The 55,155-nt window shown below is 63.8% G+C and carries 56 protein-coding genes, 3 tRNA genes and 1 pseudogene (1 of these 60 running past the window's edge); 25 read left to right on the plus strand and 35 right to left on the minus strand.

Annotated elements, in window-relative coordinates:
* Positions 1–258: 258 nt before the first annotated feature.
* Positions 259–510 carry a DUF3194 domain-containing protein gene (locus AC1XDK_RS21600; RefSeq protein WP_483352044.1) on the minus strand — a complete coding sequence of 84 codons (252 nt, stop codon included), beginning with the start codon at positions 508–510 and terminating at the stop codon, positions 259–261.
* Positions 511–513: 3 nt separating this feature from the next.
* Entirely contained in the window at positions 514–909 is a 396-nt protein-coding gene (locus AC1XDK_RS21605) for a prefoldin subunit beta (RefSeq protein ID WP_483352045.1), read from the minus strand.
* Positions 910–1,024: 115 nt separating this feature from the next.
* Here AC1XDK_RS21605 and AC1XDK_RS21610 point away from each other — a divergent pair, with 115 nt between their 5' ends.
* Complete coding sequence (locus AC1XDK_RS21610; protein ID WP_483352046.1) at positions 1,025–2,011, plus strand: NAD-dependent epimerase/dehydratase family protein; 987 nt, start codon at positions 1,025–1,027, stop codon at positions 2,009–2,011.
* A 17-nt stretch (positions 2,012–2,028) separates the two neighbouring features.
* On the opposite strand, the gene AC1XDK_RS21615 is transcribed toward AC1XDK_RS21610, so the two are convergent.
* The 5 genes from AC1XDK_RS21615 to AC1XDK_RS21635 form a co-directional block, all read right to left on the minus strand.
* On the minus strand, positions 2,029–2,313 hold the full coding sequence (locus AC1XDK_RS21615; RefSeq protein ID WP_483352047.1) for a hypothetical protein: 285 nt from the start codon (positions 2,311–2,313) through the stop codon (positions 2,029–2,031).
* A 140-nt stretch (positions 2,314–2,453) separates the two neighbouring features.
* Complete coding sequence (locus AC1XDK_RS21620) at positions 2,454–2,720, minus strand: KEOPS complex subunit Pcc1 (protein ID WP_483352048.1); 267 nt, start codon at positions 2,718–2,720, stop codon at positions 2,454–2,456.
* Positions 2,721–2,725: 5 nt separating this feature from the next.
* Positions 2,726–2,860, minus strand: a complete 135-nt coding sequence (locus tag AC1XDK_RS21625; protein ID WP_121817820.1) for a DNA-directed RNA polymerase subunit P — start codon at positions 2,858–2,860, stop codon at positions 2,726–2,728.
* Positions 2,857–3,135, minus strand: a complete 279-nt coding sequence (locus AC1XDK_RS21630) for a 50S ribosomal protein L37ae (RefSeq protein WP_483352049.1) — start codon at positions 3,133–3,135, stop codon at positions 2,857–2,859. Before AC1XDK_RS21630 ends, AC1XDK_RS21625 begins: the two co-directional genes overlap by 4 nt.
* Before the next feature lie 42 nt (positions 3,136–3,177).
* Complete coding sequence (locus tag AC1XDK_RS21635) at positions 3,178–3,333, minus strand: DUF8015 family protein (RefSeq protein WP_231184900.1); 156 nt, start codon at positions 3,331–3,333, stop codon at positions 3,178–3,180.
* 194 nt (positions 3,334–3,527) lie between these two features.
* Here AC1XDK_RS21635 and AC1XDK_RS21640 point away from each other — a divergent pair, with 194 nt between their 5' ends.
* Together AC1XDK_RS21640 and AC1XDK_RS21645 are read left to right on the plus strand one after the other, a co-directional pair.
* Positions 3,528–5,072 (plus strand): LVIVD repeat-containing protein, encoded by a 1,545-nt coding sequence (locus tag AC1XDK_RS21640; protein WP_483352050.1) that lies wholly within the window; start codon positions 3,528–3,530, stop codon positions 5,070–5,072.
* A gap of 82 nt (positions 5,073–5,154) precedes the next feature.
* Positions 5,155–5,541 carry a NifU family protein gene (locus AC1XDK_RS21645; RefSeq protein WP_483352051.1) on the plus strand — a complete coding sequence of 129 codons (387 nt, stop codon included), beginning with the start codon at positions 5,155–5,157 and terminating at the stop codon, positions 5,539–5,541.
* A gap of 293 nt (positions 5,542–5,834) precedes the next feature.
* On the opposite strand, the gene AC1XDK_RS21650 is transcribed toward AC1XDK_RS21645, so the two are convergent.
* A complete protein-coding gene (locus tag AC1XDK_RS21650) occupies positions 5,835–7,262 on the minus strand; it encodes a ribonuclease FAU-1 family protein (protein ID WP_483352167.1) in 1,428 nt (475 codons plus the stop codon).
* 112 nt (positions 7,263–7,374) lie between these two features.
* Entirely contained in the window at positions 7,375–7,548 is a 174-nt protein-coding gene (locus AC1XDK_RS21655) for a hypothetical protein (protein ID WP_483352053.1), read from the minus strand.
* A 161-nt stretch (positions 7,549–7,709) separates the two neighbouring features.
* On the opposite strand from AC1XDK_RS21655, the gene AC1XDK_RS21660 reads away from it, so the two are divergent.
* Positions 7,710–8,936, plus strand: a complete 1,227-nt coding sequence (locus tag AC1XDK_RS21660) for a PrsW family intramembrane metalloprotease (RefSeq protein ID WP_483352054.1) — start codon at positions 7,710–7,712, stop codon at positions 8,934–8,936.
* Here the strand turns inward: AC1XDK_RS21660 and AC1XDK_RS21665 are convergent.
* Positions 8,933–9,523: a riboflavin synthase gene (locus tag AC1XDK_RS21665; protein ID WP_483352055.1), complete on the minus strand. Its 591-nt coding sequence runs from the start codon at positions 9,521–9,523 to the stop codon at positions 8,933–8,935. The two genes, AC1XDK_RS21660 and AC1XDK_RS21665, sit on opposite strands and share 4 nt — an antisense overlap.
* A 90-nt stretch (positions 9,524–9,613) precedes the next feature.
* On the opposite strand from AC1XDK_RS21665, the gene AC1XDK_RS21670 reads away from it, so the two are divergent.
* The gene (locus AC1XDK_RS21670) at positions 9,614–9,856 is read left to right on the plus strand and encodes a DUF7533 family protein (protein WP_483352056.1); all 243 of its coding nucleotides are present in this window, start codon (positions 9,614–9,616) and stop codon (positions 9,854–9,856) included.
* A gap of 125 nt (positions 9,857–9,981) precedes the next feature.
* Here the strand turns inward: AC1XDK_RS21670 and AC1XDK_RS21675 are convergent, their stop codons facing one another.
* The 5 genes from AC1XDK_RS21675 to cca all read right to left on the minus strand — a co-directional run bounded on the left by AC1XDK_RS21675 (position 9,982) and on the right by cca (position 15,668).
* Complete coding sequence (locus AC1XDK_RS21675; protein ID WP_483352057.1) at positions 9,982–10,155, minus strand: glycine zipper domain-containing protein; 174 nt, start codon at positions 10,153–10,155, stop codon at positions 9,982–9,984.
* A 178-nt stretch (positions 10,156–10,333) separates the two neighbouring features.
* Positions 10,334–11,842 carry a carboxypeptidase M32 gene (locus tag AC1XDK_RS21680; protein ID WP_483352058.1) on the minus strand — a complete coding sequence of 503 codons (1,509 nt, stop codon included), beginning with the start codon at positions 11,840–11,842 and terminating at the stop codon, positions 10,334–10,336.
* A gap of 88 nt (positions 11,843–11,930) precedes the next feature.
* Positions 11,931–13,757 (minus strand): UvrD-helicase domain-containing protein, encoded by a 1,827-nt coding sequence (locus tag AC1XDK_RS21685; RefSeq protein ID WP_483352168.1) that lies wholly within the window; start codon positions 13,755–13,757, stop codon positions 11,931–11,933.
* A 261-nt stretch (positions 13,758–14,018) separates the two neighbouring features.
* Positions 14,019–14,198: an HVO_0416 family zinc finger protein gene (locus AC1XDK_RS21690; RefSeq protein WP_483352059.1), complete on the minus strand. Its 180-nt coding sequence runs from the start codon at positions 14,196–14,198 to the stop codon at positions 14,019–14,021.
* A gap of 120 nt (positions 14,199–14,318) precedes the next feature.
* A complete protein-coding gene (cca, locus tag AC1XDK_RS21695; protein WP_483352060.1) occupies positions 14,319–15,668 on the minus strand; it encodes a CCA tRNA nucleotidyltransferase in 1,350 nt (449 codons plus the stop codon).
* Between the two features lie 103 nt (positions 15,669–15,771).
* On the opposite strand from cca, the gene AC1XDK_RS21700 reads away from it, so the two are divergent.
* Positions 15,772–15,844: transfer RNA gene (locus AC1XDK_RS21700), tRNA-Asn, on the plus strand.
* Positions 15,845–15,958: 114 nt separating this feature from the next.
* Positions 15,959–16,065, plus strand: a tRNA-Ile gene (locus tag AC1XDK_RS21705).
* A gap of 397 nt (positions 16,066–16,462) precedes the next feature.
* Here AC1XDK_RS21705 and AC1XDK_RS21710 read toward each other — a convergent pair.
* Positions 16,463–17,242 (minus strand): SDR family NAD(P)-dependent oxidoreductase, encoded by a 780-nt coding sequence (locus AC1XDK_RS21710; RefSeq protein ID WP_483352061.1) that lies wholly within the window; start codon positions 17,240–17,242, stop codon positions 16,463–16,465.
* Positions 17,243–17,436: 194 nt separating this feature from the next.
* Here AC1XDK_RS21710 and AC1XDK_RS21715 point away from each other — a divergent pair.
* Positions 17,437–18,158: pseudogene (locus AC1XDK_RS21715) on the plus strand (HAD family hydrolase).
* Between the two features lie 15 nt (positions 18,159–18,173).
* On the opposite strand, the gene AC1XDK_RS21720 reads toward AC1XDK_RS21715, so the two are convergent.
* The gene (locus AC1XDK_RS21720) at positions 18,174–19,391 is read right to left on the minus strand and encodes an acyl-CoA dehydrogenase family protein (protein WP_483352062.1); all 1,218 of its coding nucleotides are present in this window, start codon (positions 19,389–19,391) and stop codon (positions 18,174–18,176) included.
* Between the two features lie 170 nt (positions 19,392–19,561).
* On the opposite strand from AC1XDK_RS21720, the gene AC1XDK_RS21725 reads away from it, so the two are divergent.
* From AC1XDK_RS21725 to AC1XDK_RS21735, 3 genes are all read left to right on the plus strand, one after another.
* Positions 19,562–20,647: a phosphotransferase family protein gene (locus AC1XDK_RS21725; protein ID WP_483352063.1), complete on the plus strand. Its 1,086-nt coding sequence runs from the start codon at positions 19,562–19,564 to the stop codon at positions 20,645–20,647.
* 149 nt (positions 20,648–20,796) lie between these two features.
* Entirely contained in the window at positions 20,797–22,803 is a 2,007-nt protein-coding gene (locus tag AC1XDK_RS21730; RefSeq protein ID WP_483352064.1) for a 3-hydroxyacyl-CoA dehydrogenase/enoyl-CoA hydratase family protein, read from the plus strand.
* Between the two features lies 1 nt (position 22,804).
* Positions 22,805–23,242, plus strand: coding sequence for a MaoC/PaaZ C-terminal domain-containing protein (locus AC1XDK_RS21735; protein WP_483352065.1), 438 nt, complete (start codon positions 22,805–22,807; stop codon positions 23,240–23,242).
* 12 nt (positions 23,243–23,254) lie between these two features.
* Here AC1XDK_RS21735 and AC1XDK_RS21740 read toward each other — a convergent pair whose 3' ends face one another.
* The 3 genes from AC1XDK_RS21740 to AC1XDK_RS21750 form a co-directional block, all read right to left on the minus strand.
* On the minus strand, positions 23,255–23,782 hold the full coding sequence (locus tag AC1XDK_RS21740) for an Lrp/AsnC family transcriptional regulator (RefSeq protein ID WP_483352066.1): 528 nt from the start codon (positions 23,780–23,782) through the stop codon (positions 23,255–23,257).
* Positions 23,783–23,879: 97 nt separating this feature from the next.
* Positions 23,880–24,089 (minus strand): hypothetical protein, encoded by a 210-nt coding sequence (locus tag AC1XDK_RS21745; protein WP_483352067.1) that lies wholly within the window; start codon positions 24,087–24,089, stop codon positions 23,880–23,882.
* Positions 24,090–24,145: 56 nt separating this feature from the next.
* Positions 24,146–25,291, minus strand: a complete 1,146-nt coding sequence (locus tag AC1XDK_RS21750) for an acyl-CoA dehydrogenase family protein (protein WP_483352068.1) — start codon at positions 25,289–25,291, stop codon at positions 24,146–24,148.
* A 123-nt stretch (positions 25,292–25,414) separates the two neighbouring features.
* Between AC1XDK_RS21750 and AC1XDK_RS21755 the strand changes: the two genes are divergently transcribed.
* Together AC1XDK_RS21755 and AC1XDK_RS21760 are read left to right on the plus strand one after the other, a co-directional pair.
* Entirely contained in the window at positions 25,415–26,476 is a 1,062-nt protein-coding gene (locus AC1XDK_RS21755; protein WP_483352069.1) for a zinc-dependent alcohol dehydrogenase family protein, read from the plus strand.
* An 89-nt stretch (positions 26,477–26,565) separates the two neighbouring features.
* Positions 26,566–28,884 carry a xanthine dehydrogenase family protein molybdopterin-binding subunit gene (locus tag AC1XDK_RS21760; RefSeq protein ID WP_483352070.1) on the plus strand — a complete coding sequence of 773 codons (2,319 nt, stop codon included), beginning with the start codon at positions 26,566–26,568 and terminating at the stop codon, positions 28,882–28,884.
* Between the two features lie 367 nt (positions 28,885–29,251).
* On the opposite strand, the gene AC1XDK_RS21765 is transcribed toward AC1XDK_RS21760, so the two are convergent.
* Both AC1XDK_RS21765 and AC1XDK_RS21770 read right to left on the minus strand, forming a co-directional pair.
* Entirely contained in the window at positions 29,252–29,932 is a 681-nt protein-coding gene (locus AC1XDK_RS21765; RefSeq protein WP_483352071.1) for a nucleotidyltransferase family protein, read from the minus strand.
* The gene (locus AC1XDK_RS21770) at positions 29,929–31,134 is read right to left on the minus strand and encodes a molybdopterin molybdotransferase MoeA (protein ID WP_483352072.1); all 1,206 of its coding nucleotides are present in this window, start codon (positions 31,132–31,134) and stop codon (positions 29,929–29,931) included. Before AC1XDK_RS21770 ends, AC1XDK_RS21765 begins: the two co-directional genes overlap by 4 nt.
* Before the next feature lie 178 nt (positions 31,135–31,312).
* On the opposite strand from AC1XDK_RS21770, the gene AC1XDK_RS21775 reads away from it, so the two are divergent.
* From AC1XDK_RS21775 to AC1XDK_RS21805, 7 genes are read left to right on the plus strand one after another with little or no spacing between them, the layout of a single operon-like run.
* Positions 31,313–31,912, plus strand: a complete 600-nt coding sequence (locus tag AC1XDK_RS21775) for an SRPBCC family protein (RefSeq protein WP_483352073.1) — start codon at positions 31,313–31,315, stop codon at positions 31,910–31,912.
* On the plus strand, positions 31,909–32,403 hold the full coding sequence (locus AC1XDK_RS21780) for a (2Fe-2S)-binding protein (protein ID WP_231184923.1): 495 nt from the start codon (positions 31,909–31,911) through the stop codon (positions 32,401–32,403). Before AC1XDK_RS21775 ends, AC1XDK_RS21780 begins: the two co-directional genes overlap by 4 nt.
* Before the next feature lie 3 nt (positions 32,404–32,406).
* Positions 32,407–34,788 (plus strand): xanthine dehydrogenase family protein molybdopterin-binding subunit, encoded by a 2,382-nt coding sequence (locus AC1XDK_RS21785; protein ID WP_483352074.1) that lies wholly within the window; start codon positions 32,407–32,409, stop codon positions 34,786–34,788.
* Positions 34,788–35,684 (plus strand): FAD binding domain-containing protein, encoded by an 897-nt coding sequence (locus AC1XDK_RS21790; protein ID WP_483352075.1) that lies wholly within the window; start codon positions 34,788–34,790, stop codon positions 35,682–35,684. Before AC1XDK_RS21785 ends, AC1XDK_RS21790 begins: the two co-directional genes overlap by 1 nt.
* A gap of 20 nt (positions 35,685–35,704) precedes the next feature.
* Positions 35,705–36,676, plus strand: coding sequence for an AAA family ATPase (locus AC1XDK_RS21795; RefSeq protein ID WP_483352076.1), 972 nt, complete (start codon positions 35,705–35,707; stop codon positions 36,674–36,676).
* Entirely contained in the window at positions 36,673–37,965 is a 1,293-nt protein-coding gene (locus AC1XDK_RS21800; RefSeq protein WP_483352077.1) for a VWA domain-containing protein, read from the plus strand. Before AC1XDK_RS21795 ends, AC1XDK_RS21800 begins: the two co-directional genes overlap by 4 nt.
* Before the next feature lie 6 nt (positions 37,966–37,971).
* Positions 37,972–39,081 (plus strand): XdhC family protein, encoded by a 1,110-nt coding sequence (locus AC1XDK_RS21805; RefSeq protein WP_483352078.1) that lies wholly within the window; start codon positions 37,972–37,974, stop codon positions 39,079–39,081.
* Between the two features lie 80 nt (positions 39,082–39,161).
* Here the strand turns inward: AC1XDK_RS21805 and AC1XDK_RS21810 are convergent, their stop codons facing one another.
* Together AC1XDK_RS21810 and AC1XDK_RS21815 are read right to left on the minus strand one after the other, a co-directional pair.
* Positions 39,162–39,629 (minus strand): FlaD/FlaE family flagellar protein, encoded by a 468-nt coding sequence (locus AC1XDK_RS21810; RefSeq protein ID WP_483352079.1) that lies wholly within the window; start codon positions 39,627–39,629, stop codon positions 39,162–39,164.
* 89 nt (positions 39,630–39,718) lie between these two features.
* On the minus strand, positions 39,719–40,084 hold the full coding sequence (locus AC1XDK_RS21815; protein WP_483352080.1) for a hypothetical protein: 366 nt from the start codon (positions 40,082–40,084) through the stop codon (positions 39,719–39,721).
* A gap of 135 nt (positions 40,085–40,219) precedes the next feature.
* Here AC1XDK_RS21815 and AC1XDK_RS21820 point away from each other — a divergent pair, with 135 nt between their 5' ends.
* Positions 40,220–41,014 (plus strand): response regulator, encoded by a 795-nt coding sequence (locus AC1XDK_RS21820; RefSeq protein WP_483352081.1) that lies wholly within the window; start codon positions 40,220–40,222, stop codon positions 41,012–41,014.
* Here the strand turns inward: AC1XDK_RS21820 and AC1XDK_RS21825 are convergent.
* The 7 genes from AC1XDK_RS21825 to AC1XDK_RS21855 form a co-directional block, all read right to left on the minus strand.
* Positions 41,006–42,469, minus strand: a complete 1,464-nt coding sequence (locus AC1XDK_RS21825) for an oligosaccharide flippase family protein (RefSeq protein WP_483352082.1) — start codon at positions 42,467–42,469, stop codon at positions 41,006–41,008. The genes AC1XDK_RS21820 and AC1XDK_RS21825 overlap by 9 nt on opposite strands.
* A complete protein-coding gene (locus AC1XDK_RS21830; RefSeq protein WP_483352084.1) occupies positions 42,466–43,788 on the minus strand; it encodes a sulfatase-like hydrolase/transferase in 1,323 nt (440 codons plus the stop codon). Before AC1XDK_RS21830 ends, AC1XDK_RS21825 begins: the two co-directional genes overlap by 4 nt.
* On the minus strand, positions 43,785–44,726 hold the full coding sequence (locus tag AC1XDK_RS21835) for a sulfatase-like hydrolase/transferase (RefSeq protein ID WP_483352085.1): 942 nt from the start codon (positions 44,724–44,726) through the stop codon (positions 43,785–43,787). The genes AC1XDK_RS21830 and AC1XDK_RS21835 overlap by 4 nt, the downstream gene beginning before the upstream one ends.
* Positions 44,723–45,394 carry a glycosyltransferase family 2 protein gene (locus tag AC1XDK_RS21840; RefSeq protein ID WP_483352086.1) on the minus strand — a complete coding sequence of 224 codons (672 nt, stop codon included), beginning with the start codon at positions 45,392–45,394 and terminating at the stop codon, positions 44,723–44,725. The genes AC1XDK_RS21835 and AC1XDK_RS21840 overlap by 4 nt, the downstream gene beginning before the upstream one ends.
* Entirely contained in the window at positions 45,366–46,541 is a 1,176-nt protein-coding gene (locus AC1XDK_RS21845) for a glycosyltransferase (protein WP_483352087.1), read from the minus strand. The genes AC1XDK_RS21840 and AC1XDK_RS21845 overlap by 29 nt, the downstream gene beginning before the upstream one ends.
* A 149-nt stretch (positions 46,542–46,690) precedes the next feature.
* A complete protein-coding gene (locus AC1XDK_RS21850; RefSeq protein WP_483352088.1) occupies positions 46,691–47,716 on the minus strand; it encodes a histone deacetylase family protein in 1,026 nt (341 codons plus the stop codon).
* The gene (locus AC1XDK_RS21855; RefSeq protein ID WP_231184937.1) at positions 47,713–48,144 is read right to left on the minus strand and encodes a histone family protein; all 432 of its coding nucleotides are present in this window, start codon (positions 48,142–48,144) and stop codon (positions 47,713–47,715) included. Before AC1XDK_RS21855 ends, AC1XDK_RS21850 begins: the two co-directional genes overlap by 4 nt.
* Before the next feature lie 116 nt (positions 48,145–48,260).
* Between AC1XDK_RS21855 and AC1XDK_RS21860 the strand changes: the two genes are divergently transcribed.
* Positions 48,261–48,467, plus strand: a complete 207-nt coding sequence (locus AC1XDK_RS21860) for a hypothetical protein (RefSeq protein ID WP_483352089.1) — start codon at positions 48,261–48,263, stop codon at positions 48,465–48,467.
* A gap of 41 nt (positions 48,468–48,508) precedes the next feature.
* On the opposite strand, the gene AC1XDK_RS21865 is transcribed toward AC1XDK_RS21860, so the two are convergent.
* Both AC1XDK_RS21865 and AC1XDK_RS21870 read right to left on the minus strand, forming a co-directional pair.
* The gene (locus tag AC1XDK_RS21865; RefSeq protein ID WP_483352091.1) at positions 48,509–49,960 is read right to left on the minus strand and encodes a single-stranded DNA binding protein; all 1,452 of its coding nucleotides are present in this window, start codon (positions 49,958–49,960) and stop codon (positions 48,509–48,511) included.
* 162 nt (positions 49,961–50,122) lie between these two features.
* Entirely contained in the window at positions 50,123–50,719 is a 597-nt protein-coding gene (locus AC1XDK_RS21870) for a hypothetical protein (protein WP_483352092.1), read from the minus strand.
* A gap of 164 nt (positions 50,720–50,883) precedes the next feature.
* Here AC1XDK_RS21870 and AC1XDK_RS21875 point away from each other — a divergent pair.
* Positions 50,884–50,956, plus strand: a tRNA-Arg gene (locus tag AC1XDK_RS21875).
* A gap of 302 nt (positions 50,957–51,258) precedes the next feature.
* Here AC1XDK_RS21875 and AC1XDK_RS21880 read toward each other — a convergent pair.
* Positions 51,259–52,005, minus strand: coding sequence for a class I SAM-dependent methyltransferase (locus AC1XDK_RS21880; protein ID WP_483352093.1), 747 nt, complete (start codon positions 52,003–52,005; stop codon positions 51,259–51,261).
* A gap of 345 nt (positions 52,006–52,350) precedes the next feature.
* Here AC1XDK_RS21880 and AC1XDK_RS21885 point away from each other — a divergent pair, with 345 nt between their 5' ends.
* Together AC1XDK_RS21885 and AC1XDK_RS21890 are read left to right on the plus strand one after the other, a co-directional pair.
* Positions 52,351–52,968 (plus strand): DUF309 domain-containing protein, encoded by a 618-nt coding sequence (locus AC1XDK_RS21885; RefSeq protein ID WP_483352094.1) that lies wholly within the window; start codon positions 52,351–52,353, stop codon positions 52,966–52,968.
* An 84-nt stretch (positions 52,969–53,052) separates the two neighbouring features.
* Complete coding sequence (locus AC1XDK_RS21890; protein WP_483352095.1) at positions 53,053–53,493, plus strand: metal-dependent transcriptional regulator; 441 nt, start codon at positions 53,053–53,055, stop codon at positions 53,491–53,493.
* A gap of 15 nt (positions 53,494–53,508) precedes the next feature.
* Here AC1XDK_RS21890 and AC1XDK_RS21895 read toward each other — a convergent pair whose 3' ends face one another.
* Positions 53,509–55,155, minus strand: the 3' portion of a protein-coding gene (locus AC1XDK_RS21895; protein WP_483352096.1) for an acyl-CoA dehydrogenase family protein. The gene runs 60 nt beyond the window's last position; the window shows 1,647 of its 1,707 coding nt (coding positions 61–1,707); its start codon lies beyond the right edge, outside the window; it ends in the stop codon at positions 53,509–53,511.

A 55,155-nucleotide genomic window follows, 5' to 3' on the forward strand; every position in this document is an offset into this window, starting at 1 on the left:
GAGGGAGAGCGTTCACCGTTCGATTGCCGCCGGTTCGCCCGAGGGAAATGTCATCGGTCGTCGGTCGTTCCGACGACCGGAGGTGGGCGGTTCAGCTCGGAGAACCCTGTCTCACGGCGCGAGGAAAACGCACCGAGTCCGCCGTTTTCGGCGGCCGTTCTCCGAGCGGGCCTGTGACTGGCGACTCGTCACAGTATTCCAAAGCCAATTATTTGTTATAAGAATTCGGCTTGAATATGCCAGTCAGGAGAATGAACGTTACGCCGATCCTTCAGCTTCGGCGAACAGCTCATCGACCGCCGCGCGGGCGGCCAGTGCGGCGTCGTTCGCCACCTTTTCCTCGTCCCGACTCGCGTTCGGCGCGTTGAGGTACACGTCCACTTCGAGAACGCCTTCCTCGAACGTAACCGTCACGTCCACGTCTTTGACGTTCGACTGTTTGATCCGGTCGAGTATCAGGCCCTCGGCCGCTTCCGAGGCCGTCTGAACGACCGTCTCGTCGCTGACCATCGCTTACGCGCCGCCAGCGCCGCCGGGGCCGGTCGGACCGGACGGGCCACCCGCGCCGCCGCCGAGCATCTCTTGGAGTTCGCTCTGCAGTTTCTCGAACTGGTCACGAACACGCTCTTCCTGTTTGTTGAGCGTCTCGACTCGGATTTCGAGGCTGTCGACCTTGTCTTCGAGGTCCGACTGAGCCGTCTCGTAGTCGGTCTTGACGAACAGTTCGCCGACTTCGTGGAACATGGTCGCGTCCTCGTCGATGTCGTCGAGTTCGTCAAGCGCGTTCTCCGACTCGGAGAGCTGCGTCTCGGCCTGATTCTTCTGCACGGCGACCTGCTGTGCCGTATCCTGAAGGTCCTGCAGTTGCTCGAGCTTCTCCTGTGCTTCCGGTGGAAGATTACCCTGCATACTCGTCCCTTGTCGCCCGGACTGAAAAAGCCCCGCTTTTACGTTCGTGAGGGGACCGTTTACCGTCGGTAATTTCGGCAAAATCCCTTTCCGCGGGTCCGTCGAACCATCGAGTATGAACGTCTTCGTCGCTGGCGCGACCGGTGTGCTCGGACGTGAACTCGTCGCGGAACTCGCGACACGGAACCACCACGTCGTCGGCCTCTCCCGAGGCGCACGGGGGGACGAACTCGTCGCCGACTGCGGCGGCGAACCCCGACGCGGGGATATCCTCGACGAGGAATCGCTGGTGGACGCCGCCGAGGGATGTTCGGTCCTTATCCACGCCGCAACCGCGATTCCGACGAGTCGAAAACCGACCGAGGACGAGTGGGTCAAAAACGACCGGGTGCGCACCGAGGGAGCCAGAAATCTGGTGGCCGCCGCGGAGGAAGTCGACGCCGACAGACTTCTCCTCCAGAGCATCGTCTGGGTCGCGCGCCAACCGAACGGACGGGCGTTCGACGAGGAGTCGCCGCCCAATCCCGACCGCACGACGCGCTCCGCGCTGGATGCCGAGCGAATCGTCAGACAGGGCGGCGAGGAGGGAGAGTTCGACGTCGGCGTCCTCCGATGCGGTTTCTTCTACTCGCCGGAGTCGGCACACACCCGACAGATGGGTAGCGGCCTGTTAGACGGAAGGTTCCCGATATTGGGCGGCGGTACTCTCGGAAAACGGGACGCGACGCTTTCGATACTCCACGTCGAGGACGCGGCGCGGGCGTTCGCCACGGCGGCCGACTCCGACGCGACCGGATGCTGGCACGTCACCGACGACGAACCGGTTTCGCTGGCGACGATGCTGACTGCGTTCGCGGACCGTATCGATGCACCGGAACCGCGGCGGATACCCGGATGGCTCGCCCGCCCGTTAGTCGGCAAACACTCGGTGCGCCTGCTGACGAAGTCGATGCCGACGACGAACGAGCGGTTTCGAGAGACGTTCGACTGGGAACCGACGTATCCGACCTATCGGGAGGGGTTGGACGAGGTGGTCGAAACGTGGCGAAGCGACGGACTGCTCGTCGCGGGGGGAGACGGCCACGAATGGCGTGAAACGTGAGTCAGGGCTGGCACGTCTCACTCGCTCTCGAAGAGAATCACGTCCTCGTCGTCCTCGCCGTCCAAACAGAGCGGCACCAGCGGTCCCCAGAGGTAGCGATGCTGGCCGTCGCAAGCCGGACAGTCGTACGTCGCAATTCCTTCGCCGTCCGTAACGCTCGAATCCCAGTCGTCGGGGTCGGTGTGTTCCGTGGCGATGGGCGTCATCGTCTCGGGACATCGAATCTCGATGCGGTGGTCGCGGTCGAAGTCGGGGTCGCCTTCGTCACCCTTTTTTCGTCCGAACGGGTTGAGTCGGAACACGTCTATCGCCACCCGAGGAGGTCGTTGCGTTCCGGCGTACGGGATTTACTGGGGTCCAATCTCTCCTGCGGCACGATAGCAACGTAACGAAGCCCACGAACACAAAGGCGTCGATGCGATTCGGAACGTTTCTGAAAAATCTAGAATGACAGTTCCGCTACCGAATCCCCGGTCTGGGCCACCGTTTCGGCGACACCCACCAACGTCTGCCACGTGTTCAACGCCGCACGGAGGGCGACGAGGTCTTCGGCCTCGACACGAACGGAAACGGTCCGTCCATCCCGCTCGACGGTGGTCCGCGAGCGGTCGTCGTCGATTTTGCCGATTTCTTGCTCGACGCTCCGAAAGATCAGGAGCGCACGCTCCTCGGAATCGTACTCGAAATCGAGAAGCGCGTCGTGAGACACGGGCGCTACCGGACGTCGACTTCCTTGACGTCGCGGCTACGCTCTTTCAGCAGGACGCGGTGTCCACAGTACGGGCAGCGAACGCCGCCGTACTCGTCCAGTTCGACATCCCGCTTGCAGCGCGAACACTTGTAACTCATTCTTCGTCAGCCAGTGCGGCGCGGATGGAACGCTTGACGGTCCGTCCGGCAGGCGTCTGCGGGCGGTAGGTACCGCCGGCGAACGTGTAGCCACACCGACTGCACTCCCAGATACCCGTCCCCTGTCGGTCGACGGTGTCGTTACCGCAGTCCGGGCAGGTGTGGTTTTCGTTCATATCCGCTTCGATTTCGGAGATGCGCTTGCGCGCGACGCGACCGTATCGCGCCCCGAACCGACCGGCGCTTCCGGTTCGTGATCGAGATTTTTCGGCCATAGTACCGAGAGATAACCCGAGAAGACTGATAAAGCCTTTGAGTTAGACCGGTGGTCGAGCCAAGGCGTACCCGACGACCAGTATCGCCCCGAGCAGACCGAGTATCGTCATCGGAAACGACGTGAACTGCCCGGCCACGAATCCACCACCCGATAGCGTCGGAATCGCCGCGAGGACCGCGTCGTAGCGTGAGGCCATGTAATTACATATAATTACGCAGGCCCAAAAACGCTGGGGCTGCTGAAACGAGTGTCAATACTGGGCGTCGGAAACGGTCGTGAACGGGAGACACAAAAGCTTCGGCCTCGTCCCGGAACACCCGTGTTCTCCGCCGTTTCGCGCGCCGTTCCGTCACCCGCGCTTTTATTCCGTTTCCGACCGATTATCCCGACATGCATCGGCGAGAGTTTCTGCGCACTGCCGCCGTAGGGGGCGGAGCCGCGTCCCTGCTGGCGTCGGGGGGTGTCGCCCAGTCCGAAGCCGACCCGTACCGGCCGCTCGGACACGTCGCCATCGAGGACGCGAAGGAAGCCGTCGTCGGGGACGACGGAAACACCGTCTTCGTCGCCACGACGGACGGGTTCGCCACGGTTGACATCCGAAATCCGAAACGACCGACGGTGTTGGCGGAGCGCCACGACCTCCTCGCCAACCACGACGGCGGCCCGCTGACCCAGATTTGGGACGCCAAGGTCGACGGGGATAAACTTCTCGTCGCCGGACCGGCGAATCCCGTCGCCGACAACGAGGTTCACGGATTTCTGCTGTACGACGTGAGCGACCCGGCGAACCCCGAACGGGTGGCGTTCCACGAGACGTCGTTTCCGATTCACAACGCCGACCTGCAGGACGGCGTAGCCTACCTTACAGGGAACAACGGGGATGGGAACCCGCTCGTGCTGGTGGACGTGTCGAACGACCGGCCGAGAGAAGTCGGCAGGTGGTCGATGCTGGACTACGACTCGAAGTGGTCGGAAGTCGATTCGTGGGTGCGCACGCTCCACGACGTGTGGGTCAACGACGGGAGGGCGTACCTCGCCCAGTGGGACGCGGGAACGTGGATCGTGGACGTGTCGAACCCGAGAGAACCCACGTACGTTTCGCACTTCGGCGGTCGGTCACGGAAGAAACTCGCCGCGATTCCCTCCTCGCAGGAGCAAAACGAAGTCATCGGCCTCCCGGGGAACGACCACTTCGTCATGACGAACGAGGACGCCACCCTCCTCGCCTGTGACAAGGAGGCGTGGGACACCGACGGCCCCGACAAAACGGGTCCCGGCGGCATCGACCTCTGGAACGTCTCGGACGTGAAACGGCCTCGAAAACTCACGACCATTCGGCCGCCGAAGACGGCCGACCCGAGTTACGACCTCGGCGCATCCCCCTCGGCGTCGCTCCTCTCGTCCCTGTCGTCCGTCGCCGCCGATTTGTCGCCGGTCGGCGTCTCCTCGGCTCACGAGTGTCACGAGTGCGGGCAAGGGAGTTCGTCCGGCCAGTGGACCACGTCGCACAACTTCGATTTCGTCGGTGACCGGCTCTACACGTCGTGGTACAACGGCGGCGTGAAGCTGTTCGACGTGAGCGACCCGGCCGAGCCGAAGGAACTCGCGTGGTGGCGGAAACCGAACGAGGCCGCGTTCTGGACCGCCCAGCGCGTCTCCGACGAGGTGTTCATCGGCGGGAGCATGGGCCACCACGGCGACGGCCGCGGCGGTCTCTACACCTTCCCGAACCGCGCGGGCACGCAGCGAAACCCGCCGTCACTCACGGGCGAGGGGACCACGAACCCGAAAACGATAGCGTCGGGTGACGAAACGACCACGGAGTCGAACGACGGCGTGGCCGCAACGACGGGACAGCCCGGTTTCGAGATGGGAATCGCCGGACTGTCCATACTCGGCTTCGGCGTCTGGAACCGCCTACGGAATCGAAACTAGGGCGATTTTTCGGGACTGATTTCGGCAGAAACCACGGCCGAGAACCCCAAGCTTACCATACTTCGAGTTCCTAGGGGAAAGCATGAGCGAGAACAGCGCGACGGAAACCACGGCGTCCGAAGACGGCCTGAAATCGCGGGTCGAGCGGTGGCTCACCGCCCAGATGCCCATCATCCAGATGCACGGCGGAACGAGCGCGGTTCGGAAGGCCGACCCCGAATCTGGCGAAGTGGTCATCGAACTCGGCGGTGCTTGCGGCGGATGTTCCATCACCCCCATCACCTCCCAGAACATCGAAGTCGAACTCCTCAAGAAGTTCGACGAGGTGGACGACGTGTCGGTCCGCATCGCCGACGACGGCACCAGTCAGTGGAAGACGGACCAAGCCGAGAGCGTCATGGGCATCGACCGCTCCGAGGGCGGCCGCGGTGGAAAGCTGAACACGCCGGGCGAGAACGAGCACTTCTAGCGCACCTTTTTATTGCGAGGGCCGCGGAGCGACCCTCGATAAAAATCTGCACCAAAAGCCGACTTCACCCCCTCAGTCATAACGACGGACTCGCGCCGCGAGTCCGTCGTATTCTTCCGGGCCTTGCTTCACTTCGTTCAGCAAGACTTCGAGGGATTCGTCGGCCCGGAAAATCTCCGATTTTCCGGTGTCTCACAATCGCGGCGCGATTGTGATGGCTCGAAAGACGGTCGGTCTTTCGGTGAGTCGCTAGCGACTAGCGGCTGTGTCACTGGCCGTTTCCGGCGGTTGCGCTATTTCGAGAGCACCTTCTCGACGCTCGCCGCGACGCTTCGGGCTTTTTCGGCCAATTCCTCCGAGATGTGGCCCGCTTCGACGGCAGCGTCGAGTTCGTCGTCGTCCACCCGCTCGACGGTTCCGTCCGGTCGCTTCACGACGTCGACGTGGAGGTCCACGTAGCGCAGGGAGCGGGGGAACAGTTCCACCGGCGTACAGACGTTGACGTAGGTCCCCTTCGACTCGCCGTCCTCGCTCCGGTAGGCCGTCGGATACCACCACCTCCCTTCCCTGAACTTCGTGATTGCCACGTCGCCCCGCTCCCGGTCGGTCCCGATAGCGTCGTACGTTCCGGCGCTTCCCATCTCGCGTCGAACCGTGTACTTTCCGGCTTCGGGGTCCGCCTCCGCGACGGTTCCCTTGCCGAGCGAGAGACACCGACCGTCGGGTTTGCCGTGGTCGATGAACACCTCGTCGTCCGCGTCGGGGCCGAACTGCCGGAGGGTCGCACCGGTCGGCATCCCGTCGAATCCCTCCTCGATGACGGCGTAGAGGTCCTCGGCGAAATCGACCGCCGTGCTCGCCGACGAGTCGGCGGCCTTGATTCGGTGGTGGCCGGGAAGCGTCGTCGTGACATCACGGCGGGCCTCGTCCAACGCGAACCGGGATTCGCGGCCGAACCACAACCACGCCGTCGCCTCGGGTTCGGCGAGGGTTTGCGTGACATCAGCGGTCGGTTCGTCGGCTAACGCGTCGTCGATGGTTTCGGCTCGTTCGACGGCCTCGGAGAGGGCGGCGTTCATCTCGTCCAGCGTGGCGTCGCTGGCCGCGTACTCCCAGCGGACGCCCCACTCGTCGGGAACGTCCGTCGGAAGCATCTCGGTCGTGCGTGCGAGTTCGCGCCTGCTGGCGTCGTCCGGCGCGCTGGCGACGACTTCGTTCACGCCCTTCGAGAGGCTGGCGACGCCGCCGAACACCTGCACGTCGGTCCCGAGCAGGGTCCGGTCGCGCGACCACGGCGGTTCGGGGTCGTGGACCTGCACGCGAACGTGGTCGCCGTCGTCGATTCGACGGTCGAGGGAACGGAACGGCAGGAAGCCCTCGCCGCGTTCGTCGCCGAGGTCCACGACGGCACCGCTCCCGAGCGTGTCGCTGACGACGCCGTCGAAGAGCGCTCCTCGGGGTGCCGGGTCGTCCCAGTGGAAGGTGTCGATGGCGGTGTCCGCCAACTCGTCCACGAGGCGGGCGACGGGTTCGGGGTCCCCGGAGACACCCACCCCCTGCCTGTCGTCGGTCGTTTCGACCGTGGCGTCGTATTCGCCGGTTTCGAACGACTCGTCGAACCGCCGTCTGATGGGTGGCGAGGCCTGCACCACGTCGAACTCCTCGCCGAGGAGGCGCGTGAGCGCGGTGGTGTAGATGCCTCTGATGCGGATTCGACTCATGACGAGGAGCAAGGTGGGCAAAGTTCGGTCGTCGTGTCGAGCGAGAAGGCTTGCATACCTGCCGGTTGGCAGGGAGGGGTTTTCAGGATGACGAGGTTCGGTCGCGAAGAGATCAGTCGTCCGCGGGAACGGTTCCGGTCCAGTTCGCGTCGGTGACGCTCGAATTGGCGTCGGCCACGGACGGCGTTTCCACGTCGTCCGACGGTTCGTCCGATTCGGCTCGTTCGTCGGCCGCCGACTCCTCGTTATTTCGTCGTGTTGTTTTTTCCGGCGGTGCCGAGTACATCATTCCTCGACTGTGGCTCACGGGTGTCATAGTGTAGCGTGATGGGCGATTCTTCTTGTTAAGAGTGCCCCTACAGGAATAATACGTCATATAACCACGTATTAGGAATCATAGGTATCCGATGCCGAACGATTTACTCCATGGCTATGAGAACTCGAAACATGGACGAGAAACAGGACCCGGTCGCTCGCGGGTTAGGCGACTCGGTCGACCTCTACGGAATCTCCACGTGGGAAGAGCGGACGCGTCTCGATTGGTTTGCGACGAAACTGTACGGTGCGATAGTCGTCTCGGCCCGCACCTTGATCATTCTCCTCGCCGCGGCGATTCTACTGCTCCAGTTCGTCTTCGGCGGATTGGCGGTGTTGAGCGACCCGTGGGTCGGCGCGTTCGTCCTCCTCTCGGTCGTTCCCGCGTTCGCGTTCGCGGCCTACATTTGGTACGCCGACGTCACCATGTCGGAACCGCTGCCGCTTCTCGTCGGGACGTTCCTCCTCGGCGTCCTGTTCGCCATGTTCGCCGCCGTGTTCAACTCCGCTCTGCAACCGGTGTTTACCGGCGTGCCGCTCTTCGGGGCGATGCTCTACTTCTACCTCATCGTCGGTCCCGTCGAGGAGACGGTGAAATGGTTGGCCGTGCGGTTGTTCGCCTATCGGAGCGACAAATTCGACGCGGTCATCGACGGGGCCGTCTACGGCGCGATGGCCGGGTTGGGTTTCGCGACCATCGAGAACGCCATCTACATCAGCCAAGGTGTTCTGTCGTCCACGGGCGCCGACCCGATTTTGAACGCCGGACAGACCGCCGTGTTCCGACTGTTCGCCGGCCCGGGTCACGTCATCTACTCCGCGTTCGCGGGCTACTACCTCGGCTTGGCGAAGTTCAACCGCGAGAACGCGGGCCCCATCGCGGTCAAGGGCCTCCTCATCGCGGCGTTCATCCACGCGACGTACAACACGCTCGTCGGGTTCGTTCCCAACGTGATATCGGCCTTTTACCCCAGCATCTCGACCGAAATCGCCTACATCACCTTCGTGTTCATCTACGACGGCTTCTTCGGCTATCTCCTCTTCCGAAAGCTCTCGCGCTACCGCTCCATGTACGCCGAGGTCGAAGAATCGCACGGAGGCGAGGACGAAGGACGGGGAATCATCGAACCGAACGATTCCGTCCAGCGGGAGAAACACGCGCCGTTGCAGTCCGGTTCATCGGACGGAAGCGGGGTGCTCGACGAAGAGACGGGGAACGAACTCCTCGAAAACGACGACACCGATTTCGTAAGAGGGGAATGGAGCGATACCGAAAGCAGTGTGGATACGGGAGACGATGAAAGCAGCGAAGACGACGAAAACGAACGGTCCGACGACTCCTCGACGTTCGACTTTTAGCGCTCCGCGAGGAGTTCTTCCGCGTACTTCGCCAGCACGTCCACTTCGAGATGCACGGGGTCGCCGGGTTCCTTCTCCGAGAGGTTCGTCACGCGGCGCGTCGTGGGAATGATGGCGACGGTAAACGTCTCCTCCCCTTTCTCCGCCACCGTGAGGCTGATGCCGTCCAGCGAGACCGACCCCTTGTTCACGATGTACTGGCCGAACGCCTCGGGGACGGCGAACTCGTACTCCCAGTCCTCCCCAACCTCCCTAACGTCCACGAGTTCCGTCGTCGTATCGACGTGACCCTGCACGAAGTGGCCATCGAGACGGGCGTCGGCCCGAAGCGCGCGTTCGAGGTTGATGACGTCGCCCTCCTCGATTTCTCCGAGATAGGTCTTTTCGACGGTTTCGGCGGCTAAAAACACCTCGAACGACTCGCCGTCGAACTCTTCGACGGTCAGGCAGGCCCCGTTGACGGCGATGCTCGCGCCGTCCTCCACGTCCGAAAGCACCTCGTCGGCCGCGATGGTGAGCCGTCGGCCACCGTCCGACTCCTCGACGCGACGAACCTCGCCGACCTCCGCAACGATTCCGGTAAACATAACGGAACTGTGACGCTCGTCGGTTGAAAACGGTTCCGAATCGGGGTTCGAGGACGGCGGCTTTTTGGTCGGTGGGGCGGAAGTGAGGCCATGAAACTGGGCATCCTCGACACCGTGAGCCTCGCGGCGACGCTGGTGTTCGCCCTCCCCATCGCGCTCTTCGGTATCGACCGCATCGTCGCGGGACAGACGCTCCTCGGCGGCGCGTTCGTCGCCATCGGCGTCCTCATGGTTCTCCTCCGCGAGAACCTGACGACGCCCTCCGACGTGCCCGCCAGCGCGGCACAGAAGGTCGTCGGCAAAATCGCAAAGACCGACGACGACGAGGAATAGGTATGCGTTTTCGATTCTGACTCTGCGGCGATTTTATGGAAAACCGGGCGACTATGAGTAACGGAGGACCGTTCTGAATAGACATCTCCTACGATTGCTAAACGAAAGTCACCGAAAGAGACGATTTAACAGCTCGATGTCGGCTTCTGTCTCTTTCGCACCCACCCTCCACCGATTCCACCGGCGATAGCCGCAAACGACGCACTCACCAACGTCACGTCTCCACTGACTGAACCAAGGAGCGCACCAACTACTGCACCGAAGACGACGAAACCAAGAACGACTAGCTGATCGTTCATGTGTCGTTACATTCCAATTCAAATAATAAGTCTTCCCCATGGTCATGTTCGGCCTCGACATTCACTTCGCACCTTACGACGAAACGGACGGGTCGTATCGTTCCGGACCAAAGACGACACCACCGGTGAGGGGGAGTTGGCTGTATCGTGGGAGGGACACGAGGGCGATTTTAGACGGTCACACGTCCAACTCGTAAATCTCGCCGTACTTCTCGGTCACGTAGTCGAGGAAGTATTCCGCCGTGAGCGGTTCGCCCGTCGCCTCCTCGATGAGTTCGTCGGTGGTGTACGTCTGGCCCTGTTCGTGGATGCTCTCGGTCAACCAGTCGCGGATGGGGGCGAACTCCCCATCGCGTATGAGTTCCATCGGGTCGTCTATCTCTTCCTCGATGGTCGCCCAGAGTTGGGCGGCGAAGACGCTCCCGACGGTGTAGTTCTGGAAACTCGCAAATCCGCTCGTCCAGTGGATGTCCTGCAGACAGCCCTCCGAATCCGTTTCGGGAACGATACCGAGATACTCCTCCATCAGTTCGTTCCAGCGGGCGGGGATGTCCTCCACGTCGAGGTCACCGGCCACGAACTCCTGTTCGATTTCGGAACGGAGGATGATGTGCATGTGGTAGGTCAACTCGTCCGCCTCGACGCGGATGGTGTTGTCCGTGAACACCTGATTGGCCGCTTCGTAGGCCTCCTCCGGGGTGACGTCTTCGAACTCCGGAAAGTGCTCTTTCACCGTCGGGAGGAAGAACTCCCAGAACGCCTCCGTGCGGCCGACGTGGTTCTCCCAGAAGCGCGACTGAGATTCGTGAATGCCCGAACTCCGGGACTGGCCCAGTGGCGTGCCGTAGGCGTCGTCCCGCAGGCCGAGTTGGTAGGTGGCGTGGCCGAACTCGTGAATCGTCGCGGTCAACGGGTCCACGAAGTCGTCCTCGTGGAATCGGGTCGTGACGCGGGCGTCGTACTGCGTCCCGGACATGAACGGATGCGGGGCGGTGTCGAGGCGGCCGCGGTCCCAGTCGTAGTTCAGCAAGTCGAGCGTGTCCCGGCAGAGTGCTTCCTGGTCCTCCGGGTCGAAGGTTCCGGCGAAGGCGTCGTCGGCGATGTCCGCGCCGTTCTCCTGAACCGCTTCGATGAGCGAAACCAACCCGTCACGGAGTTCGTCGAATATCTCCTCGACGCGTTCGAGGGGGAGATACGGCTCGCCGTCCTCGAACATGACCTCGTAGGGGTCCTTTTCGGGGGCGATGTGTTCCGCACGTTCGATGTGGAGTTCGCGGAGTCGGTCGAGATACGGCGCGAACGTCTCGAACTCGTCTTCGGCCTTGGCCTCCTGCCACGCCGGTTGCGCCTCGCTGGACGTTTCCGATATCTCCTCCACGAGGTCGTTCGGGACCGAAACCGCCCGCTCGTACTCGCGGCGGGTTTCGCGGACGACGGCGGCCTGCTCGTCATCCAACTCCTCGTCTTCGAGTTCGTCCAACAGTTCGCCCATCTCGTCGTCGGTCAGCAGTTCGTGGGCGATGGACTGGAGCGCGGACAGTTGCTTCGCACGAGCGGGTGTCCCGCCCTCGGGCATCTTCGTCTGCTGGTCCCAGTAGAGGACCATGCCGGCGTTGCCGACGTTGGAGATACGTCGTACTCGGTCGATAAGTTCCGAATAACCCGATTCTTGTTCGGCTGTTGCCATGAGAGGGGAGTGCACCGGCAAACGGTATCAATGCACGGGAAGCGGAAACGGGAAAAGACGAGAGAAAAACCGATGACGGGAGTCCTACTTACTCCGCGTCCGCGCTGTCGAGGATGTCGTCGACGGACTTCCCGTTCGGTTCGTTGTACAACAGCACGTCGAGTTTGAGCGTCGGCGCGCCGCTGACGAGGTTCTCCATGACGACGAGGCGCTCGCGGGCACGGCTCATGCCGACGTAGAAGACGCGGCGTTCGTTGTCGGTGAGAATCGGAACCGGGTCGGTTCCAGCGGTGAACTCGTCCACGCTGGGCACGTCGATACCCTCGTTTTCGACGGTCGCCGCCATCTGCTCGACGACCTTCTCGGTCAGGTCGGTGCCAATGAACACGTGGTCCGCCTCGCGACCTTTCGCGCTGTGAATGGTGCCGATACGGACGCGGCTTCGGTCCATTTCCTGATAGCGACCGCTGAAGTAGGCCTTCATGGACCGCTTCTGGTAGCTCGTGACCTTCCGAACCATGTCCGAGGCGGATTTCGGGCCTGGCATGAACGGCGCGAAGTTCTTCACGAAGTCGGCGTCGAACTCCAGTTCCGTGAGGTCGTCCGCACCTTCCGCTTCCTTGCGCTCGTCGATGGCGTCGAACATCTCGTCGCGGTCGTTCGTGCCGAACGTGGATTCCGTCAACATGTCCGCGAGGCGTCGCGCCTGCAGGCCGTCGATGGGTTCACCCTCGTGAATCTGCTCGACCGCATCGACGTACTGGTTCAAGCGGTCGGTCCACATCCGCTGGTCGGTCAGCGTGCGGAACGGGATTCCCTCGTCGATGAACTCGTCGACGAAGCGGAACATCTGGTAGCGAGCGCGGAACAGCACCATCACGGTACCGTCGAACTCCTCGATGGTGTAGCGGACGTTCCGCACGAGGTCGAGCATGGACGGGCTCTCCACCGCTTCGACGGTACCGCCCTCCTTGCGCGGTTTGAGGTTCTTCTCCTGCCGTTCATCGATGTGGCTGACCTCCTGTTGGACGACCTTGAGGACGCGGGAGGGAAGTCGGTGTGAGGTGTCGAGGATGACGTCCTCGCCGCCCTCGCCGAGGAGGAGCTTCGGGTCCGCACCCTGCCACGCGTAAACGACCTGGTCGTCGTCACCCGCGATGAGGACGTTCTTCATGTGGCCCTTCCACTCCTCGTAGATGTCGAACTGGAGCTGAGTGATGTCCTGAAACTCGTCGATGACGAGGTAATCGACGCTGGGGAGGAGGGAGCGCTGTTTCACGCGTTCGAGCATGTCGGCGAAGCCGACGAGTCCCTCGTCGCCCTTGTACTTCCGCCAACCGCGGATGGCCTCGGGAACGTCGAACCGGTCGTCGCTGCTCGGCCACGTCGGGGTGTACTTGTTCCCCTCCTGTGCGTTCGGGTCGATGTCCGGCGGGAGGCGGACCTCTTCGACGTCCCACTGGAACGGAACGTCGTGCCAGTCGGCCACCTGTCGTCGGGTCCGTTGGAGCCACTGGGAGGTGGCGATTATCTTGTTGCCGAGCGTGGTCGAACGGGCGGTTCGGCGGCCCGACCCGCTGTACTCGTCCTCGTATTCGAGCCCGTAGCTCTCACAGAATTCCTCTTTGTCCTTTTCGCCGACGACGTCGCCGCGGGAGAGATTGAGAAGTTCGTAGGCCTTCGCGTGCATGGTACAGACGTTGCCCTGCAGGGAGCGCGGGTCCACGTCGAGTCGCTCCGCGAGTCGTTCGCGAACCTCGTTCGCGGCGGCACGAGTGTACGAAACCACGAGGAGGTCGTTTATCGTGACGCCATCCTGATCGAGAATGTCCTCTACCCTGTCGAGTAGTTCGGTGGTTTTACCGCTCCCCGGCCCACCGAACAACCGGGTCACTCTTGCATCCGTCTCTGCCATTGGCGTAGTCATTACACCAGCACAAGTGCTGGGAACGTATAAAACGACGTGAATCGGATTCGTGCCTCGTCGCGTACTTCGAGAGGGGTGTATCCGGTGGGTGTTCACACCGGATACAACCCCCAATTATGCTCCGTCGTCGTTCGAAAATAACGAGAGCGACGCTCGACACGATACCGCGTGGTCGGGGTTGGAGCAGCAATGAAAACGGGTTTCGAGATTCGGAAACGATGCAGGCTCGATGCGGGGAGTTAGAACGGATTACGGATTCCAGCCGCAGACCGTACACTCCGTCGCTGTCTGATTATGAAGTCCACCACATTCCGGACACTGCTTTTTGTTATACTCCTGTTCCCAGTCTACTCGTTGCGTCTCGTGGCCGTGGTCTTCGAGGAACTGGTCGAACACGGATTCGTCATCTCCGGTTGGTGCGGAGGCCATACATGCTATGCTAATGCACACCAAACATATAACGCTGATGGTCAAACAGACCCGAACGTAGCGTTACTTACGAACATCGCAAAACCGAACATCGAGAATCGGTCAGTACGAAATCGAACCTCAAGGCTTCGGGTCGAAGTAGCGGGCGAGTTCCGTCCCGAACTCCTCGGCCAAAATCCCGACCGCATCGTCCGAGAGAACCTCGTACTCCGTCTTCAGTGCCGATTCGACGTGTACCCCCAGCGCGGCGTCGAGGACGGCGTCATCCCGGAGGAACGCCGTCGCGCTAGTAAACTCGCGGTCGCGTTCGACCACGTACCGGTCGTCGTCGATGAACGGCCCGTACGCGTCCGAGTCGGCGTACTTCTCGTAGAACCCCGCCGCGTGGGCGCGAACGTGAACCGGCGGCCCGTCGTGGTGCTCGACTGCCGGGCGTTCGGCCACGGCGAGTTCGAAGAAGAGGACCGCGGAATCGTCGGCGAACAGGTCGGCCCGAAGCACGTCGAAGCCGCGCCGCGAAAGCGCATCACCCAGACCGGAGAGCGACTTCTGGAGTTGCGGGTACAGTTGGTCCTCGACCACGTCCGGCGCGTCGAATCGAACCGCGACCGGATGCGTCCCGCGCTCGGCGATGAGATTCCGGACTTCCTCGGGCGTGAGCGGGTCCTTCGGGTCCGGGAAGAACACCGATTCGCGCGGAGTTTCGAGGAGGGTACGGGCGTAGTGTTGCACCCGTGCGACGTTTTCCGCCGAAAGGACGGCGGCGACGTTCCGCTCCGGGTCCGTCGGGTCGATGACCACTACTGGGTCGTCGAATGTCTCCGCTCCGTGTTCCTCGGGGTCGAACCGAACAGGGGGGTTCCACTCCGCTGCCGCTTCGAGAGCCTCCCGAAATCCGCCGTATTCGAGGACGAGGAGTTCCGCCAAATAGCCCGAAAAGCCCTTCGTCCGAAGGTCGCTTCCGTACGCGCCGATGCCCTTCAGAAACTGCTTGAACAGCAACACCTCTCCGGCAAGTTCGTCGTCCAACCGCGCTTCGAGGTATTCGGTGTGAAACGGCGTGCGGTCCACCGCCGACTGGATGTCCGTGGCCGACGCGACGCGATAGCAGGGGACGAAATCCACGTCGAACCCGTCGAACTGCCCCTTCACGTACGGATGCTCTGCGTACTCCTCGTGACCGTCCGGCAGAACCGCGTGCCCGATTTCCAACCCGAGCGATTCGAGTTCCTCGCGCGCCATCTCCGGCGGAAACCGAACGAACAGGTCGATATCCCGGTCGCCGCTCGTCCACGTTCCCCGTGCGGTGCTCCCCACCTGAATCACGTCGGCGTCGACCGACAGGTCGGTAATCGCCTCCTCCGCGCGTTCCGTCAACTCCCGAGCAGCCACTCGAAGACGCTCGCGTTCCTCCGCGTCGGGCCGTATCTTCGCTCGGACCGCCGAGACGACCTCCTCGAACCGTGCCATCGGGCGAAAGTTTTCCACGAAGGCGTGAAAGCGTATCGATGCGTCCGGATAAAAACGAAAGCCCTATCAAAGGACTCCGTCTACTTGGGAGTGCAGTCAAAGAGCCGCCGTAGCTCAGTTGGTAGAGCACCTGGTTGTTACCCAGGTTGTCCCAGGTTCGAGCCCTGGCGGCGGCGCTTCTTCGATTATTCGTCTTCGAGGAGAGCGTTCTGTGCTTCACGAACAGAACGACGTGACTCGATGGAAACCCGGTACGCTAAAGAGGGATGCCAGATTACGATTGACTGAACGGGCCCTTAGCTCAGTCTGGTTAGAGCGCTCGGCTCATAATGACGTCTGTCGGGTTCAGACGACATGGGATACCGGGTGGTCATTGGTTCGAATCCGATAGGGCCCATCCAGATTTTGGTTGATTCCGAGCCGACGGTTTCTCGTATGTCATCTGCTTCGACGGTCGTACTGGCGGCGGCGTGATGGCGACTGGCCAGCACGTCGGTCGGCGGAAGGAACGCTTCCAGAGTTAGCAGTCGAACTGTGACCGTAGCCGACACCTGTCTATCCGGAGATGTAGTATGGTTCCGTACGGCATCAAAAATGCCAACCGCGGAGGAATACTCCTGCCGCTGTGGCTTCAAGCGGTCGGCGTTCCCGCCGCACCACCCGTTCCGACGTTCGCGCTTCCCAGCCTCGTCTGGCACCTCCCGTACGGTATCGTATTAGACGCGGTGTACCCGTACGTCACCCCTCAGAGAGTGGTGACGAAATGTCCCCAATTTTCCACGCGTTCGTGGTTCTCACACGTCCGGCGATTCGAGAATCGGCGGGACGCCCGCCGCCGTCACCGTCTCGCCGACGAGGTACGAGGAGGCCGGACTGGCGAGGAACTGCGCGAGGTCGGCTATCTCCTCCGTCGTACCGATGCGGCGCTTGACGCTCTCGCGGTCGATTTCGTCCGCGCTGACGCCCATCTGGCTCTCGACGCCCGGCGTGGCGACGAATCCTGGCGCGATGCAGTTGACCCGCACGTCGTCGTCGGCCAACTCGTAGGCGAGCGTGGACGTGAGGTTGATGATGCCCGCCTTGGCCGCGCCGTAGTGGCTCATGTGCGGCGACCCCTTCTGTCCCGCGACGCTGGCGAGGTTGATGACGACGCCGCCGCCGTTTTCGCGCATGCGTTCCCCCGCGACCTGCGTGCAGTGGTACGTCCCGTGGAGGTTGATGTCCACGATGGTTTTCCAGCCGTTTTCGCTGATGTCCTCGAACGGAGCCATGAAGCTCGCTCCCGCGTTGTTGACGAGGATGTCCACACCGCCGAACTCGGAGATGGTGGCGTCCACGAGGGCGTCCACGGCATCGCGGTCGGTCACGTCGCATTCGACGGCGACCGCCCGTCCCTCGCTGTCGCCACCCTCGATGCCCTCGGCGACGGGTTCGACGTTCTCCAATTCGCGCGAGCAGACGACGACGTTCGCCCCGTCATCGGCGAACCGCTCCGCGATGGTCTTCCCGATGCCGCTCGACGCGCCGGTCACGATCGCGGTTTTGCCGGCGACGCTGAACTGTTCGACGGTCATGCGATTTCCTCCACTGTCGGCTGATTCGAACCGGAGTTTTCCATTGGTAAGTACATCGGCTACTACACTCCCTCGTGTTAATAAATATGGGTCGTAGTTTGTAATCGTTATCTTGATTCCCGAGGGGAGTGGACCACCGATATGGACGAGTCCGGGAAGAGAAACGTCACGAACCGTACGACGGTGGTCGAGCGGTGACCGTGACGGAAGACGATTCGAAGTGGCAGGCGGTGTTTTGGGACATCGGCGGCGTCATCCTCGACAGCGCGTCGGTTCGACGCGCCCACGAGGAGTTCGTTCGAACCGTCGTGGAGACGCACGCACCGGAGGAATCGGTAGCGGACGCACTGGAACGGTGGCGAACCGCGGTCGGGACGTACTTCCGGGAACGGGACGGGACCGAGTTCCGTCCGGCACGTACCGCGTACGACCGTGCCGTGGACGAAATCGCGGGCACGCCGATACCCGAAGACGAGTGGCGGCCGGTGTTCGAGTCGGTGACGACGGAGACGCTCCGTCCCAATCCCGGTGCCGTCGAGACCATCGAGCGGTTGGCGGAAACGGAGTTGCACGTCGGCGTCGTCAGCGACGTGGATACCGAGGAAGGAATACGAATTTTGGAGACGTTCGGCCTGAAAGAGCGGTTCGACTCGATAACCACCTCGGAGATGGTCGGGCGAACCAAGCCCGACCCGGGGATGTTCGAAACGGGATTGCGGGCGGCGGACGTGTCGCCGAGTGATGCGGCCATGATAGGTGACCGCTACGACCACGACATCGCCGGTGCGTCGGCAGTCGGGATGACGGCCATCGGGTACGGGGCCGAGGAGGGACCCGAAACCGACTACGCCATCGACGACCTCAGAGCGTCCTCTCGATAGTCGGGGTAGAAAGGGAAGAGTCGGGCGGAAGCTGAGTCGGGTGCGCCGAGTTACTCGGCGTCGTAGCGAGTCAGGTGTTCGACTTCGGCGGGGTCGAGGTCGGAGAACGCGTCCCTGGCGATGACGCGTTTGTGAACCTCGTCCGCGCCGTCCACGATGCGGAACTGCCGGACGTTCTCGTAGAAGTCCGCGAGCGGCAGGTCCTTGCCGATGCCGTTCCCGCCGCACATTTGAATCGCGCCGTCGATGGCGTCTTGTACGACGTTCGCGGCGTACACCTTGCTCATCGCCACTTCGATTCTGGCTTCCTCACCCGCCGCTATTCGACGGGCGGCGTGGCGGACCATGGTGCGGACGGCGTGGAGTCGCATCTCGGTTTCGGCGACCTCGAACCGTATCGACTGCTTCTCCGAGAGCGGGCCGTCGAACGCCCGTCGTTGGTCGGCGTACGCCTTCGCTATGTCGACGGCCCGTTCGGCCATCCCGGAGTACCGCATGCAGTGGGTGAGTCGCGCCGGACCGAGTCGCTGTTGGGCGATGGCGAACCCGGCGTTCTCCGCGCCGAGGAGGTTCTCTTCCGGGATTCGAACATCGTCGTACCGGATTTCCGCGTGGCTCATCCCCGTGACGCCGCCGCCGACGTGCGGAATGTCGCGGACGATATCCACGCCGGGCGTGTCGGCGGGAACGAGGAAGATGGAACAGCCTTCGTACGGGTGAGCGTCCGGGTCGGTGAGCGCCATCACCAACAGCACGTCGGCCTCGCTCCCCTGGGTCGTCCACCACTTGTGGCCGTCGATGACCCACTCGTCGCCGTCCTTCTCGGCGGTGGTTCGGAGCATCTTCGGGTCCGAGCCAGCGCCCGGGTTCGGTTCCGTCATCGAAAATCCGGACTTGGCCTCGCCCGCCGCGAGCGGGTCGAGCCATCGTTCTTTCTGTTCCTCCGTCCCGACCAGTTCGAGCGTGTGCATGTTTCCTTCGTCGGGTGCATCGACGCGGATGGCCGCTGGACCGAGGAGGCTTCGTCCGGCCGCCTCGAAGACGGGCAGCATCTCGCGGAAGTCCATTCCCAAGCCGCCGTGTTCCTCCGGAATCTGTGGCGCGTACACGTCGTACTCGCGGGCCGTCTCGCGGAGTTTGCGAACGGTATCGTCCGAAACAGGTTCACCACCGAGATGGTCTCGCTCGACGGGAATGACCTCCTCGCGGACGAACGTTCGGACGCGTTCGGCGACGTCCGTCCCGCGTTTCGGGTCGTCGTATTCCATACCCACAACCCCGATTCACCAGTGTAAAAATATTTCCCCAGAGGAGTTACCCTCGTAAGTTCTATACCGAAGATGGACGTACAATCGACACGAATCCCACTGTCGAGGCGGTCGGAGCGGGATAGGCGAGAACCGTACCGGCCGACACCGACAGCGGACGGAAAGGACCAATGACAAAAGACGACCAGACAGCGGGTGACAGCGATTACTTCGAACGACTCGTCGATACGGACGCGCTACGGAACTACCTCGCGGCGGAGTTGGGGGAGGCGACGGAGTACGACGTCTCTCACCACGCGGAGGGGCACTCAAACGAGACGTTGTTCCTGACGTGGGGCGACAGCGAACTCGTCATCCGCCGTCCGCCGCCCGGCGAGACGGCCGAGACGGCCCACGACGTGCTCCGCGAGTACCGAGTGATGGACGCGCTACAGACCACCGACGTTCCGCTTCCGGCGACGGTGCTGGCCTGTGAGGACCGTTCGGTCATCGGGAGCGACTTCTACGTGATGGAGCGCCTTTCGGGGGACGTGCTCCGCGATGGGGAACCCGAACGCTTCGGAACGGCCGACGCACGGCGACGAATCGGCGAGGAGTTGGTGGATACGCTCGCGGCGATTCACGCGCTCGACTACGAGGCCGTGGGACTCGGCGAGTTCGGCTATCCGCCGGGCTACACCCGACGACAGGTCGAACGATGGACCAAGCAGTTGGACTGGGCGTTCGAGCGAACCGCCGAGGAGCGCGCCGTCCCCAAACTGGAGGCGGTCGGCGACTGGTTGGTCGAACACTGTCCGGAGGAGCACGAACACACGTTAGTCCACGGCGATTACAAACTCGACAACGTGATGTACGGGCCGGGAACGCCGCCGGAAATCGTCGGCGTCTTCGACTGGGAGATGGCGACGCTCGGAGACCCGTTGGCCGACCTCGGGTGGATGCTGTCCTACTGGCGCGACGCCGGCGACCCGGAACCGGCGACCCCCGAACTGACGGCCACGTTCATGGAAGCCGAGGAGTATCCGACCCGGCAGGAACTCGTCGAGCGATACGAACGCGAGACGGGCATCGAATACGAACGCGACCGGTTCTACCGGGCGCTCGCCGTGTACAAACTCGCGGCGCTCGGCGAGATGTTCTACCGGCGCTACCTCGACGGCAACAGCGACGACCCGATGTATCCGCGGATGGAGGAACGCGTTCCTGACCTCGCTCAACGCGCCGAGGGGATTTTGGACGGCGACGAACCGTTGTGACGGGGCCGAATCTTCGCGGAGGGTTATTAACAGTAGATTCCTGAAGACGGGTAAGACGAACCAACTGACGGAGAATATCGCCTTTTTCTTTACAGAAATAACCGTTGCTCGGTGGAGTTAAGATAACGCGGGACGAAACGCCCCGACGTATGACAGGCACTGACATCGAGCGGGTGACGGTACTCGGGGCCGGAAACATGGGCCACGGCATCACGGAAGTCGCCGCCATCGCCGGGTACGACGTCACCATGCGCGACGTGGAGGAGGGATTCGTCGAGGACGGGTACGAGAACGTCGAGTGGAGTCTGGAGAAGTTGGCCGAGAAGGGACGACTGGACGAACCGGCCGAGGACGTTCTCGGACGCATCAGCACGGCCGTGGAGTTGGAGACGGCGGTCGCTGACGCCGACCTCGTCATCGAGGCGGTACCCGAGCGGATGGACCTCAAGCGGGAGGTGTTCATCGACCTCGACGAGTTCGCGCCGAACGGCGCGATACTGGCGTCGAACACGTCCAGCCTCAGCATCACCGAGATGGCCGGTGTGACCTCGCGCCCCGAGGACGTCGTCGGGATGCACTTCTTCAATCCGCCGGTGAAGATGGACTTGGTCGAAGTCATCTACGGCGACAGGACGAGCGACGACACGGCGGAAGCGGCCCACGAGTTCGCCGAATCGCTCGGCAAGACGCCGATTTACGTGCGGAAGGACGTTCGCGGGTTCGTCGTCAACACAGTCCTCGGCCCGTTCGGCGACGAACCCGCGTGGATGGTGTCGAACGGCGAGGCGACGATACGCGAAGTGGACGCCGCGATGGTCCACCGGCGGGGCTACCCGATGGGACCGTTCGAACTCATGGACCTCACCGGAATCGACGTGGGCTATCACGTCCGGAAGGAATCGGGACGGACCATCCCGCCACTCATGGCCGAGAAGGTCGAAAACGACGAACTCGGCAGGAAAACGGGACGAGGATATTACGACTACGAAGGGGGAGAGACGTCGGAGACGTCTCGGACGGACGGCGAAGCCGTCGACGGAGAGGGAGTCAACTACGAACCCGGCGACGGCGAGGGGTTCGACACCCTCCGAATCGAGGCGCGGATGGTCAACGAGGCGGCGCGACTGGTCGGCGACGGCGTGGCGCGACCCGACGAAATCGACACCGGCGTTCGTCTCGGACTCGGATTCCCCGAGGGCATCTGCCGACGCGCGGATAAAATCGGCCTCAATGTCGTTCTCGATAAACTCGAAACGCTGCACGAGGAGACGGGCGACGACCGGTTCGAACCCGACGACTACCTCGTCGAATTAGTCGAGGCGGGGAAGACCGGCGAGGGCGCAGGCGAGGGATTCCACGAGTACGGAACGAGCGGTGACGGCCCCGACGACTACCGCTTTTTGAACTACGAACTCTCGGCGGACGGTCTTCTCGCGGTGGAATTAAACCGGCCGGAGCGGATGAACGCCCTGTCGGCGGACCTCTTGGGCGAAATCGACGACCTGCTCACGTCGGTCGACGTGGACGAGGTTCGGTGTGTTACGTTCGAAGGCGCCGGCGACCGGGCGTTTAGCGCCGGGGCGGATATCGGCGGGTTCGCGGACGCCACCCCCACCGATTTCATGGACGTGACGCCGACGTTCGAGACGGTGAACGACTTCGAACGCCCGACCGTCGCCAAGGTGGACGGGTACTGTTTGGGCGCTGGATTGGAGTTGGCGCTGGCGTGCGACCTCAGAATCGCCACGGAAGGGTCCGAGTTCGGGTCGCCCGAGATTCGACTCGGCCTGATTCCCGGCGGCGGCGGCACCCAGCGCCTGCTTCGACTGCTCGGCGAGACGCGGGCGAAGGAACTCGTGTTCCGAGGCAACCGCATCGACGCGACGCGTGCGGCGGAGTGGGGCCTCATCAACCGCGCCGTCCCCGACGACGAGTTCGATTCGGTCGTTTCCGAGTTCGTGGCCGACCTGCTCGAAGGGCCGCCGCTCGGCCTGAAGGTTGCGAAGAAGGTGATGAACGAGGGCGGCGACGCGAGCCTCGACGCCGCGCTCGCCATGGAGAGCCAAGGGTTCGGCCTACTCATGGGCACCGACGACGTGCGCGAGGGCACCGCCGCGTTCCGCGAGGAACGCGACCCCGAGTTCACGGGGGAGTGACGTGGCGCTCTCGTTCGAGGAACTGGAGGTCGGCCACCGAGTGACGACTCCTTCGCGGACCATCACAGAGGCGGACGTGGTGAACTTCGCGGGCGTGAGCGGCGACTTCAACCCGCTGCACACCAGCAAGACCGAGATGGAAGAATCGGATTTCGGGGAGCGAATTGCTCACGGCGCGCTCGTGTTTTCGGTCATGACCGGCCTCACGCGGCGCATCGTCCACGAACGCGCGGAGACGGTGGCGTTCTACGGCGTGGACCGACTGCGCTTTACCGCGCCGGTCCGCTTCGGCGACACGATTCGCGTCGAATTGGAACTGGTCGAGAAGGAACCGAAAGAGCACCCGACCGCCAGCGGCGTCGTCCGGTACGCTGCGGAAGTCCTGAATCAGCGGGACGAGGTCGTGCTGTCGTGCGAACTCCTCTCGCTCGTTCGGTAGGCCGTTTCCCTGCTATTTTCTGAACTCGTCGTCCAACCCCTCGAATATCTCGGGGTCGGTGCGGAACTTGAGGACGTTGTGGACCACCGAGTTGCGGATGTTGTCGATGACGTCCCCGTGTTCCTTGTAGAACTCGTGAATCCAGCGCGATTCGGCCTCCCTATTCGGGAACATCATCACCGTCTTCCACTGGTACTCCCCGTCGGAGAGGAAGTAAAACAGCGTGTTCGGGTCGTCGCGGATGTACTCCATCGCGGCGCGCCAACTGTCCGCGAAGTGTTCCGGGTTGAACTTGAACTCGAACAGGCCGAAGATGTAGTACTCCTCGTTCGGGATGATGGCCTCGCGGAACACGCCCTCGTTTCGCATCTCCCGAATCGACTCGCTCACGGTGACGTGCGAAACCTCGATGTCGTACTCCGCCGCCAGAATGGTCGTGAGTTCGCGCGAGGACAACTGCGGGTCCCGCGTCAACTCCCGCAGGATGGCGATGTCCCGCTCCTTGAACTCCCAGTTCGGAGAGTCGGTCGTGTCGGTCATAGTACTCCTTCCCGAGAACGGGTTATCAGAGTTCTCCTTCGAAAGGCAAAGGGTGCAGTGAGAGACAGGGGGAATCGTTCGCCACGAACATTCACAATCAGAAACAGTAGCGGTCGGCGCGCGAGGGACGAGCGAAGCCCCGCTGAGCGAGGAGGCTGGGGAGGCTGAGGGCGGATGGTGCGGTTGTGGTCCCATTGACGTCTGTGATTGCTCGCGTCACCGTTGCAACTGCTGCGATGACGTCCTCGAAAGTCCCAACCCCGCACCCGCCCCGCACCGCGCCACGATGGATGGGAAAATTTCGCATGTTAGAGGCGAAGTAGCCGACCGACTTCCTATCCCGAAAGTCCAGTCTCCGTGTTGTTAGAACAGGTCGTCGGAGATGATGTTCTTCTGGATTTCGCTGGTGCCCTCGTAGATTTTCGTGATGCGGGCGTCGCGGTAGTAGCGCTCGACGGGGTGGTCGGTGACGTAGCCCGCGCCGCCGTGGACCTGAATGGCCTCGTCGGCGACGTCCACGGCGTGTTCGCTGGCGAAGAGTTTGGCCATGCTGGCGAATCGGGTCGCCAGTCGGTCGTCACCCTCATCGACGTGGGAGGCGGCGCGGTAGGTGAGCGACCGGGCGGCCTCCACGTCCGTCGCCATGTCGGCGACCTTGTGCCCGATGGCCTGGTAGTCCTTGATGAATCGCCCGCCCTGCTCGCGCTCGTTGGCGTAGTCGACGGACTCGTCCACGGCGGCCTGCGCGACGCCGACGGCCTGCGACGCGACGCTGACGCGACCCGAGGCGAAGAAGTTCATCAACTGATAGAACCCCTCGTTCTCCTCGCCGATGACGTTCTCCGTGGGAACGCGCACGTCATCGAGGACGATTTCCGCGAGGTCGGAGGCTCGGATGCCGAGTTTGTTGTCGATCTTCGTCGGTTCGAACCCGTCCGTGTCGGTGGGAACGAGGATGGCGCTGATGCCGCGATGGGGCGGTTCGGCCTCGGGGTCCGTCTTCGCCATCACGACGGCGACGTCGGCGACGGTTCCGTTCGTTATCCACATCTTGTTGCCGTCGATGACGTACTCGTCGCCCTCCCTTTCGGCGACCGTCTCGATACCCGCGACGTTCGACCCGTGTCCCGGTTCGGAGATACAGCTACAGCAGGCGGACTCGCCGTCGGCGATTCGGGGGAGCCACTCCTCTTTCATCCACTCGTCGCCGAACTTTCGAATCATGTTCGAGCCGAACCCGCGACTCCCGATGGCGCTCCCGATACCCGCATCGGCCCGCCAGAGTTCCTCGGTAACGATGATGGACGAGAGGGTGTCCATTCCTGCCCCGCCGTACTCCACCGGAATGCTCGGGGCCACGAGGTCCAGTTCCGCCGCCTTCCGAACGAGGTCCTCGGGATACTTCTTCTCCTCGTCGTGTTCGCGGGCGACCGGCGTGATTTCCGCCTCGCCGAACTCCCGGACCGCCTCGCGTATCGCACGCTGTTCGTCTGACAGTCGAAATGCCATACCCGGACTTTGGATTCCAATAAAAAGAATCTTCGGCATTTGTGTGACTGCTGTTAACCAAAGCAGCCGGTAATTCGTACAGTTCGGCGTAGGTTTATGTGCGCGAGGAGCGAGGCTGAGGACATGCGAGCGGCAGTACTACGCGAGTACGGCGAGCCCCTGCGAATCGAGGAGGTGGCGCGGCCGGAACCCGACCCGGACGGCATCGTGATAGAGACGGACGCCTGTGGCATCTGCCGAAGCGACTGGCACGCGTGGCAGGGCGACTGGGACTGGATAGGCGCGAAGCCACCGAAAGGGCAGATTCTGGGTCACGAACCCGCCGGGACCGTGGTCGAGGTGGGCGAGGACGTGACGCGACTGGCCGAGGGCGACAACGTCGCCATCCCGTTCACCCTCGGCGACGGCACCTGTCCGGAGTGTCGGAACGGCCACTCGAACGTCTGCGAGAACCTCCTTCCGCTCGGCTTCGCCGAACCCGTTCCGGGCGCGTTCGCCGAGGAGGTCCACGTCCCCGTCGCCGACCAGAACGCGGTGGTCCTCCCCGACGGCGTATCGCCGGTGGCGATGGCCGGACTCGGTTGTCGGTTCGTGACCGCGTTCCACGCGCTCGTTCACCGGGCCGACGTGGACGCGGGCGATTGGGTCGCCGTCCACGGTTGCGGTGGGGTCGGACTCTCCGCAATACACATCGCGTCGGCCATCGGCGCGAACGTCGTCGCCGTCGATTTGGACGAGGAAAAGTTGGCGAAGGCAGAAGAACTCGGCGCGCTCGAAACCGTGAACGCCACCGAGACGGGCAACGTGCCGAGGGCCATCATGGGTATCACGGACGGCGGCGCGTCGGTGTCGGTGGACGCCCTCGGTATCACGGAGACCTGTCGAAACTCGGTCCGCTGTCTCCGCCGACGAGGGCAGCACGTCCAAATCGGCCTCACTACGAAGGACGAACGGGGGAGTGTGGAACTCCCGACGGACTTGATGGTGATGAAGGAAATCGAGTTCGTCGGGTCCTACGGGATGCAACCGCCGCGCTACGACGAAATCCTCCGCATGATCGAATCGGGGACCCTCGACCCGAGCGCCGTCGTCTCCGAAACCGTCACGCTGGACGACGTTCCCGACCGTCTCGCCGCGATGAGCGACTACGGTACGATGGGGATACCCGTCGTTGACACGTTCTGAGTCGGGGACGAGGCGACGATTTCAACGACCCCGTCGTTCGCCGGGACTCGACAGTTTAACTCCGGCGACGTGTGATAGCCTATAACATCATGAGCGAGACACCGGACGGTCCGTTGGTGGGGAGGGACATCGAACGGCGGGAGGACTCGGCCCTCGTGACCGGGCGGGCGACGTACACCGACGACGTACAGGCGTCGGACGGTACCCATCTCTCCTTCGTTCGGAGCAGATACGGACACGCGACCATCGAGGGGGTCGATACGGAGGAGGCTCGGTCGATCGACGGCGTCCTCGGCGTCTACACGTGGGAGGACATCGAGGCGTCGGACTCGCCGGGCGTCATCCCCGTCAGGGCGGGAATTCTCGACCACGAGATTCCGGGACATCCCGTCCTCGCTCGGGGGCGAGTGCGATATCACGGCCAACCGGTCGCCGCCGTGGTCGCCGAGGACCGATACGTCGCCCGAGACGCCGCGAACACCGTAGACGTCAGCTACGACCGCCTCGACGCCGTAACGGACCTCATCGAGGCGACGGACGAGGACGCCCCGAGGATTTTCGAAGGCGTCCCCGACAACGTCGTGACCGTCACGGAGATGGGCGATGCCGACGCCACGGCGGGAGCGTTCGAGGACGCGGACCGCACCGTCGAAGTCGAATTGGAGAACAACCGCCTCATCGCCAACGCGATGGAACCGCGGGCGGCGCTCGCGGAGTACGACGAGGTGGACGACTCGCTGACCGTCACGATGACGAGTCAGTCGCCCCACGGCCACCGCGGAAAGCTCTCGACCACGCTGGGAATCCCGGAGAACCGACTCCGTGTCGTCGCGCCGGACGTAGGCGGTGGGTTCGGGCACAAAGGCCACCACCACCCCGGCGAGGCGATGGCGGCGTGGTGTGCCCGCGAACTCGGACGTCCCGTGAAGTGGACGGCCACGCGCTCCGAGAACTACCTCGCCGGGGCACACGGGCGGGACCACCGGACGACCGCCGAATTGGCGTTCGACGCCGACGGAACGATTCGCGGCCTTCGGGCCGAGACGCACGCCGGTATCGGCGGCTACGGCCTCGGCGTCAGTCCCGCGCTTCCGGGGTGGTACGGCCGTCTGCTGGCCAGCCAGTACCGGATTCCCGCCATCCACTGTCGAACCCACAGCGTCCTGACGAACACCGCACCCGTCCACTCCTACCGGGGAGCGGGCCGCCCCGAGGCCGTCTACGTGACCGAGCGACTCGTGGACCGCGCGGCGCGAGAATTGAACGCCGACCCCGCCGAGTTCAGACGGGGGAACCAGCTTTCCCCCGACGAGTTCCCCCACGAAACCGCCGTCGGCGCGGAATACGACAGCGGGGAGTACGAAGCCGCCCTCGCGAAGGCGCTCGACGCGGTGGACTACGACGCCCTTCGCGAGCGACAAGCGAACGAGCGAGAGCGCGACGGCGACGGCCGCTCCCTCGGCATCGGGGTCGCAAACTACGTCGAATCGACCGGCGGCGGGTTCGAAAGCGGCGTCGTCCGCGTCCATCCCGACGGCGGCGTTACGGTCTACGCCGGAACGCACTCTCACGGGCAAGGGCACGGGACGACATACGCCCAAATCGTCGCCGACGAACTCGGCGTGCCGTACGACGACATCGACGTGGTGGAGGGCGACACGGAGCGGATTCCGACCGGTACGGGAACGTTCGGCAGTCGAAGCACCATCACGGGCGGAAGCGCCGTCGCGGAGAGCGCGGGCGAGGTGGCCGAGAAGGCGCGACGCATTGCCGCCGACCGCTTGGAGGCGGCACCCGAGGACGTGGAACACGAGGACGGCGAGTTTCGCGTCGTTGGCGCGCCGAACCGCTCGATTGCCTTCGAGACGGTCGCGGACGCGGCGTACGGCCGTGGACTCCCCGAGGACGAGTCCGCCGGACTCGAATCGACCACGTTCTACGAGCAGGACGGGACGGCTTACGCCTTCGGAACGCACGTCGCTGTCGTGGCCGTGGACCCCGAATCGGGCGAAATCGACGTGGAGCGGTACGTCGCCGTGGACGACTGCGGCGAGCAGGTCAACCCCCGAATCGTGGAGGGACAGGTCCACGGCGGGGTCGCACAGGGCCTCGGACAGGCGCTCTATGAGGAAGCCGTCTACGACGACGCCGGGACGCTCGTCACGGGGTCCCTGCAGGACTACGCGGTTCCGAAAATCACGCAACTCCCGTCCATCGAGACGGGGAGTACGATAACGCCGAGTCCGACGAACCCCCTCGGCGTGAAGGGAATCGGCGAGGCGGGAACCATCGCCGCGCCGCCCGCGATGGTCAACGCGGTGCTGGACGCCCTCGAACCGTTCGACGTCGAGGAGATAGACATGCCGCTCACCGAGGAGACGGTCTGGCGTGCCGTGAACGACGCGTAGTGGGGTGAGCGTAGAACGGTCGTTCTAACGCAACGGTTGTTCTAACGCTATGGCGCGTGCGCCAACCGGCCCGAGGCCGGTTGGTTATCACGCGAGGGATGACGACCGAGGAGCAACGCGACGATGGGAGGAATCGGCTGGGGAGGGTGTGGCGTGCGGGGTTTCGAAGAAACCTCGAAAGCGAGCGGTGCAGCCGCGAGCACGCGGAGCGGTGGCGGTTTCATTGACGTCTGTACTTGCACGCATAGAGAAATCACGACCAACCACGACCAACGCATCCGAGCATAGCGAGAACTGTGCGAAATCCGGCACACGACGAACGACTACCGGACTTCTCGATGGAAAATAGAATTATATCTTTCCCGTATCACCGAAGTTCTCGCAGGTCGTCGGTCGTATCCACGTCCACCAAGACGCCGGGGTCGTCGGTTTCGACCAACGCAGAACGGTCCCCGTGGAGCAATATTTTTCGGCCACCCGTGTCGCCCTCGACGTCCGCCAGCGCGTCGAAGTGGCGAGCGTCGAAGAGGACGGGATTACCGCGCGCACCGTCGAACGCGGCGGCGAGGGCGTCGCCCGCATCCGACCGGTACGCGGCGACGAGGCGGTCGATACTCGCGGGACTGACGCGGGGCATGTCGCCGAGCGCGAAGACGATGGCGTCGTACTCGCGGCCCCACTGAACGCCCCGCCGAACCGACGTCGCCTGCCCGCGTTCGGCGTCGGGGTTCACGACGAGGGACACGTCCATTCCCGAGAGCGCGTCGTTGACGGGGGCGTCATCGGCGGCGACGACGACCGCGACGGCGTCGAGTTCCGCGGCGTCGAGGAGGCTTCGAGCGGCGTGGCGGACGAGCGGGTCGGACTCGGGGGGAGTAGAGTCGGACGACTCGGGTTCGGAACCGGAATCCCCGGAACCGAGCGGGGCGAGGAGTTTGTTCGCCGGGCCGAACCGGGAACTCGTTCCAGCGGCGAGGAGGACGCCCGCGACGGACGCATTGGGGCGACTCGACGCGTCGAACGGCGGCGCGACGACCGGGAGGGTCACGTCACGGCCTCCGTCGGGACGAACCGGACCGACTCGCCGGATTCGAGCGCGGTGCGGGTGCGGAGGTAGCCGTCCATCCGCAGCACCCGTGCGCAATCGGCGAGGATGCGCGGGGAAAACCGCTCGCCGTAGATTGGGACGGTGGAGTCGTCGTGGCCGAGCGGAACGAGTCCGTCGCCGCGACGCTCGACGGGGACGACGTATTCGGTGTCGTGGCCGGGGAGTTCGAGGTCACACGCGAGGGTCGCGTTCTCGGTTCGTTCGTCGGTCGTGCCGGTGAGGAGCGTGCGGCACGCGGAGACCGCGCCGAGGAACGCGGCGACCGGTTTGCCGGGAAGCGCGACGGCGACGGCGTCGCAGTCGTCGAGCGTCGCCACGCGGACGTGGCTTCCGGGACGAACGTCGATACCGTCCACGACGATATCGCCGAGGTCTGCCAGCGCGCGCCGGACGTGGTCGCGCGCGCCGCCGCCGGTTCCACCGCTGGTCAGGAGGACGTCTGCCGCCATCGCGTGGCGTTCGATTGCGTCCCGAACCGCGTCGGGGTCGTCGGGCACCGGGGCGACGAGGTGAGGGTCGTGTCCCCACGAACGGACGAGGGTGGCAAGCATCGGGGAATCACGGTCTGGCTGCCGGTCTTCGACTAGTTCGGTTCCGGTTCCGAGGATACGGACCGAGAGGCGTTCGAGGACGGGAACCGTCTCGAACCCGAGGTCGGCGAGCAGACCCGCGTCGGGTGCGTTCAGCCGCTCGCCCTTAGGGATGACCGTCTCGTCGGCGGTGGCGGTCGTTCCGCGCCGGAAGACGTTGCGGCCGGTTTCGACGGGGGGGCCGTCCAGCATCGTTCCGCCAGTCCCCCTATCATCAGTCTCACCGTCGTCCGTGGTCGCGCGTTCGCGTTCGAGGACCGCGTCGGCGCGGGGAGGGAGCGGCGCACCCGTGGCAATTCTGACCGCTTCGCCCGACCCTATCTCGGGCGGGTCGTCCTCCGCGCCGACCTCGCCGACGAGACGGAGTGGATACCCGTCGGCGACGATGAACGCGTACCCGTCCATCGTCGCGCGGTCGCGCGGCGGAACGTCGGCGGGTGCGACGACGGGTTCCGCGAGGAGCCGCCCGCCGATTCGTTCGGGGGGTACCTCCTCGTAGGGAAGGGTGTCGAAAAGCGCATCGCGGGCGTTCGTGACCCGTTCGAGCGCCATACGTCGTGAAACCGAGTGTGTCACGCGCGAATCTATGCCACGTCGTGACAAAGGCATTTCCCCGGAGGGAATCGGGGTTGGATACCCAATTTGGGGAAAGTCTTATTGTGTAATCCCTAGTGATTACGCATGATAGATGATGCCAACCACCATGACACCGAGAGGACAGTGATATCGCGTGGAGTTCAGCGATACCTTCGAAATCGAGGACACCACCCCTGAGGAAGCATGGCTCGCGCTCTCCGACCCGGTGATGATAAAGGAGGCGCTTCCGGGCTGCCAGTTCCTCACCCGTGTGGAGGACGACGACCCCGATTTCGACGCCCTCAGGGAACGGACGGCGGACGATGAGGACCCACCGACGCTCCCCGAGGCGGACCCGGAGGACATCGCGGAGCGAGCGTTCGAGGAAGGGGCACACTACGCAGCACTGATGGAGATCGGTGTCGGAAGCGTCAAGCCGTCGTTCGAGACGGTCGTCACCATCGCCGAACGCGAGTTCCCCGAGATGGCGGCCGAAGGTGAGGGGAGCGCGAGCAACTCCTCGTTCGAACTCGAAGCGGGAATGACGCTGGCGGAAACGGAAGACGGCGTTGCCGTCGATTGGCACGCGCAAACCGACGTCTTCGGGCGCGTCGCCCAGATGGGCCAGCGCGTCATCAACCCGGTAGCGAACCGCGTCGTCAACCGCTTTTTCGGCAACATCGAGGAACAGCTACGAGACGTCGAAACCGACGACACCAGCGGGCTTCGGAACAAAATCAGGGACATCCTATGACGGAACACGACATCAACATCACGGTAAACGGCGACGAAAAAGAACTCACAGTCGAATCACGAACGCTGCTCGTCCACGCGCTCCGGGACGAACTCGGCTACACCGGCCCGAACGTCGGATGTGAAAGCAGTACGTGCGGAGCGTGTACGGTTCACTTGGACGGCGATGCCGTCAAATCCTGTACCCTCCTCGCGGTACAGGCCGACGGGTGCGATGTGACGACCGTGGAGGGACTGGCGGACGGTCCCGAACTCACCCCCGTACAGGAGAGCTTTCAGGAGGAACACGGTCTGCAGTGTGGCTACTGCACGCCGGGCATGATAATGACGGCCGAACAGTTCCTCGAAGACAATCCGGACCCGTCGCGGGAGGAAATCCGCGAAGCGCTGGAGGGGAACCTCTGTCGCTGTACGGGCTATCAGAACATCGTCAACGCGGTGGAGTCCGCCGCCGAGAAGATGCAGGGAACCACGGCGGCGGAGGGGGACTGACCGATGTCCATCGAAACCATTGACGCGGAGGACGTAGAGGTCGAGGAAGTCCTCGGGTCGGCCATCAAGCGACGTGAGGACCCCTCGCTCATCACGGGGCGTGCGGAGTACACCGACGACATCCAGCGCCCGAACATGGCGCACATGGCCGTCACGCGGAGCCAGTACGGCCACGCCACCATCGAATCCATCGACACCGGCGAGGCGGAAGCGATGGACGGCGTCATCGCGGTGTACACCGCCGAGGACTTCGACGTCCCCGGCGAACTCCCGGTCGGATGGTTGCTCGACAGCCTCCGAACCCCGGCCCATCCAATTCTCGCCAGCGAGCGCGTCCGCTATCAGGGCGATGCGGTCGCCGTCGTCGTCGCCGACGACCGGTACGTCGCACAGGAAGCGGCGAACGCGGTGGACGTGGATTACGACCGTCTCGATGCCGTCACGGACCCCGACGAGGCGCTCGAAGACGATGCTCCCGTCCTCCACGAGGAGGAAGGGGACAACGTCGCGCTGGACTGGGAACTCGGCGACGCCGAGAAGACCGACGCGGCGTTCGAGGACGCCGCCACCGTCGTCGAGGCCGACCTGCACAACCAGTATCTCATCCCGAACGCGATGGAACCGCGTGCGACCGTCGCGGAGTACAACGCTGGGTCGGGCGACCTCGAAGTCAACATGACCTCGCAGAACCCGCACCTGCATCGACTCCTGATGTCCGGGGTCATCGACCACCCGGAACACAAACTCCACATCCGCGCGCCGGACGTGGGCGGCGGGTTCGGGTCGAAGATTCACCACTACGCGGACGAGGCGTTGACGGCGCTCTGTGCCCGCGAACTCGAACGACCCGTGAAGTGGGTCGCGACGCGAACGGAGACCTACGAGACGGACGCCCTCGGACGAGGACACGTCACCCACGCGAAGATGGCGCTGGACGAGGACGGCAACATCACCGGCTTCGACGTGGACACGAAGGCCAGTCTGGGAGCCTACCTCTCGACGTTCGCACCGGCGGTGCCGACCTACCTCTACGGGACGCTCCTCTCGGGACAGTACGACATCCCGGCCATCCACGTCGCCGTGGAAGGTGCGTTCACCAACGTCCCGCCGGTCGATGCGTACCGGGGCGCTGGCCGCCCCGAAGCGTCCTACGTCGTGGAGCGCATGATGGCGCTCGCCGCGCGCGAAATCGGCGAGGACCCGGCCGAGTTCCGACGGAAGAACTTCGTCGGAGCGGACGACTTCCCGTATCAAACGGAGGTCGCCGTCGAGTACGACAGCGGCGACTACGAGAAGACGTTAGACGAGGCGCTGGACGCCCTCGACTACGATGAACTCCGCGAACGACAGGAAAAGCTCCGTGACGAGGGGCGATACATCGGCGTCGGCCTCTCGGCGTACATCGAGGCGTGCGGACTCGCACCCTCGGAACTCGCCGGGCAACTCGGCGCGCAGGCCGGACTCTGGGAGAGTTCGCTCGTCCGCATGCAGTCGTCCGGAACCGTCACCGCCTACTGTGGAACCTCGGGCCACGGACAGGGTCACGGAACGACCTACGCCCAAATCATCGCCGACGAACTCGGCGTGCCCTACGACGACGTGGAAATCGTGGAGGGCGACACCGACGAGGTGCCACAGGGAATGGGTACCTACGGCAGTCGAAGCGCGGCGGTCGGCGGCAGTTCGCTGGCGACGAGCGCCGGGAAAATCGTGGAGAAGGCGCGACAAATCGCGGCCCACCAGTTCGAGGCCGACGAGGAGGACGTCGAGTTCGAGAACGGCGAGTTCCACCTCGCCGGTGCGCCGGACGAGAGCGTCACCATTCAAGAAATCGCCGGACAGGCGTATCTCGCCCACGACATCCCCGACGACATGGAACCCGGCTTGGAGGCGACGTCGTTCTACGACCCGGAGAACTTCACGTTCCCGTTCGGTCTGCACGCCTGCGTCGTGGAAGTGGACCCCGAATCGGGCGAAATCGACATCGAACGCTACGTCGCGGTGGACGACGTCGGCAACCAGATAAACCCGAAAATCGTGGAGGGACAGGTCCACGGCGGGGTCGCACAGGGCCTCGGACAGGCGCTCTACGAGGGTGCCGAGTACGACGACAACGGCACACTCCTCACGGGGTCGATGCAGGACTACGTGGTGCCGAAGGCCGAACACATCCCCGAAATCGAGACGCGAAGCACGGTGACGCCGTGTCCGCACAACCCGCTCGGCGTGAAGGGCGTCGGGGAGGCCGGAACAATCGCCGCACCGCAGGCGCTCGTGAACGCCGTCACGGACGCACTGCAACCGTTCGACGTGGACGACATCGAGATGCCGCTGACGCCCGAACGCGTGTGGCGTGCGGTCGAGGAGAACGGAGGTGAGAACTGATGTTCCCGGCGCAGTTCGACTACTACAAAGCGTCGAGCGTCTCGGAGGCGCTCGACCTGATGGAGGAACACGCCGGCGAGGAGACCGAAATCCTCGCCGGGGGGCACAGCCTGCTTCCGACGATGAAATCGGGGCTCGCGAGTCCCGATGCACTCATCGACATCAGCGGTATCGACGCCATCTCCGGCATCGAAACCGACGGCGATACGACGACCATCGGCGCGACGACGAACTACGTCGACGTCATCGACTCGTCGGACCTCGCCGAGAACGTCTCCGTCTTCCCGAGCGCCGTCGAACAGGTCGGCGACGTGCAGGTCAGAAACCGCGGTACCATCGGCGGCAACCTCGCGCACGCTGACCCGGCGTCTGACCTCCCGGCGGCGGCCCTCGCCGCGGACGCGACGATAGTCGTGGAGGGGCGCGACGGCGAACGAGAGATTCCGGTGGACGACTTCTTCCTCGGGATGTACGCGACGGACGTCGCGGAGGACGAACTCCTCACGGGGGTTCGTCTCCCGAACGCACCCGACGTCGGCGGGGCGTACGCGAAGAAGCCGAGTCCGTCCTCGGGATACGCGATGGTCGGCGTCGCCGCCGCCCTCGAAGTGGACGGCGACGAGGTGACATCCGCCCGAATCGCCGCGAACGGCGTGATGGACCACGGCGTCCGCCTCGAACCCGTCGAGGACGCGCTCGTCGGCGAGTCGGCGGACGAAGACGCCATCGCCGAGGCCGCGGACCACGCGGGCGACGACTTGGACGAGATGCTGATGATGGACGACGTGCAGGCGTCGGCCGACTTCCGCGCCCACCTCCTCACGGTGTACACGAAGCGCGCGATCGGGACGGCAGTCGAACGGGCGCGTGGCGACGGCCCGGCGGCCGCCGACTAACCCTTGAACCGTCAGCCCCTATGGCAGACCGTGACAGCAATCGACACGAAGACGAGGACGGGGTCGCCCGGCCCACCGGGGGGGAGTCAGTGACCAGCGACGGGTTTTCCGAGGTGACGGAAAGCGACCTTCGCGCGGTGTTCGACGACCAGCAGTACGTCGCCGAGGAGGACATCGTCACCACTGTGCTGCTGGCGCTTCGCATGGGCAAACCGCTGCTCGTGGAGGGCGAACCCGGCGCTGGGAAGACCGAACTCGCCAAGGTACTCGCCGCGGGGTTCGAGACGGACCTCGTCCGCCTCCAGTGTTACGAGGGACTGGCCGCCGAGAATGCCCTCTACGAGTGGAACTACACGAAGCAGTTGCTCGCCATCCAGTCGGGCGAAGGCGGCGTCGCCGACGACGACTCCGTCTTCGACGAGAGCTATCTGCTCTCTCGACCGCTCCTCGAAGCGCTCTCGGGCGACGGCGAGCGCCCGCCCGTCCTCCTCGTGGACGAAGTGGACCGGGCGGACGAGGAGTTCGAAGCGCTCCTGCTCGAACTCCTCTCGGACTTTCAGGTGTCCATCCCCGAACTCGGCACCGTGGAAGCCGCGACGCCGCCGGTGGTGATACTCACCTCGAACCGCACACGGGGGTTGAGCGACGCCCTGAAGCGGCGGTGTCTCTACCTCTACGTGGACCCGCCGTCCGCCGAAAAGGAACGAGCCATCGTGGAACGGAAGGTACCGGAACTCGACGAGGGCATCGCCGCCGACCTCTGCGGCGTCACCCAGCGACTCCGCGACCGACCGCTGAGGAAGCGACCCGGACTGGCTGAGACGCTCGATTGGGCCGAGGCGCTCACCGTCCTCGACGGCGAGAACGGACAGCTTTCGGTCGAGACGGCGCGACGAACGCTCGGTTGTCTGCTGAAGGACGCGGAGGACGTGGAACGGGTGGACGACGACGAACTCGCGTCGCTCCTCGCGGAGGTGCACGGAGAGTCGTGACGACGCCACCCGAAGACCAGCGACCCGCCGACCGATTGCGGGACGAACTCGTCTGGTTCACGAATCGCCTCGGGCAGGAGAACGTCACCGTCCCCACGAACGGAGCGCTCGCTGCCGCCCGAGCGCTGACCGCGGTCGAACGGTTCGAGCGAAATCGGGTGCGGACCGCGCTTCGAGCGACGCTCCTCACCGACGTCGCCGACCGGGAGACGTTCGACCGACTGTTTTCCGTCTTCTGGGAACGTATCCGTGGCGAGGAGCGCGCCTATCCCGCCGGACCGGCGGACGCGCCGTCGCCCGGCAGACCGAACGTCGGGAACGACGGCCCGACAGGTGCGAGAGAGGACGGGAACGAAAGCGGGAACGACGAGGACGGAGGCGACCAAAACGGACGGTCGAGCGGGGCGGAGACGGGAGCGGGAGCGACCGTCTCGCCGGACGGGTCGAACGATGAGCAGCCCGTGACTGCCGCGAGATACAGTTCCAGCGGCGACGGGGAGCGCGTCTCGACGGAGACTCTCGCCGTCCACGACGAGGAGTACGTGGCGACGGCGACGGCAGCGTTTACGCGGGCCGTGTCGTCGCTGCCGGGACGGCGTTGGGAGGCCACCGGACGGGGAGTGGACGCTCGGCGCGCCCTCCGACGAAGCGTCGAGAGCGGCGGCGTGCCGCTTCCGCTTCCGGGCCGCGGCCGAAAGCAGACGGCAGCCCGCGGCGCGCTCTTGGTGGACGTGAGCCAGTCGGTTCTCGACACCGTGGACCGCGGGTTTCTCCTACAGTTCCTCCGCGAGGTACGACGGACGTGGCGACGAACGCCGGTGTTCTTCTTCGATACCCGACTCCGCGAAGTGAGTTCGGCGTTCGACGAACCGACGCTGCACGACGCGCTGGCCGCGTTGGAGGCCGCACGAACCGAGTGGGGCGGGGGGACGCGAATCGGTGCTGCGGTGGGGACGGTTCGTGACGAGTACCCCGACGCCGTGGACTGGCGGAGCACCGTCGTCATCCTCAGCGACGGGTTGGAGCGCGGGGACACGGACGACCTCTCAGCGGCGATGGCGTGGCTCTCTCGGCGTGCCGGACGGGTACTCTGGTTGAATCCGTTAGCCGTCTCGCCCGCCTACGAACCGGCCTGCCGCGGGATGCAGGCGTCGCTCCCGTATCTCGACGGACTGTACGGCTTCGCCGGGCCGGACGACCTGAATCGAATCGCCGACGAACTCTCCCGACACGGTCCCGAGCGAACGGTGGCGGGACCGCGCGGGAACCACATCGAGAAATCAACGTGAGAAGGAATGACTGAACGCGAACGAACCGAGTGGAGCGTACCGGAACGGGAACTGATGGCGCACGTCCGCGACCGATTGGACGCGGACGAACCGGCGATGGTAGCCACCGTCGTGGACGTCGAGGGGAGTGCCTACCGACGACCGGGAGCGAAGATGGTCGTCTCGCCGTCGAAGGGCGGCGTCGGCGCGATTACCGCGGGCTGTTTGGAATCCGAGGTCCGACAGCTCGCAGAACAGGTCCTCGACGGCGGCAAACCGACGGTGAAGACGTTCGATTTGACGGGGGACGACGACGTGTGGGGTTTCGGCGTCGGCTGTAACGGCGTCATCGACGTCCTCCTCGAACCGTTGGACGAAAGCATACGACCCGCCGTGGAGGCCTACGAACGGGGCGAGGAGACGACGGTTGCGACCGTCGTGGCGAGCGACGTCGACGGCGTCTCCGTCGGAGACCGAGCGGCGGACGGTTTCGAGGACTTGCCCGACGAGGTCGAAGCGGCGATTCGCGCCGCGGACGTCGAAAAATCGCGCACCGTGGACGTGGAAACCGACGCGGGAACCGTGTCGGTGTTCGTGGACCGTATCGTCCCGCCGGCCGAGTTGGTCGTCATCGGGAGCGGCCACGACGTCTCGCCCATCGTGGATTTGGCGCTGAACGTGGACTTCCGGGTGACGGTGGTCACGTTCCGCGGTGCCGACGGTGCGAAGGACCGGTTCCCCGACGCCGACCGAGTGGTGGCGACCTCGCCGCGCTCGCTGACAGACGACGTGACGTTCGACGCGAACACCTACGTCGTCGTGATGTCGCACAACTTCATCGACGACCGACTGGCGCTCGAAGCCCTGCTCGAAACCGACGTCCCGTACATCGGGATGATGGGGCCGAAAGAGCGCTTCGAGGAGATGCTCGAAGCGTTCGAGGAGGAGGGCGTCGAGATTCCGTCGACCGAACGGGAGAACGTGTACACGCCGGTCGGTCTCGACCTCGGCGGCGGCGCGCCGTATCAGGTCGCACACAGCGTGGTCGGCGAGGCGCTCGCCGTGCGGAACGGTCGGAGCGGGTCACACCTCCGGGAGGGGACGAAGTCCATTCACGACCGAGCCAAAGCCGAGTAGACGGGGCATCGTTCCGCCGTTCCGTTCGAAGAATGGGAGATGGGAAGATGGAGTATCGATGGGCAGGTGGAAGAGCCAGCTCAGAGCGACGCGAGGCGAGCGATGTAGATGAGGCTCAGCACGTGGTCGCTCGTATCGAGCGGCGCGGGTCCCGCCGAACCGAATCGGTCCGTCTCCGAGAAACCGTACATGTACGACCGAAGGGACTCGTAGGCGGGTTCGCTCAGCCACTCGACGTCCATGTAGTACGAGAGCGCGTTGCCGGTGTTCTCGAAGCCCGCCTTTTCGATGAGGAAGTCTAGCCATTCGAAGACGATGACTTCCGCACCGTAGCGGGTCGGCAGTCCCGTCAGATATGGCTTTTCGGGGAGCGACCCGGACGCCAACAGCTTGGTTTGGAGTTTCAGCAACTCCTCGCGCTGACCAAGCCGAAGGAAGTTCTCCGCCGCTCGTTCGTCGTCGTCCGCAGCGAGGTCGAGGGGTGGTTCGTCCTCGTCAGCCATCCTGCGGAGTTCGCGCAGGTCGTAATCGGCTGTCTTGATACTCATTCGATATTTAGAATACAGGCAGTTCAACCTATTTAACTCTTGGTGCGACAGGATAGAGAAAACGCAGTTCAGTTATCTGATAGTCGAGGCTACTCGTCCGAGTCCGCGCCGCGTCGTTTCTGTGCGACGAGTACGACGCCGAGGAGACTGGCGAGGAGGCCGAGCTTTCGGGTGAGTTTCCCGCTTCCGGCGGGTTCGGAACTGAAATCGTCCGCACTGACTTCGTCTTCCTCGTCGTCTCCCGTTCCGAAGCGACGTTTGGCGACGAACAGGGCGAGGCCCGCGACGAAGAGCACGCCGAAGAGCGGTTTCAACAGCGTCGTCAGCGACGGACCCGACGAATCCGACTCCGTCGTGGTACTCGTGCTGACGGTCGCGGGTGCGGAATCCTCGTCGGGGTACACTCGTTCCTCGACGAGCGCCGGCTTTTCGATGTTGATCTTGAGGAGTGACATCACCATTCCATTCGTCACGGAACAACGTTATAGCTTCTGTCCCCGAGCGCCTTTTAACACAGTATTCTTTACAGAAAACAAATCGGTGGATGCCAGACCCGTCAAGCTTACGATGGTCAGCGGACACCAACGGGTATGGTAATGCCGATCCGCGTGTTGCTTGTCGATGACGAACGGGACCTCGCGGATATGGCGGCCCTGTTTTTGGAACGGGAACACGACGCGCTGGAGACGGACGCGGTGACGAACCCCGGCGACGCGCTCGCGCGACTGAAAGCCGACGACTTCGACTGTGTCGTCAGCGACTACGACATGCCGACCATGAACGGCCTCGAACTCCTCGACGCGGTTCGAGACGACCACCCCCAACTGCCGTTCGTCCTGTTCACCGGCAAGGGAAGCGAGGAGATAGCGAGCGAGGCGATTTCCGCCGGCATCTCGGGGTATCTCCAGAAGGAGAGCGGCGTGGACCAGTACACCGTCCTCGCGAACGTCGTGGCGAACGCCGTGGAGAAATACCGTACAGAGTGCGCCCTCCACGAGAGCGAACGGCGATTCGAGGCCGTGTTCAACGACCCCTTTTCCTTCATCGGACTCCTCGAAACGAACGGGACCGTCATCGCGGTCAATCAGACCGCCCTCGACGCAGTCGATGAAAAATCGGGGACAGTCGAAGGAAAATCGTTCTGGAAGACGCCGTGGTGGTCGTTTTCGGCGGACGTACAGGCGGAGTTGCGCGACAGAATCGACGAGGCCGCGGACGACGAGTTCGTCAGGTTTCGGACGAGAAACTGGACGAAAAGGCTGGGCTGTCTCGCGCTCGACGTCATCATCCGCCCGGTTCACGGCGAGTCCGATACCGTCGACACGCTCATCGTCGAGGGTCGGAGCGTCGAAAATCACGACGGATGGTCGGAAGCGCTACGATGAGGGAAACGACCCGCGAACCGCCTCGCCGAGCGTGTGTCGAACGCCGGGACTGACGACGAGGAGGACGCCGACGTAGACCGCACCGCCGAGGGAGACGAGCGAGAGGAGGTCGGTCCACGACGCCACGGGAACGAACGTGTGAGCAATGGAGACGGCGACGAACATGACAAGACTCGCACCGACCTGTGCGGCCATCGGGCGTGAGATGGGGGTGATGCCGACGATTTCGGCCCGGAGGAATCGGAGCGCGCCGAGATACATGACCGATTCCGCAACGATGGTGGCGAGGACGACACCTATCGGACCGTATCCAAGTGTGAGGGGGACGCCTAAAACGAGGTTGATACCGACCGCGAGCGCCGAGAGTCGCATCGCCGCGTCCGGTCTGTCGAACCCGTTGATGGCCTGCAAGAGCGGGCCGCTCTGCGTGCGGACGACGCGATAGGCGGCGAGACCGATGAGCAGGACGGCGGCATTCTTGTAGTCCGGGCCGTACACGGTCACGACGAGGGGTTTCGAGAGCGCCAGCGACCCGAAGAGGATGGGAAACGCGAGGATACCCGCGTAGGCCAGCGTGTTCGAGATGTCGCGGGCGGCACCGCCGACGCGCTCGTCCCGAGCGCTGACCGTCGTCATCAGACCGCGACCGGCCATGTCGGCAACGAACACGGCCGGGAGGGTAAACTTCCACGCGACTTCGTACCACCCGGCCGCCGCCGTGCCGTTGGCGAGGAGGAAGCCGAGGAGAAGCACGTCGAGGCGGTCGTAGGTCGTTCCCAGAAAAGTGGAGGGGATACTGTATCGTGCGTACTCGGCGAGGTTGCGGACGAACGCGCGGGACGGAAGCGCGGGACGGGCCGCGACGAGACCGACTTCGAACGGGACGGTCAGCGCGGAGGCGAGCGACAGGCCGAAGACCATCCCGGCCGACCCGACGACGGTCGCGGTGCTGAGCAGGGCGACGAACCCGATTTGGAGCGGGAGGGTGAACACCGACCTGAGCGTATCGACCCACGTGGTGGCACTGATTCGGCCGCGGCCTTGGGCGAGACTCGCTATCGTTTCGAACACCGATTCAGTAGCGAGCAGACAGACGAGCAACACCGGAGCGAGCGCGAGTCCGGTGTAGTTGCGGAGGGCGTCACCCGCGAGGAAGATGACGATTCCCGCGAGGAGGAGCCATCCGGCGTCGAACAGCAGTTGTGCGCCGAAGGCGAAGGGACGGAGGGCGTCGGATTCGGAGACGCGCTTTTTCCCGGCGAGCGACCACCCGTTCATCGGTCGGTCCGCGAACTTCACCAGCGCGTAGAGGAGGTAAACCCCGCCGAACGCGCTCGGCCCGAGCCATCGGGCGAAGATGATGGTTCCGGCGAAGCCGATGAGCGCCATCGTAAACTGGGCGACGGTTCCGCCCAGCGTCTCGCTACTGAGGTTGGTTTTCGCCGCCTCGCTCATGCATAGCCGAGGTCGCGGAGTTGCTCCTCGACGGCGGCGGAAACGGCCATGTCGTTCGTCACGGTGCGTCGGTCCAAATCGTTCACTAATGACTCAATCCGTTCACGCGGCTTTTGTATTTCGCCGTCCTCGCGGAAGCCGTCGGGCGTCTCCCAGCCGTAGTAATTCGAGGCGACGAGGCCGTGCAGTTCCGTATCGAGCGGGTCGATATCGAACCCGTCGCGGGACAGTGCGGCGCGGTGGCGGTCCGTCAGGCCGTGGTATTCGACCAACCACTCCGGTTCGTCGTCCGCGTCCGGTTCGCCGAGGAGGTTCCGTCCCCGCGAGTCGCCGCCGATGCCCGCGATGTCGAGCATCGTTCGATGGACGTCGAGGAGACTGACCGGGTCCGTGCGGCGGTCGGAGTTCCCGGGTTCGTTCTCTTTGCTCCAGATGCAGAGGGGTACCTTCGTCACCTCGGGATAGAGGCCACAGAGATGTTCCCACGCGCCGTGTTCGCCGAGGGCTTCGCCGTGGTCCGCGAGCGTGACGACGTAGTCGAACTCCGCCCCCAGTTCCGCGAAGATGGCGCGATACCGGTCCGCGAGGTAGCGAACGCCGTCGTCGTAGGCCCGCCGGATTCGTTCCGGGTCCGCGTCCGGCGACGAGAGCGTCGCCCGAAGGCCGTCGAGTTCCGGCGGGTCCACGGTTCGGAACTCCTCGGGCGGAGCGTAGGGAGTGTGGGCCTCCATCAGGTTGACGAAGAGGAACTCGTCGTCGTCGAAGTCCGTCTCGCGGACGAACTGGAGCGCCTCCGTCGCACCGTCGTCGCGGGTCGTCCGGCCCATTCCCAAATCACGGAGTTTGAGGAACGCGCCGCGCTTTAACGACGGGACGGTATCGCAGTCGCCCAACAGCACGTCGCACAGGGCGACGAGATAGCGCTGTGGCCCCATGTCCCGCGTCTCGGTGATGAAGCCGTCCCAGTCGAAGACGTCCTCGGAGAGGGCGTCGAGTCGCCAACTCCCCTCGAACCGGTCGAACCCGCGGTGGAAGTCGAACGGGCGCGAGATGTTGACGTTGGCGCTGAAGGCGCGGGTGGTGTAGTCGGACGACCCGAACGATTCCGCGAGGACCGGTTCGGGACAGTCGAGTCGTTGTGCCCCGGCGTAGACGCCCAACTCGCTCGGATACTTCCCCGCGAACAGGGAGGCGTGGGCGGGAACCGTCCAGTGGGAGGTCGAATAGGCGTTCTCGAACCGCGTTCCCGGAAGCCAGTCGAAGTGGCTGTCGAAGGCGTCCTTCCGGAGGGTGTCGAGGACGACGAGCGCGACGTTCATCGGTATCCCAACTCCGAGAGGCGCTCTTCGACCGATGCGTTGGGTTCGTTCGTCGCCCGTCCGTCGTTCGACGCGACGGCCCCTTCCATCCACTCCTCGGGGTCGTGGCTTCCGGTATCGGTCCCGGTCGTGACCACCCACGGGACCTCGCGGAGGGCGCGAATCGGCGTGCTGTCGGGGTGGCCGTAGACGTACCACTCGCCGAAACCGTTGCCGTGGTCGGCCGTGATGACGACGCGCTCGGCGTCGAGGTTGTCGAGGAGAACGCCCACCTCCGAGAGGGCGTACCGGAGGTTGTCGCGGTACGACTGCCACACCTGCTCGCGGGTGAGGTCCCCGCGCCGCAAGCGCTCCCAGACGCCGACGCGCTCGCCGAACTCGTCCTTGCTCATGGCGTCGCCCGGAAGCGGGTCCGGAATCGACGGGAAGTGCGGTTGCATGTAGTGGACGACGAGTTTGTTCGGGTCCTCCTCGCGTCCGGCCACGATTGCTCGGTCGGTGACGGTGCGGGCGGGAACCGTCCCCAGTTGGTCGTCCCATCCGTCGCGCCACACTTCGTCCAATCGGGCGAAGTTGTCGGGGTCGAGGTGGTGCGCGGAGTTCGGGTTCGCAGTGACGTGGACCGTATCCGAGCAATCCCGCGTTCCGAAGTTCTCGCGCATCCACTCGTCCGAACGGGTCCCCGCCGAATCGAAGCGCCAGACGCGCTCCACGAAGGGAACGTCCGGTGCGACCTCGCACATGCAGTCGAACCGGCAACCGTCGAGGACGACGAGCGCGTCCCACCGATGGTCGTATATCGACTCGCCGAACTGCCGGTGTTCGCCGATTCGACGGAGAATCCCTTTGTAGAGTTCGTACGCGGACGTATTCGCACTCCGCCAACCGTCTCGATGAAGTCTGTCGCGACTCTCTTCGACCCAATCGTCGAACGTCATCGACCGCCCCCCACGCTCCGAACTCTGTCAATCGCGTTCCAGACCCCCTGCCGCCACAGCCAGTCGTTGACCCTGCCAAGCGCCGTCTCGGGAACGATTCGCTCCTCGTATTGCCGCGGATACTCGCGTTTCAGGCGCGCCTCTTTCTCGGTGTCGATGTCAGCACGCGGGCGGTCGGGATGTGACATCGCCAACGCCGAGTCGTACCGACACGACCCGTAGGCCTCCATCCGCCATCCGAACTCCGTGTCGTCACGCCACCCCGCGTACTCGCTTCGAAACCCACCCGCGCGGAGTGCCGTCTCCCGGTCGAAGGCGAGATTGCACCCGACGTACAGGCCCGCTCCGCGGTAGATACGTCCGCCGCTGACCCTCCCCTCGACGCAGACGGCGTCGTCCGCGAGGGCGTTTTCGACCGTCTCCACCCAATCCGGCGGTGGAAGACAGTCGTCGTCGGTGAGCGCTACCACGTCTGCGGTTGCTGCCTCGATTCCGGCGTTCCGCGCCTCACAGATGTCGAGCGACGCGTCGTCTACCAACAGGACTTCGAAATCGGTGACGGTCTGATTTCGCAGGGCGGCGACCACCGCGTCGTGGTCGTTCCCCGGAAGCGTCGGAACGACGACTGAAACCCGCGGCTCATCGGATGTGTATGGTTTTCGTATCATCGGCATCGACTGCGGCACGCTTTTCGGCCGCTTCCGCGTGCGTTCTGTTGACCAGTTCGAGCAAGGATTCGGCGAACGTCGCCCGGTCGTATCGACGGGCGAACTGTCGGATTTCGTCCGCGTCGAAGTCGTCCGGGTCGAACCGTTCGACGGTTTCCCTGAGCGACTCGACCGACGGGTCGAATCGAAGCCCCGTCCGTCCCTCCACGACTTGCTGTCGGGTGTAGCCCTCGTCCACGCCGATGAGCGGCTTCCCGGCCGTCAACGCCTCCGCACCGACTAATCCGAAGTCCTCGTTTTTCGGCGCGTAGACGACGGCGGTGGCGCGGGAGACGACTTCCGGGACGTTCTCGACGTATCCGAGGAGGTCGATGTTGTCGTGCCCACGTGCTTTCCGTTCGAGGCGGTCACGTTCTCCCCCGTCGCCGACGACGACGAGACGTTCGTCCAAGCCCGCGAATGCGTCGACGATGAGGTCGATGCGCTTCTCCGGTGCGAGGCGGGACCACGTGACGAAATAACCGTCGTCGCCGTCGTTTTGCCAGTCGCCGGTGACGGGCGGATAGATAACGGCAGCGTCCCGGTCGTAGTAGCGTTGGATTCGGTCGCGAACGAGTTCGCTGTTGGCGACGAATCGGTCGACGTACTCGTTTCCTTCCTTGTCCAGTGCCCGCCACACCTTCGCATAGCCCTTCAGCGCGAACTCGATGCCGGGGTAGTCGAACCCGGCGAGTCGTTCGCGGTAGAGGTCATAGAGCCATCGCGGTGGGCTGTGCGGGTAGTGAAGAACCGTCTGTTCGACCGGCGGAACGTAGGACTTCGAGAGCGGCGCGCTTTCGAGGAGGACGTCGTACTCCGTCAGTTCGTCGTGCGCGTCGGTCAAATCGAGCGCCACGGAAAGCGTTTCCAGCGGGTTTATCCCCTCGTTTTTCCATTCGAGCAACCTGCCCGAAAGCCCCTGCGTGTACTTTTCCTGCCGTATCGGAACGACGGTCACGTCGTCGGGAACGCGGACGCCGTCCGCCACGTACATCGTGTAAATTGGCGCATCGAGTACCCGTGCGGCTTCGATGGCGAACCGTTCGCCGCCCCCCATGGCGGGAAACCTATCGTGCAATATCGCTACGTCGCGTGATTCCTGTCTCATCGACCCACCCCTGAGCGTGACGATGCTACAGCGCGTTAGCTGATAAATTGTGGCTTATTTTTGAAAATGTGGGCGCGCTCGAATGCAACGCCGACCGAGGCGAACAGGGAAATCCGGAATCAGGAACGAGTCGGGAACGTCACGGACGGTTAGGCGTCGGAATCCGACTCCAGTGCCGGGTGCGTATCGCGTACGTCCCCAATCAGGTCGCGAACTTCCTCGTTCGCCTCCTCGTCGGGGACGACGGGGTCCATCCCGTCGAACACCTCGTGGACCATCGCGACGCCGTCCGAAAGCGTGTCCAAGCCGTATCCGCCTTCGAGGACGAACCCGAGCGCCGCACCCGCCTCGTCCGCCAGCGCTCGAACGCGAGCGGTGAGCATGCCGTACCCCTCCGTCGAGACGCGCATTCGGGAGATGGGGTCGTGACGGTGGGCGTCGAATCCCGCGCTCACGAGCACGAGGTCCGGGTCGAAGTCGAGAATCGCGGGTTCGATGAGGTCGTTGAACACCGAACGGTATTCCGGGTCGCCAGCCCCCGCCGGGAGCGGGGCGTTAAGGGTCGTTCCGTCCCCATTCCCTTCGCCCGATTCCTCGATTTCGCCCGTGCCGGGATACAGTCCGTCCTCGTGAATCGAGACGTAGAACACGTCCCCTTCGCCGTAGAAGATGTCCTGCGTTCCGTTGCCGTGGTGAACGTCCCAGTCGATTATCGCGACCCGCTCCGCATCGCCGTCATCGATGACCGCTTGGGCCGCGACGGCGGCGTTGTTGAAGAAACAAAATCCCATGGCGTCGTCCTCCACGGCGTGATGTCCCGGAGGACGACCTAATGCGAACGGGGTCGAACGACCGTCGTCTCCCTCGAGAGCCGCCTTCGCGGCCCATTCAGCCAGTCCCGCACTTTCGAGCGCGGCGTCCCACGACTCCTCGACGGCGACGGTATCCGGGTCCCAGTTTCCGCCGCCGCTCTCGCAGAACTCGTGGAACTCCTCGACGTACCCCGCGTCGTGGACCGCGGTCACTTCGGCTTCGGTCGCGGGCGATGCATCGACGTATTCGACACCGTGTTTTCGTGTGAGGGCCTGTCGAATCGCACGCAGTCGGTCGGGATTCTCGGGATGTCGCTTCCCGGTATCGTGAGCTAGACAGACCTCGCTGTAGCCGAAGTTCATTCGAACAGCCTGAAGTAAGTCTCGATGTCCTCCGCCTTAACCGTTCGCCGGTCCGCGTGGTGGGCGAGTATCGTCGCGGCGGCCGCGACGTTGTTGGCGTAGTCTTCGAGGATGTCGGCGAGCGCCACGCGCGCGTCCATCGAAACCCGATAATCGTCGTCGATATCGAGACGAGCGATTCGGTCCACGGGGGCGACCGGGAGGACGAGGTCGTCCTTGTCGATGACCTGTTGGACGCCGAAATCCGCCGCCATCAGTGTCTTCCGTCCGTCCTTCGTCGCCTGTTTCGCCGCGTCTACGGCCAACTCCGCGCCGTGAATCTGAATCCGTCGTGCGAGTTCTTCGGCGGCGTCCGCACTGACGCGGAGGTCGCCTGCTTTCCGTCGGATTATCGTATCGACCGGCGCGAACGGAAGCTCAACGCTCATAATCCAACAGCGGAAGTCAGTCGCCCTTAATCTTTCCCTACCGTTGTTCGCGGCAAAGCGGGCGGGGGAAAACTGCCAGCACGAATAAAAAGGAAGACGGCGAACTTCCGAACACGATGAGCGACCCACACGAACGCGACCGAACGATGGCAAAGGAGAAGGAAGAATCCGAGGAAGCGGAGGACAAAGAGGAGGCCGAACAAGCCCGCGAGGAGGAACTCGAAGACGAGACGGAAGTGGAACAGAAGGAAGCCCGCGAGGACGCGGCGACCGACGAACAGAACAAGGACAACCACCGCGACGAAGAGCCGTTCCAGAGTTAAGGTAGCGAAGTCGGTTGCGAAAAGGAAACGGAGAGACAGACTCAGAAGACGTCTTCAGCGTCGAGTTTCCCGCCGCGTCGTTCACCGCGCGCGGTGACTTCTTGTCCGAGATGAACGTCCGCGTCCGTCTCGACGCTTAGCGTTTCGTCGCCGTCGTCCAACACGACGGGATTACCCGCTTGGACGACCGTGCCGGTGAATTCGACGAACTCGCCGTCGTCGATCGTCGTTGCCGTACCGGCGTTTTCCGTCGTCGTTTCGTCCGTCGTGCTCGTTTCGGAATCCGTCGTGCCGTCGGTATCGCTCCCGCTTTCGAACGCACCGAGACCGGTTTCCGAATCGGTCGTGTCGTTTTCGTCGTTCCCACTGACCGCGTCCGTCGGCGAGCCGTTGTCGAGGACGGAGATGGTGGACTGCCATCCAGCGGAGGCCTCGATGTCGTCGGCCCAACCGTCCTTGATGGAGACGTCCGCGAAGGCGGCTTTGTCGCCCGGCGCGAGTTCGCGGTCCGCTTTTTCGCCCCACAGCGCGACGCGGATGTCGCCGGTTTCGTCCTGCACGCGGACGTTTTTCACCTGTCCTTCCGACCCGTCGTCCCGGTCGAAGGTCCGCTTCGGGTCCGTGGAGCGAATCACGCCGACGATGTCGGCCGTGTCGCCGATTTCGAGGTCTTCAATCGGCGTACTCTCCGGCACGTATTCGATGTCGGCGTCTATCTCCTCGACGGCACCGCGGTTGCCGACGTGGAGTTCGAGGTTACCGTCACGCTCGCGGACGTAACCGTCGACGACTTCGACGGCGATTCCGGTAGACAATTCCTCGGCCGCGTCGGCGCGTTCGTCCCACAGCGTGATTCGGACCCGTCCCGTCTCGTCACCGACGGTGAGGTTGGCGACCCTACCTTCCGACCCGTCGTCCCGGTCGAAGGTTCGGACGGTTCCCGTGTCGATGAGTTTGCCCTGTAGGTTCACGTCCGAGAGGCCCAGCGAGAGGTCGGACACGGAGTAGGAGTCCTGTACCTGCACGTCGATTTCCGTGTCGTCGTCGGGTTCCGCTTGGTCGACGTTGACCTCGGTCCCGCTGTAGCCGTCCGTGGGACGGCCCTTGATTCGGAGTACCTGCCCCGGTTCGAGTTGGTCTTCCGCGGCCTGCGCGTGTTCGTCCCAGAGCGAGATGCGAATCGAACCCGTCTCGTCCGCGACGTCGACGTTCAGGACGTGGCCGTCCTCCGCGTCGTCCCCGTCGCGTTCGAAGGTCCGAACGTCGCCAATGCTCGTCACCTTGGCAACGAACTTCACTTCCTCGATGCCGGGTTCGATGTCGGCGACCCCGTTCACCTCGCTTTCGCCCAGTTCGTGCGCGATGAGCATTGCGGCGGTTTCCTCGTCCGCAAGCCCGCCCATCTGTTCGACTTTTTCCTCGACGGCGTCCCGGAACTCGTCCAGAGAGATGTCGGCGTCGAGGTCCCCGTGTACCTCGTCTATAACGCCCATAATCGTACTCGGTTGCAGGGTTGGCCGTCGCTTAAGCGTTGTCTTTGTGTCGGCAATCGGACGGAGTTCGCCGACTGCGATGCGATTCGTTCCATGCAGAACAGTGGTTCCCCCTTCACTGATAAACCTACGCTCCGTGCCTGAATGATGTTTTCGTCGGAGTTAATTTTCCGTGGTGGTGGAACTTTCGCTGTCGGTATCCGCGACGACTTTCGACTCCCCCATGCTCTTGTGCGTGACTTTCACCGACTTCGGAAGCGCTCCCTCGAACGTGAACGTCGCTCGGTATTCGATTTCGGTGATGCACTCGGAGCACCCGACGCTGCCGTCCTTCTGCTTGGTGCCCATCGTCACCACGAACGCGTCCGACTCGGAATCGAACTTTGCGCTCTCGATTGTGGGTCGGGTACACGAATCGCTTCCAGTCATCGAGCCCGTGACGACGAGCCGTTTTTTCGAGTCCTTGAACTCGATAGCGGCATCGTTTTTCGGCTGCCCACACTCCGCGCCGAGAACTTTCAGCGATCGGTCTTTCACGGTCGTATCCGTGGTCGAGGTCCGCGTCGTCGTTCCCGTTTCCGTCGTCCCTTCGGTAGTCGTGGTTTCGCTCGCCGTGGTCGTCGTGGTCTCGGTCGTACCAGTTCCAGCCCCGTCTTCCCCGGAACCACCCGGACTTCCACCCTCTCGACTTAGACAACCGCCGAGCAGACCGACCGTCGTCGCCGCACCCGCACGTTTCAGGATGTCTCGTCGTTGCATACCAAAGAGCACCACTTCCGTTCTAAAAGCACTGGCGTAAGGAAAAATGGGGATTTGAGTTATCCGCACGGTCGCCGCGTCCGCGATTCGTGCGGGTGGGTCGCATCCCCACACCGTCGTCACATCGCAAGCGCTATTAAGCCGACCGCGAAATGAATGAATGAGTCCTGGTAGGGTAGTGGACTATCCTCTTGGCTTGCGGAGCCAGGGACCGGAGTTCAAATCTCCGTCAGGACGTTTTCAGAGCGTAACGCGATGAGCGAAGCGAAGAGCCTTCGCTCTGAAAACGACTCGCGGAGATTTGAGCAGACGAGACGCAGTGCGCGAACGTATGTGAGCGCGACCGTCTCGGCGAGTTCAAATCTCCGTCAGGACGTTCACTTTGTTCACGACCTGACTTGCCTCACGCTCGCGTCCGCTCGTGTGAGACTCCGTCGGACCGTTACGGCCCGACGTGCTTCACGCTCGTTTCACTCGCGTGAAACTCCGTCAGGACGTTTCTGCCAACACAACACCGACGAGCGCAGCGAACCCTTCTCTCACTTCACCGCGCGAATCAGCACCTTCTCGTTGCTGAAGTCGGTCACTGCTCCGTCCTCGACGGTCACGTCGTAGACGGCTTCGGCTTCCGGCCCACGGACGAGTTCGTCCAACTCCTCTCGCGCACTCTCTCCGGGGTTCGTGCGCTCCGCCCACGATTCGTAGTCGAGGTCCTTGCGCATGGTGACTGACTCGTCGATGGTGAGTCCGACGTCGCGGAACCAATCCTGCCACTGTGCGACCGGATAGGCTTCGCCGTGGGTCGAGTCGCGGAGGCGTTCGAACCGATTGTAGAAGACGGCTAGCTCCTCGTCGTCGGGAACGATGTTATCCTCGAAGGCGACGACGCCGCCGGGCGTGAGTACGCGGGCGACTTCATTCACGAACGCCTGCGGATTGGGGAAGTGGTGGGCCGCGATGCGGCAGGTCACGGCGTCGAAGGTTTCGTCCGCGAAGGGGAGTCGCTCCGCGTCGGCGACCGTGCCGGAGACGGGGAACGCGCCGGTGGCCGTTTCGACCATCGCGGGCGTGGCATCGGCGGCGATGACGGTGGGGACCGTTTCGGCGAGCGCACCGCCGGTGTGTCCGGCACCGCACGCGATGTCGAGTCCGCGCGTGGCGTCCTCGCACCACGAGGCGAGGAGTTCGAGGTCCACACCGTCCCGGTGAACGTCGCTGTCGAGGTAGGAGGCCGCGACGCTGCCGAACGAATCCGTCGTCGCCCGCTTCCGTTCGATGTCGTCCATACGAATCGTAGAACGACCCCCGCGAAGGCCGTTGTCGTTCGCGCAGGTTTCGCCGACCGTGCGTTTGCCATGGTGTAGCAGGCCAAATATGGCGCGAACCGTGACACTTTTGACCTTCGCGTGGATATTTACTCGTGTATGAGTAAAGTTGAGAACTACCGACTGTTCGTTCGTGACTTGAAGAAATGGGCCGTCAAGAAAACCGCGAAGTAACCGTTTTCGACGGTTACACTCACTGACGTTGGCTCCGTCAGGTCACTGCATCACCCTTTTCGTGCCGTTCGCCATCATTCGAAAGAGCAACCATCCGTAGGAGTTTTTCCTCGTCGGCAGGGAATGGACCGTATGGACGCGTTTCTACGGGCCGGGGTCGCAATCTACAACGCTGGCGAGTTCCACGCCGCCCACGACGCGTGGGAGGACCACTGGTTGGACCTCGAACGGGATACCGAGGACGAGCGGCTCCTCCACGGATTGATTCAGTTCACGGCGGTCGTGTACCACGCGGGCGACGGGAACTGGACCGGAATACGCGGCCTCACAGAAAGTGCAGCAGCATATCTCGACGGACTCCCGAACGACTATCGTGGCGTCAACGTCGAAGCGGTTCGTTCCTATCTCCGCGCGGTTCGGGACGACCCCGAACACATCGAGCGCAGCGCGCCGCCGAGACTGACGAGCGACGGAATCGCTCTCCGTCCGGACGACCTCGACTTCGACGCGTCAGCGGTCGCCGCCGTCGTTTTAGCCGAGGAGTTCGACTACGACGAAGGGACGTTCGAACGAGCGGTGGAGTTCGCCCGCGCAGACTTGGAATCCGGGGATGAGGGGAGTCGATTCATCACGTTCCTCATGGATTTCGTCCGCCAACCAGAAGACAGGGCGCTGATAGCACAGCGCCTCGGTCAGCACGTCGAAAAGCGGGAGTTCCGGGAGACGGACGTGGACGGGTTGTTCGAGTGACCGTCTCGACGTTCGTTCATGATTTTCGGGGCGAATCGGACGGTGGGAATGATTTATGTCCGTGACACCCGCTAGAGTCAGACGATGAGCGAGGTTTCCGCGAGCGTCGGACGCTATCTCAGTACGATTCACCTCGTCAGTGAGAGCACCGGCCGTCCGGCCAAAACTGGCGAGTTGGCGACGGCGTTGGACGTGAGTGCGGCCAGCGTCACCGAGATGCTCACGACACTCGAAGCGCGCGACCTTGCGACCTACGAGAAGTACAAGGGCGCGACCCTCACGGACGACGGCGAGGACACCGCACGCGAAGTCATGTGGAAACACTGCCTCGCGGAGAACTTCCTGCTGGGCGACCTCGAAATCGACGACCCAGAGGAGGCGCGGGAGATGGGGAACGCCCTCTCGGACGAGGTGGCGGCCCGCATCCGCGAACACATCGACCACCCGTGTGCCGGGGAGTGTAGCGCACCGAAGAGCGAGTACAACGAGTGCTGTGACGACGTGCGCGACGTCGAAGCGAAGTAAGCGACTCGGACGGTTCTACGCGAAGCGGACGATTTTCTCGAAGGCGTCGAGCGGAAGGGTATCTCCGGAGGGTATTCCCCGCCCCGTGGAGCGACCGAACGCGTTGGCGACGAACTGGCGAGCGACGAACTCCTTTCGTTCGTTGCCCGCCGCGAGTTCGCCGTCCGCCTCCGACAGTAACAGTGCGGCGGTATACACGTCGAACACGTATTCGGCTAGTTCCTTCGCGTGGAGTTGGGCGTGCTCCTCATCCGCCGTTGCCAGCGTCATCAAGGCGTCCTGGAGGCCATCGAGTTCGTCGCGGGTGGTCGCCACGAGGTCGGCGAGGTCGTCGTGTTCCACGCCGTCTAATCGGTCACGAATCAGGGCCATCGCCGGTTCGTGCGCCTCCTCGCGCGCGAGCGCACGAAGCACGTCGAGCGAGAGGATGTTCGAGGTGCCCTCCCAAATCGGAAGCACTTGCGCGTCGCGCAGGAGACGGTTCGTAACGAAATCGTTCACGTAGCCGTTGCCGCCGTGAATCTCCATCGCGTACGACGCGATATCGACGGCCATGCTGCCAGTTCGGGACTTGGCGATCGGAACGAGGAGGCGCATGAGCGCGAAGGCCTCGTCGTCGCCGCGATGGTAGCGGTCGAACGCACGTCCAGCGTCGAACGTGAACGCGGTCGCCGCCTCGTGTGCCACGGCCATCTCCACCAAGTCGCGGCGCATGAGCGGATACCGGTCGATGGAGTTGCCGAACGCCTCGCGGTTCGCGGCCCGAACCTTGCTCTCCAACAGTGCTCGTCCGATGAGACCGCAAGACGCGAAGGCGTTGGCGATGCGTTCGAGGTTGAGCATCTCGGACATGTACCGGAACCCGGATTCGAGTTCGCCGACGAGGGACGCGTCGGTGCCGCGGAACTCGACTTCGCCGGTGGGGACGCTTATCGTCCCGAGTTTGTCCTTCAACCGACGGACGAAAACGTCGTTTCGGTCCGCACCCGGTTTGGTTCCCGGAACCAAAAAGAGGGAGAGGCCGTCCGTTCCGTCGGGCGCATCCGGCGTCCGCGCGAGCGTGAGAATGGCCCCTGAATCGACGTTCGAGCAAAACCACTTCTCGCCGGTCAACTTCCATCCGTCGTCGGTGCGTTCCGCGACGGTTTCGGTCGCGCCGACGTCGCTTCCGCCCTGTCGTTCCGTGAGGAACATCGCACCCTGAAGCAAGTCGTCGTACTCTCGGGTGGTCAGTCGGTCGTAAAAATCGGACAGCGGGCCGTCGTGGCCGCCGTCGAAGCGCTCCAACACGAGGGCGACACCCGCGGTCATGGCGACGGGACACGTCAGTCCCACGTCCGCGTACGCGAGGAGGTAGTCCATCGTCAGATGGTGCAGCATGGATGCCGGGGCGTCGCGGTCCGGCGGTGCGCGAAACGAGTCGGCCACGCATCCCGCGCCGTACACCAATCGCTCGTTTTCGAACTGGGCCGGGTGGTACTCGATTTCGTTCGTGCGCTCTCCGAATCGGTCGTATCGGTGCAGTTCCGGGCCGTGTTCGTCGATGGTGTCCGAGTTCGGGGCAACGACTCGCCCGACGATGTCGCCGAACTCGTCGAAGCGCTCCTCCGCCCAGCCCCTGTCGCCGGGGTAGGTACGCTCGACTTCGTGTTGTAAAACGGG

The sequence above is a fragment of the Haladaptatus sp. HS23 genome (assembly GCF_056892285.1).

Bases quoted from the DNA above. Each gene is read 5' to 3' on its own strand.
- AC1XDK_RS21655 (WP_483352053.1), bottom strand. From the start codon at position 7,548: ATGTACTCGGCACCGCCGGAAAAAACAACACGACGAAATAACGAGGAG.
- AC1XDK_RS21660 (WP_483352054.1), top strand. From the start codon at position 7,710: ATGGACGAGAAACAGGACCCGGTCGCTCGCGGGTTAGGCGACTCGGTC.
- AC1XDK_RS21720 (WP_483352062.1), bottom strand. From the start codon at position 19,391: ATGGAATACGACGACCCGAAACGCGGGACGGACGTCGCCGAACGCGTC.
- AC1XDK_RS21790 (WP_483352075.1), top strand. From the start codon at position 34,788: ATGTTCCCGGCGCAGTTCGACTACTACAAAGCGTCGAGCGTCTCGGAG.
- AC1XDK_RS21665 (WP_483352055.1), bottom strand. From the start codon at position 9,523: ATGTTTACCGGAATCGTTGCGGAGGTCGGCGAGGTTCGTCGCGTCGAG.
- AC1XDK_RS21690 (WP_483352059.1), bottom strand. From the start codon at position 14,198: ATGGCCTCCGCACCAACCGGAGATGACGAATCCGTGTTCGACCAGTTC.
- AC1XDK_RS21810 (WP_483352079.1), bottom strand. From the start codon at position 39,629: ATGAGTATCAAGACAGCCGATTACGACCTGCGCGAACTCCGCAGGATG.
- AC1XDK_RS21825 (WP_483352082.1), bottom strand. From the start codon at position 42,469: ATGAGCGAGGCGGCGAAAACCAACCTCAGTAGCGAGACGCTGGGCGGA.
- AC1XDK_RS21650 (WP_483352167.1), bottom strand. From the start codon at position 7,262: ATGAGTCGAATCCGCATCAGAGGCATCTACACCACCGCGCTCACGCGC.
- AC1XDK_RS21885 (WP_483352094.1), top strand. From the start codon at position 52,351: ATGGACGCGTTTCTACGGGCCGGGGTCGCAATCTACAACGCTGGCGAG.
- AC1XDK_RS21610 (WP_483352046.1), top strand. From the start codon at position 1,025: ATGAACGTCTTCGTCGCTGGCGCGACCGGTGTGCTCGGACGTGAACTC.
- AC1XDK_RS21880 (WP_483352093.1), bottom strand. From the start codon at position 52,005: ATGGACGACATCGAACGGAAGCGGGCGACGACGGATTCGTTCGGCAGC.
- AC1XDK_RS21830 (WP_483352084.1), bottom strand. From the start codon at position 43,788: ATGAACGTCGCGCTCGTCGTCCTCGACACCCTCCGGAAGGACGCCTTC.
- AC1XDK_RS21860 (WP_483352089.1), top strand. From the start codon at position 48,261: ATGAGCGACCCACACGAACGCGACCGAACGATGGCAAAGGAGAAGGAA.
- AC1XDK_RS21805 (WP_483352078.1), top strand. From the start codon at position 37,972: ATGACTGAACGCGAACGAACCGAGTGGAGCGTACCGGAACGGGAACTG.
- AC1XDK_RS21770 (WP_483352072.1), bottom strand. From the start codon at position 31,134: ATGGCGCTCGAACGGGTCACGAACGCCCGCGATGCGCTTTTCGACACC.
- AC1XDK_RS21740 (WP_483352066.1), bottom strand. From the start codon at position 23,782: ATGACCGACACGACCGACTCTCCGAACTGGGAGTTCAAGGAGCGGGAC.
- AC1XDK_RS21675 (WP_483352057.1), bottom strand. From the start codon at position 10,155: ATGAACGATCAGCTAGTCGTTCTTGGTTTCGTCGTCTTCGGTGCAGTA.
- AC1XDK_RS21760 (WP_483352070.1), top strand. From the start codon at position 26,566: ATGAGCGAGACACCGGACGGTCCGTTGGTGGGGAGGGACATCGAACGG.
- AC1XDK_RS21815 (WP_483352080.1), bottom strand. From the start codon at position 40,084: ATGTCACTCCTCAAGATCAACATCGAAAAGCCGGCGCTCGTCGAGGAA.
- AC1XDK_RS21640 (WP_483352050.1), top strand. From the start codon at position 3,528: ATGCATCGGCGAGAGTTTCTGCGCACTGCCGCCGTAGGGGGCGGAGCC.
- AC1XDK_RS21725 (WP_483352063.1), top strand. From the start codon at position 19,562: ATGACAAAAGACGACCAGACAGCGGGTGACAGCGATTACTTCGAACGA.
- AC1XDK_RS21780 (WP_231184923.1), top strand. From the start codon at position 31,909: ATGACGGAACACGACATCAACATCACGGTAAACGGCGACGAAAAAGAA.
- AC1XDK_RS21600 (WP_483352044.1), bottom strand. From the start codon at position 510: ATGGTCAGCGACGAGACGGTCGTTCAGACGGCCTCGGAAGCGGCCGAG.
- AC1XDK_RS21625 (WP_121817820.1), bottom strand. From the start codon at position 2,860: ATGAGTTACAAGTGTTCGCGCTGCAAGCGGGATGTCGAACTGGACGAG.
- AC1XDK_RS21850 (WP_483352088.1), bottom strand. From the start codon at position 47,716: ATGAACTTCGGCTACAGCGAGGTCTGTCTAGCTCACGATACCGGGAAG.
- AC1XDK_RS21865 (WP_483352091.1), bottom strand. From the start codon at position 49,960: ATGGGCGTTATAGACGAGGTACACGGGGACCTCGACGCCGACATCTCT.
- AC1XDK_RS21835 (WP_483352085.1), bottom strand. From the start codon at position 44,726: ATGACGTTCGACGATTGGGTCGAAGAGAGTCGCGACAGACTTCATCGA.
- AC1XDK_RS21890 (WP_483352095.1), top strand. From the start codon at position 53,053: ATGAGCGAGGTTTCCGCGAGCGTCGGACGCTATCTCAGTACGATTCAC.
- AC1XDK_RS21645 (WP_483352051.1), top strand. From the start codon at position 5,155: ATGAGCGAGAACAGCGCGACGGAAACCACGGCGTCCGAAGACGGCCTG.
- AC1XDK_RS21680 (WP_483352058.1), bottom strand. From the start codon at position 11,842: ATGGCAACAGCCGAACAAGAATCGGGTTATTCGGAACTTATCGACCGA.
- AC1XDK_RS21820 (WP_483352081.1), top strand. From the start codon at position 40,220: ATGGTAATGCCGATCCGCGTGTTGCTTGTCGATGACGAACGGGACCTC.
- AC1XDK_RS21845 (WP_483352087.1), bottom strand. From the start codon at position 46,541: ATGAGACAGGAATCACGCGACGTAGCGATATTGCACGATAGGTTTCCC.
- cca (WP_483352060.1), bottom strand. From the start codon at position 15,668: ATGGCACGGTTCGAGGAGGTCGTCTCGGCGGTCCGAGCGAAGATACGG.
- AC1XDK_RS21855 (WP_231184937.1), bottom strand. From the start codon at position 48,144: ATGAGCGTTGAGCTTCCGTTCGCGCCGGTCGATACGATAATCCGACGG.
- AC1XDK_RS21685 (WP_483352168.1), bottom strand. From the start codon at position 13,757: ATGGCAGAGACGGATGCAAGAGTGACCCGGTTGTTCGGTGGGCCGGGG.
- AC1XDK_RS21605 (WP_483352045.1), bottom strand. From the start codon at position 909: ATGCAGGGTAATCTTCCACCGGAAGCACAGGAGAAGCTCGAGCAACTG.
- AC1XDK_RS21750 (WP_483352068.1), bottom strand. From the start codon at position 25,291: ATGGCATTTCGACTGTCAGACGAACAGCGTGCGATACGCGAGGCGGTC.
- AC1XDK_RS21710 (WP_483352061.1), bottom strand. From the start codon at position 17,242: ATGACCGTCGAACAGTTCAGCGTCGCCGGCAAAACCGCGATCGTGACC.
- AC1XDK_RS21870 (WP_483352092.1), bottom strand. From the start codon at position 50,719: ATGCAACGACGAGACATCCTGAAACGTGCGGGTGCGGCGACGACGGTC.
- AC1XDK_RS21745 (WP_483352067.1), bottom strand. From the start codon at position 24,089: ATGCGAAATTTTCCCATCCATCGTGGCGCGGTGCGGGGCGGGTGCGGG.
- AC1XDK_RS21630 (WP_483352049.1), bottom strand. From the start codon at position 3,135: ATGGCCGAAAAATCTCGATCACGAACCGGAAGCGCCGGTCGGTTCGGG.
- AC1XDK_RS21785 (WP_483352074.1), top strand. From the start codon at position 32,407: ATGTCCATCGAAACCATTGACGCGGAGGACGTAGAGGTCGAGGAAGTC.
- AC1XDK_RS21635 (WP_231184900.1), bottom strand. From the start codon at position 3,333: ATGGCCTCACGCTACGACGCGGTCCTCGCGGCGATTCCGACGCTATCG.
- AC1XDK_RS21670 (WP_483352056.1), top strand. From the start codon at position 9,614: ATGAAACTGGGCATCCTCGACACCGTGAGCCTCGCGGCGACGCTGGTG.
- AC1XDK_RS21795 (WP_483352076.1), top strand. From the start codon at position 35,705: ATGGCAGACCGTGACAGCAATCGACACGAAGACGAGGACGGGGTCGCC.
- AC1XDK_RS21840 (WP_483352086.1), bottom strand. From the start codon at position 45,394: ATGATACGAAAACCATACACATCCGATGAGCCGCGGGTTTCAGTCGTC.
- AC1XDK_RS21755 (WP_483352069.1), top strand. From the start codon at position 25,415: ATGCGAGCGGCAGTACTACGCGAGTACGGCGAGCCCCTGCGAATCGAG.
- AC1XDK_RS21730 (WP_483352064.1), top strand. From the start codon at position 20,797: ATGACAGGCACTGACATCGAGCGGGTGACGGTACTCGGGGCCGGAAAC.